Source organism: Bradyrhizobium sp. AZCC 1693, from assembly GCF_036924745.1.
Taxonomy (GTDB): domain Bacteria; phylum Pseudomonadota; class Alphaproteobacteria; order Rhizobiales; family Xanthobacteraceae; genus Bradyrhizobium.
In genome coordinates, this window is sequence record NZ_JAZHSD010000001.1 from 3,065,684 (window position 1) to 3,123,354 (window position 57,671).

Annotated in this window: 50 protein-coding genes, 1 tRNA gene and 1 pseudogene (2 of these 52 running past the window's edge); 32 read left to right on the top strand and 20 right to left on the bottom strand. The window is 63.4% G+C overall.

Annotated features, from left to right (window positions below; all coding sequences use genetic code 11):
- From V1293_RS14625 to V1293_RS14635, 3 genes are all read right to left on the bottom strand, one after another.
- Positions 1-1,131, bottom strand: partial view of an acyl-CoA dehydrogenase gene (locus V1293_RS14625; RefSeq protein ID WP_334510585.1) — the 5' portion only. Its footprint begins 84 nt before the window's first position; only the first 1,131 of its 1,215 coding nucleotides appear in the window; it begins with the start codon at positions 1,129-1,131; the stop codon falls past the left edge of the window.
- Positions 1,132-1,324: 193 nt separating this feature from the next.
- Positions 1,325-2,401 carry a 3,4-dihydroxy-2-butanone-4-phosphate synthase gene (ribB, locus tag V1293_RS14630; RefSeq protein ID WP_334510586.1) on the bottom strand — a complete coding sequence of 359 codons (1,077 nt, stop codon included), beginning with the start codon at positions 2,399-2,401 and terminating at the stop codon, positions 1,325-1,327.
- A gap of 158 nt (positions 2,402-2,559) precedes the next feature.
- Entirely contained in the window at positions 2,560-4,287 is a 1,728-nt protein-coding gene (locus V1293_RS14635; RefSeq protein WP_334510587.1) for a cation:proton antiporter, read from the bottom strand.
- Between the two features lie 76 nt (positions 4,288-4,363).
- Between V1293_RS14635 and V1293_RS14640 the strand changes: the two genes are divergently transcribed.
- Positions 4,364-4,882, top strand: coding sequence for a DUF3124 domain-containing protein (locus V1293_RS14640; protein WP_334510589.1), 519 nt, complete (start codon positions 4,364-4,366; stop codon positions 4,880-4,882).
- Positions 4,883-4,953: 71 nt separating this feature from the next.
- Positions 4,954-6,198 carry an aminotransferase-like domain-containing protein gene (locus V1293_RS14645; protein ID WP_334510590.1) on the top strand — a complete coding sequence of 415 codons (1,245 nt, stop codon included), beginning with the start codon at positions 4,954-4,956 and terminating at the stop codon, positions 6,196-6,198.
- Between the two features lie 27 nt (positions 6,199-6,225).
- Here V1293_RS14645 and V1293_RS14650 read toward each other — a convergent pair whose 3' ends face one another.
- Together V1293_RS14650 and V1293_RS14655 are read right to left on the bottom strand one after the other, a co-directional pair.
- A complete protein-coding gene (locus V1293_RS14650) occupies positions 6,226-6,423 on the bottom strand; it encodes a helix-turn-helix domain-containing protein (RefSeq protein WP_442894350.1) in 198 nt (65 codons plus the stop codon).
- Between the two features lie 199 nt (positions 6,424-6,622).
- Entirely contained in the window at positions 6,623-7,495 is an 873-nt protein-coding gene (locus tag V1293_RS14655) for a Bug family tripartite tricarboxylate transporter substrate binding protein (protein ID WP_334510591.1), read from the bottom strand.
- Positions 7,496-7,668: 173 nt separating this feature from the next.
- Between V1293_RS14655 and V1293_RS14660 the strand changes: the two genes are divergently transcribed.
- Together V1293_RS14660 and V1293_RS14665 are read left to right on the top strand one after the other, a co-directional pair.
- Positions 7,669-9,315: an FAD-dependent oxidoreductase gene (locus tag V1293_RS14660; RefSeq protein WP_334510592.1), complete on the top strand. Its 1,647-nt coding sequence runs from the start codon at positions 7,669-7,671 to the stop codon at positions 9,313-9,315.
- A 7-nt stretch (positions 9,316-9,322) separates the two neighbouring features.
- On the top strand, positions 9,323-10,201 hold the full coding sequence (locus V1293_RS14665) for a DMT family transporter (protein ID WP_334510593.1): 879 nt from the start codon (positions 9,323-9,325) through the stop codon (positions 10,199-10,201).
- Between the two features lie 10 nt (positions 10,202-10,211).
- On the opposite strand, the gene V1293_RS14670 is transcribed toward V1293_RS14665, so the two are convergent.
- Positions 10,212-11,492 (bottom strand): amidohydrolase/deacetylase family metallohydrolase, encoded by a 1,281-nt coding sequence (locus V1293_RS14670; RefSeq protein ID WP_334510594.1) that lies wholly within the window; start codon positions 11,490-11,492, stop codon positions 10,212-10,214.
- A gap of 436 nt (positions 11,493-11,928) precedes the next feature.
- Between V1293_RS14670 and V1293_RS14675 the strand changes: the two genes are divergently transcribed.
- On the top strand, positions 11,929-12,156 hold the full coding sequence (locus tag V1293_RS14675) for a hypothetical protein (RefSeq protein WP_334510595.1): 228 nt from the start codon (positions 11,929-11,931) through the stop codon (positions 12,154-12,156).
- Between the two features lie 167 nt (positions 12,157-12,323).
- Here the strand turns inward: V1293_RS14675 and V1293_RS14680 are convergent, their stop codons facing one another.
- Positions 12,324-13,496: a thiolase family protein gene (locus tag V1293_RS14680; RefSeq protein ID WP_334510596.1), complete on the bottom strand. Its 1,173-nt coding sequence runs from the start codon at positions 13,494-13,496 to the stop codon at positions 12,324-12,326.
- A 291-nt stretch (positions 13,497-13,787) separates the two neighbouring features.
- Between V1293_RS14680 and V1293_RS14685 the strand changes: the two genes are divergently transcribed.
- Positions 13,788-13,916 carry a hypothetical protein gene (locus V1293_RS14685; protein ID WP_334510597.1) on the top strand — a complete coding sequence of 43 codons (129 nt, stop codon included), beginning with the start codon at positions 13,788-13,790 and terminating at the stop codon, positions 13,914-13,916.
- A 25-nt stretch (positions 13,917-13,941) separates the two neighbouring features.
- On the opposite strand, the gene V1293_RS14690 is transcribed toward V1293_RS14685, so the two are convergent.
- From V1293_RS14690 to V1293_RS14710, 5 genes are all read right to left on the bottom strand, one after another.
- Positions 13,942-14,925 carry a tripartite tricarboxylate transporter substrate-binding protein gene (locus tag V1293_RS14690; RefSeq protein ID WP_334510598.1) on the bottom strand — a complete coding sequence of 328 codons (984 nt, stop codon included), beginning with the start codon at positions 14,923-14,925 and terminating at the stop codon, positions 13,942-13,944.
- Positions 14,926-14,957: 32 nt separating this feature from the next.
- Positions 14,958-15,974, bottom strand: a complete 1,017-nt coding sequence (locus V1293_RS14695) for a Gfo/Idh/MocA family protein (protein WP_334510600.1) — start codon at positions 15,972-15,974, stop codon at positions 14,958-14,960.
- Between the two features lie 217 nt (positions 15,975-16,191).
- On the bottom strand, positions 16,192-17,766 hold the full coding sequence (locus V1293_RS14700) for an alkaline phosphatase D family protein (RefSeq protein WP_334510601.1): 1,575 nt from the start codon (positions 17,764-17,766) through the stop codon (positions 16,192-16,194).
- Between the two features lie 256 nt (positions 17,767-18,022).
- Entirely contained in the window at positions 18,023-18,445 is a 423-nt protein-coding gene (locus V1293_RS14705; RefSeq protein ID WP_334510602.1) for a hypothetical protein, read from the bottom strand.
- Between the two features lie 145 nt (positions 18,446-18,590).
- Positions 18,591-22,064 carry an indolepyruvate ferredoxin oxidoreductase family protein gene (locus tag V1293_RS14710; RefSeq protein ID WP_334510603.1) on the bottom strand — a complete coding sequence of 1,158 codons (3,474 nt, stop codon included), beginning with the start codon at positions 22,062-22,064 and terminating at the stop codon, positions 18,591-18,593.
- Positions 22,065-22,252: 188 nt separating this feature from the next.
- Here V1293_RS14710 and V1293_RS14715 point away from each other — a divergent pair, with 188 nt between their 5' ends.
- The 5 genes from V1293_RS14715 (at position 22,253) to V1293_RS14735 (ending at position 26,342) form a co-directional block, all read left to right on the top strand.
- Entirely contained in the window at positions 22,253-23,197 is a 945-nt protein-coding gene (locus V1293_RS14715; protein ID WP_334510604.1) for a hypothetical protein, read from the top strand.
- 40 nt (positions 23,198-23,237) lie between these two features.
- Positions 23,238-23,792: a carboxymuconolactone decarboxylase family protein gene (locus V1293_RS14720; RefSeq protein WP_334510605.1), complete on the top strand. Its 555-nt coding sequence runs from the start codon at positions 23,238-23,240 to the stop codon at positions 23,790-23,792.
- Position 23,793: 1 nt separating this feature from the next.
- A complete protein-coding gene (locus tag V1293_RS14725) occupies positions 23,794-24,594 on the top strand; it encodes an SDR family NAD(P)-dependent oxidoreductase (protein ID WP_334510606.1) in 801 nt (266 codons plus the stop codon).
- 415 nt (positions 24,595-25,009) lie between these two features.
- The gene (locus V1293_RS14730) at positions 25,010-25,234 is read left to right on the top strand and encodes a hypothetical protein (RefSeq protein WP_334510608.1); all 225 of its coding nucleotides are present in this window, start codon (positions 25,010-25,012) and stop codon (positions 25,232-25,234) included.
- A gap of 229 nt (positions 25,235-25,463) precedes the next feature.
- Positions 25,464-26,342 carry a DMT family transporter gene (locus V1293_RS14735; protein WP_334510609.1) on the top strand — a complete coding sequence of 293 codons (879 nt, stop codon included), beginning with the start codon at positions 25,464-25,466 and terminating at the stop codon, positions 26,340-26,342.
- A 171-nt stretch (positions 26,343-26,513) separates the two neighbouring features.
- Here V1293_RS14735 and V1293_RS14740 read toward each other — a convergent pair whose 3' ends face one another.
- From V1293_RS14740 to V1293_RS14750, 3 genes are read right to left on the bottom strand one after another with little or no spacing between them, the layout of a single operon-like run.
- Positions 26,514-26,897: a cupin domain-containing protein gene (locus tag V1293_RS14740; RefSeq protein WP_334510610.1), complete on the bottom strand. Its 384-nt coding sequence runs from the start codon at positions 26,895-26,897 to the stop codon at positions 26,514-26,516.
- 17 nt (positions 26,898-26,914) lie between these two features.
- On the bottom strand, positions 26,915-27,619 hold the full coding sequence (locus V1293_RS14745) for an SDR family oxidoreductase (protein ID WP_334510611.1): 705 nt from the start codon (positions 27,617-27,619) through the stop codon (positions 26,915-26,917).
- 20 nt (positions 27,620-27,639) lie between these two features.
- Positions 27,640-29,439, bottom strand: a complete 1,800-nt coding sequence (locus V1293_RS14750; RefSeq protein ID WP_334510613.1) for a thiamine pyrophosphate-binding protein — start codon at positions 29,437-29,439, stop codon at positions 27,640-27,642.
- Positions 29,440-29,648: 209 nt separating this feature from the next.
- On the opposite strand from V1293_RS14750, the gene V1293_RS14755 reads away from it, so the two are divergent.
- The 4 genes from V1293_RS14755 (at position 29,649) to V1293_RS14770 (ending at position 35,491) form a co-directional block, all read left to right on the top strand.
- Positions 29,649-30,557: an IclR family transcriptional regulator gene (locus V1293_RS14755; protein ID WP_334510614.1), complete on the top strand. Its 909-nt coding sequence runs from the start codon at positions 29,649-29,651 to the stop codon at positions 30,555-30,557.
- Between the two features lie 178 nt (positions 30,558-30,735).
- On the top strand, positions 30,736-31,980 hold the full coding sequence (locus tag V1293_RS14760; protein WP_334510615.1) for an ABC transporter substrate-binding protein: 1,245 nt from the start codon (positions 30,736-30,738) through the stop codon (positions 31,978-31,980).
- 101 nt (positions 31,981-32,081) lie between these two features.
- A complete protein-coding gene (locus V1293_RS14765; RefSeq protein ID WP_334510617.1) occupies positions 32,082-32,957 on the top strand; it encodes a branched-chain amino acid ABC transporter permease in 876 nt (291 codons plus the stop codon).
- Positions 32,954-35,491 (top strand): branched-chain amino acid ABC transporter ATP-binding protein/permease, encoded by a 2,538-nt coding sequence (locus V1293_RS14770; RefSeq protein ID WP_334510618.1) that lies wholly within the window; start codon positions 32,954-32,956, stop codon positions 35,489-35,491. The genes V1293_RS14765 and V1293_RS14770 overlap by 4 nt, the downstream gene beginning before the upstream one ends.
- Positions 35,492-35,625: 134 nt before the next feature.
- Here the strand turns inward: V1293_RS14770 and V1293_RS14775 are convergent, their stop codons facing one another.
- Positions 35,626-35,922: a hypothetical protein gene (locus tag V1293_RS14775; RefSeq protein ID WP_334510619.1), complete on the bottom strand. Its 297-nt coding sequence runs from the start codon at positions 35,920-35,922 to the stop codon at positions 35,626-35,628.
- 107 nt (positions 35,923-36,029) lie between these two features.
- On the opposite strand from V1293_RS14775, the gene V1293_RS14780 reads away from it, so the two are divergent.
- Both V1293_RS14780 and V1293_RS14785 read left to right on the top strand, forming a co-directional pair.
- Complete coding sequence (locus tag V1293_RS14780) at positions 36,030-36,506, top strand: cyclic nucleotide-binding domain-containing protein (protein ID WP_334510620.1); 477 nt, start codon at positions 36,030-36,032, stop codon at positions 36,504-36,506.
- 339 nt (positions 36,507-36,845) lie between these two features.
- Positions 36,846-37,430 carry a hypothetical protein gene (locus V1293_RS14785; protein ID WP_334510621.1) on the top strand — a complete coding sequence of 195 codons (585 nt, stop codon included), beginning with the start codon at positions 36,846-36,848 and terminating at the stop codon, positions 37,428-37,430.
- Positions 37,431-37,552: 122 nt separating this feature from the next.
- Here V1293_RS14785 and hemC read toward each other — a convergent pair whose 3' ends face one another.
- On the bottom strand, positions 37,553-38,545 hold the full coding sequence (hemC, locus tag V1293_RS14790; RefSeq protein WP_442894351.1) for a hydroxymethylbilane synthase: 993 nt from the start codon (positions 38,543-38,545) through the stop codon (positions 37,553-37,555).
- 239 nt (positions 38,546-38,784) lie between these two features.
- On the opposite strand from hemC, the gene V1293_RS14795 reads away from it, so the two are divergent.
- The 7 genes and pseudogenes from V1293_RS14795 (at position 38,785) to V1293_RS14825 (ending at position 47,473) form a co-directional block, all read left to right on the top strand.
- On the top strand, positions 38,785-40,032 hold the full coding sequence (locus V1293_RS14795) for a multidrug effflux MFS transporter (protein WP_334510623.1): 1,248 nt from the start codon (positions 38,785-38,787) through the stop codon (positions 40,030-40,032).
- Between the two features lie 149 nt (positions 40,033-40,181).
- Positions 40,182-41,600, top strand: coding sequence for a M20 family metallopeptidase (locus V1293_RS14800; RefSeq protein ID WP_334510624.1), 1,419 nt, complete (start codon positions 40,182-40,184; stop codon positions 41,598-41,600).
- Between the two features lie 251 nt (positions 41,601-41,851).
- Positions 41,852-43,648 carry a peptide ABC transporter substrate-binding protein gene (locus V1293_RS14805; RefSeq protein WP_334510626.1) on the top strand — a complete coding sequence of 599 codons (1,797 nt, stop codon included), beginning with the start codon at positions 41,852-41,854 and terminating at the stop codon, positions 43,646-43,648.
- Between the two features lie 21 nt (positions 43,649-43,669).
- Positions 43,670-44,629, top strand: a complete 960-nt coding sequence (locus V1293_RS14810) for an ABC transporter permease (RefSeq protein WP_334510627.1) — start codon at positions 43,670-43,672, stop codon at positions 44,627-44,629.
- On the top strand, positions 44,595-45,515 hold the full coding sequence (locus tag V1293_RS14815) for an ABC transporter permease (protein ID WP_334510628.1): 921 nt from the start codon (positions 44,595-44,597) through the stop codon (positions 45,513-45,515). The genes V1293_RS14810 and V1293_RS14815 overlap by 35 nt, the downstream gene beginning before the upstream one ends.
- Positions 45,515-46,508, top strand: a pseudogene (locus V1293_RS14820) (ABC transporter ATP-binding protein). The gene V1293_RS14815 and the pseudogene V1293_RS14820 overlap by 1 nt, the downstream one beginning before the upstream one ends.
- Positions 46,505-47,473 (top strand): ABC transporter ATP-binding protein, encoded by a 969-nt coding sequence (locus tag V1293_RS14825; protein ID WP_334510629.1) that lies wholly within the window; start codon positions 46,505-46,507, stop codon positions 47,471-47,473. Before V1293_RS14820 ends, V1293_RS14825 begins: the two are co-directional and overlap by 4 nt.
- 1,429 nt (positions 47,474-48,902) lie before the next feature.
- Here V1293_RS14825 and V1293_RS14830 read toward each other — a convergent pair.
- The gene (locus V1293_RS14830) at positions 48,903-49,103 is read right to left on the bottom strand and encodes a hypothetical protein (protein WP_334510630.1); all 201 of its coding nucleotides are present in this window, start codon (positions 49,101-49,103) and stop codon (positions 48,903-48,905) included.
- A 242-nt stretch (positions 49,104-49,345) separates the two neighbouring features.
- Between V1293_RS14830 and V1293_RS14835 the strand changes: the two genes are divergently transcribed.
- From V1293_RS14835 to V1293_RS14860, 6 genes are all read left to right on the top strand, one after another.
- Positions 49,346-49,660: a hypothetical protein gene (locus V1293_RS14835; protein WP_334510631.1), complete on the top strand. Its 315-nt coding sequence runs from the start codon at positions 49,346-49,348 to the stop codon at positions 49,658-49,660.
- A gap of 48 nt (positions 49,661-49,708) precedes the next feature.
- The gene (locus V1293_RS14840; protein ID WP_334510632.1) at positions 49,709-50,011 is read left to right on the top strand and encodes a hypothetical protein; all 303 of its coding nucleotides are present in this window, start codon (positions 49,709-49,711) and stop codon (positions 50,009-50,011) included.
- A 430-nt stretch (positions 50,012-50,441) separates the two neighbouring features.
- Complete coding sequence (locus V1293_RS14845) at positions 50,442-51,530, top strand: mandelate racemase/muconate lactonizing enzyme family protein (protein ID WP_334510633.1); 1,089 nt, start codon at positions 50,442-50,444, stop codon at positions 51,528-51,530.
- A gap of 178 nt (positions 51,531-51,708) precedes the next feature.
- Positions 51,709-52,023: a hypothetical protein gene (locus V1293_RS14850; RefSeq protein WP_334510634.1), complete on the top strand. Its 315-nt coding sequence runs from the start codon at positions 51,709-51,711 to the stop codon at positions 52,021-52,023.
- 142 nt (positions 52,024-52,165) lie between these two features.
- Complete coding sequence (locus tag V1293_RS14855) at positions 52,166-52,669, top strand: DNA-binding protein (protein WP_334510635.1); 504 nt, start codon at positions 52,166-52,168, stop codon at positions 52,667-52,669.
- A 615-nt stretch (positions 52,670-53,284) separates the two neighbouring features.
- Positions 53,285-53,518 carry a DUF4167 domain-containing protein gene (locus tag V1293_RS14860; protein WP_334516725.1) on the top strand — a complete coding sequence of 78 codons (234 nt, stop codon included), beginning with the start codon at positions 53,285-53,287 and terminating at the stop codon, positions 53,516-53,518.
- Positions 53,519-54,040: 522 nt separating this feature from the next.
- Here the strand turns inward: V1293_RS14860 and V1293_RS14865 are convergent.
- Positions 54,041-55,039: an IS110 family transposase gene (locus tag V1293_RS14865; protein WP_334507484.1), complete on the bottom strand. Its 999-nt coding sequence runs from the start codon at positions 55,037-55,039 to the stop codon at positions 54,041-54,043.
- Positions 55,040-55,529: 490 nt separating this feature from the next.
- Positions 55,530-55,606: transfer RNA gene (locus V1293_RS14870), tRNA-Pro, on the bottom strand.
- A gap of 69 nt (positions 55,607-55,675) precedes the next feature.
- Here V1293_RS14870 and V1293_RS14875 point away from each other — a divergent pair.
- Both V1293_RS14875 and V1293_RS14880 read left to right on the top strand, forming a co-directional pair.
- Positions 55,676-56,668, top strand: a complete 993-nt coding sequence (locus V1293_RS14875; protein ID WP_334510636.1) for an L-threonylcarbamoyladenylate synthase — start codon at positions 55,676-55,678, stop codon at positions 56,666-56,668.
- Between the two features lie 27 nt (positions 56,669-56,695).
- Positions 56,696-57,671 carry the 5' portion of an FAD-binding oxidoreductase gene (locus V1293_RS14880; RefSeq protein WP_334510637.1) on the top strand. The gene runs 464 nt beyond the window's last position, so the window shows 976 of its 1,440 coding nt (coding positions 1-976); its start codon is at positions 56,696-56,698; the stop codon falls past the right edge of the window.

The following is a 57,671-nucleotide window of genomic DNA, read 5'->3' on the forward strand; positions in this document are numbered from 1 at the left end:
TTCCAAATTCGCGGTGTGGCGCATCACGTGGTACTCGATCTGGATGCCGTTGCCGCCGTGCATGTCGCGGGATACCCGCGCGATGTCGAGCGCCTTGCCGCAATTGTTGCGCTTGACGATCGAGATCATCTCCGGCGCCATCTTGCCCTCGTCCATCAGGCGGCCGACGCGCAACGAGGCCTGCAAGCCCAGCGCGATTTCCGTCTCCATGTCGGCGAGCTTCTTCTGCACCAGCTGGGTTGCCGCCAGCGGCCGGCCGAACTGCTTGCGGTCGAGCGTGTACTGGCGGGCGCGGTGCATGCAGTCTTCAGCGGCGCCCATCGCGCCCCAGGAAATGCCATAGCGGGCACGGTTGAGGCAGCCGAACGGGCCCTTGAGGCCGGATACGTTGGGCAGCAGCGCGTCTTCCGGCACCACCACGCCATCCATCACGATCTCGCCGGTGATCGAGGCGCGCAAGGAAAGCTTGCCGCCGATCTTCGGCGCCGACAGGCCCTTCATGCCCTTCTCGAGAATGAAGCCGCGGATCTGGTTGTCATGCGCGGCCGATTTCGCCCAGACGACGAAGACGTCGGCGATCGGCGCGTTGGAAATCCACATCTTGCTGCCGGTCAGCTTGTAGCCGTCGGAAACCTTCTCGGCGCGGGTCTTCATGCCGTTGGGATCGGAACCGGCGTCCGGCTCGGTCAGGCCGAAGCAGCCGACCCACTCGCCGGTCGCGAGCTTCGGCAGGTATTTCTTGCGCTGGTTCTCGTCGCCATAGGCGTAGATCGGGTACATCACCAGCGATGACTGCACCGAGTTCATCGAGCGATAGCCGCTATCGACGCGCTCGATCTCGCGCGCCACAAGGCCATAGGCGACGTAGCTCGCGTTCGCACAGCCATATTCCTCCGGCAACGTGATACCGATCAGGCCGAGCTCGCCCATCTCGTTGAAGATCTCGCGGTCGGTCTTCTCTTCGAGATAGGCCTTGACGATGCGCGGCAACAGCTTGTCCTGCGCATAGGCGCGCGCGGTGTCGCGGATCATGCGCTCGTCTTCGGTGAGCTGGTCGTCGAGCAGGAACGGGTCGTCCCACTGGAAAGAAGCCGCCGCCGGCTTGTCCTTGGCTTGAGGGCGCACGCTCATGAAAATCCCTTTCGCATCACTGTCCTCATGGAAATTGTCCATAAATTAATGCGCTATCGGCAGAAGCGCAAATGGATTGGGTGATCGTCATTCCGGGATGGTGCGCAAGCACCAGACCTCAGGGGTGCAATTGCACCCCGGGGAATCTCGAGATTCCGGGTTCGCGCTATCGCGCGCCCCGGAATGACGGTGTTCATCCCTCCAACTTTTCGTTGGAGACGATCTCGATGCCGAAACCGGACAGTCCCTTGTAGTCGTGCACGGACGACGTGAGGTTGACGATCGAGGTGATACCGAGATCGCGCAGGATCTGGGCGCCGACGCCGACTTCACGCCATTGCCGGTTGCGATCGGCCTCCGCGGTTTTCTGTTCGCCGACCGGCTCGACGGGAACCCCGGCTGCGCCGTCGCGCAAATAGACCAGCACGCCGCGGCCGGCTTTCTCGAAATGGTTCAGCACGACCTGCATGCGCGCCTGGCCGGTGAAGAGATCCTTGACGATGTTCGGCTTGTGCAGCCGCGTCAGCACATTCTTGCCGTCGCCGATGCCATTATAGACGAAGGCGACATGCGCAATCTCGTCGAATGGCGAGCGATAGGCATAGCCCTGCAGCGGCCCGATCGGGCTGTCGGTGGTGAAGGTCGCGACCCGCTCGATCAGCTTTTCGCGCGCCTGGCGGTAGGCGATCATGTCAGCGATCGTGACGTGCTTGAGCTTGTAGGTGGCGGCGAAGCGCGCGACCTGCTCGCCCTTCATCACGGTGCCGTCGTCGTTCATCAACTCGGAGATGACGCCGACCGGCGGCAACCCTGAAAGCTTGCAGAGATCGACCGCCGCCTCGGTATGGCCGGAGCGCAACAGCACGCCGCCGTCGCGGGCGATCAGCGGGAAGATGTGGCCGGGCCGGGCAAAGTCGTTGGCGCCGGCATTGGGATTGGCGAGCGCGCGGCAGCAGGAGGCGCGCTCGTCCGCCGAAATGCCGGTGCCGCCATCGGGCTTGTAATCGATCGAGACCGTGAAGGCGGTGGTATGGCTGGACTCATTATGCGCCACCATCGGATCGAGCCGCAGCCTGCGGGCGTCGTCGGTGGTGATCGGCGCGCAGACGATGCCGGAGGTATGGCGGATGATGAATGCCATCTTCTCCGCGGTGCAGAGCGAGGCCGCGACGATCAAATCGCCCTCGCCCTCGCGGTCGTCATCGTCGGTCACGACGACGAGCTCACCCTTGGCAAAGGCTTGCAGAACTTCCTGGATGGTATCGGCCATTTTCTCTGGATCTCGCTATCTTCAGCCAGTGCATTAGCCGGACTCAATGGTCTGCGCCAGCGTCAATACGCAGGGCAGAACGGCGTCCGCAGGCATACCAGGATGCCAGCCCGTGGCCCGGATGGAGCGCAGCGCAATCCGGGCTACGCAGGCCCATTTTACGGCAGTACCTCGCGGCGCTCGCTGAGCAGCGCGTCGGTCTCGGCGCGCTTGTCTTCCAGGAGGCCGGCCTGGGCCGCCTCGATCACCTTGTACATCTCATGGGCGTCGCTGAGCCGGGTCACGGTCACGTAGTCGGCCCCGGCGTCGTAGAGGTCGTTGACGTCAGCCAGGACCTCCGCGGTGGCGACGATCTTGGCGGTCGGGTTGAGCGAACGGACATGCCGGACCAGCTTTTCGTTGTCGGCGCCCTTCAACAGCGAGTCCGGGATGCTGAGGATGATCAGTTCGGACTTGCCGACGCCGGCATGCACCAGCGTGTCCACGTTGCTGATGTCGCCGTAGACCACGTGCATGCCGCGGTCCGTCAAGGTCCGGAACACCAGCGGATTGAAATCGATCACGGTGATCTGCTCGAGCACATCAGGACTGCGGCGCTCGATCTCGCTCAACAGCGCGCTTGCGGCGCGAAAGAAGCCAAGGATGACGATCCGGCGCGCCTCCCCGTGCCCGCCCTCATGGCCGGCGTCGGCTTCATGCTTGTGATCGAGATCGCGCAAGCCGATCCGCTTCAAGGGACCGATCAGGCCCCGCGTGACCTGGTCGCTGCGCGCCATCACGAAGGTACTGAGCACCGCCAGCACCACGAAGGCGAACGACGCCGCGCTCGACGTCTCGGTGCTGATATGGTTTGCGGTCACGCCGGTCTGGATCACGACCAGCGAGAATTCCGAGATCTGCGCCAGGTTGATCGCCGGCAGCAGGCTGGCGCGCAGGCCCTGCTTCATCAGATAGAGCGGCGCGAACGTCGTCACCACGCGGCTGACGACCGTAAACGCCGCGATCATCAGCGCCAGCCCGATCACCGACGCCCCCGGGATCGGGATCGTCATGCCGAGCGAGACGAAGAACAGCGTGATGAAGAAGTCGCGCAGCGTCGTCACCTTGGCGGTGACGTCGAGCGCATAGGGGAATGTCGAGAGCGAAACGCCTGCCACCAGCGAGCCCATCTCGCGCGACAGATGCAGCTTTTCGGCGATCTCGCCGATCAGGAAGCACCAGGCCAGCGCGCCGAGCAGGATCAGTTCCGGCCGGCGCGCGATCTGGTGAAACAGCCGCGGCAGCACGTAGCGGCTGAGCACGAGCGCAGTCGCCACCAGCACGCCGACCCGGCCGATCGACAGCAGGATCACGCTGATCTGCAGGTTATCGAGGCTGGGCTGCACCGCCAGGAACAGAATCGCAAAAATGTCCTGCAGCACCAGCACGCCGAGCGTGATCCGCCCGGGCAGCGTGTCGAGCTCGCGCTTCTCGTACAGCACCTTGACGATGATGACCGTGCTGGAGAGTGCGCAGGCGATGCAGAGATACAGCGCGTCGAAATGGCCATTGCCCATCGACAGGCCGATCCCGACAAAGAACAATATGCCGAGCAGGACGCCGCCGATCAGTTGCCCGCCCGCGGCAAACAGGATGACCTTGCCGGCGCGCACGATCTTCTTCAGGTCGATTTCCAGCCCGATCATGAACAGCATGAAGATCAGGCCGAGCTCGGAGATGACGTTGATCGATTCCTGGGACTTGACCCAGCCCATGCCGAATGGACCAATGAGGAACCCGGCGATAAGGTAGGCCAGGATCAGCGGCTGCCGGGAAAAATGCGCCAACAGGCCGAGCACCCAGGCGAACAGGATGCATAAGGTGATATCGCGAATAAGTTCGTGCATAGGTCCGGTCTTGCCCCTACCCCAACCTAGAGGTCCCGGCGCGGGGGTCAAACAAGCAATGTGTCACAGCCATGGAATGAGGGCTTTTCTCGCGATTCTGGCCGCACTGTCGATACTATATTCCCCCGCTGCGGCCGCGCAGAGCGGGGCCATCGAACAGAACTTCGCCGCCTCCCTCACCGCGATGCCCACAGAAAACCTCGCCGTCACAGGCGCGTTCTACGTGCCGGTCTATTCCAGCGTCGCGATGAGCCAGGGCAAGCTGCGGGCGGATTTTTCGGTCACGCTCAGCGTCCACAACGCATCCGAAACCCGTCCCCTGGTATTGAAGCGGGTCGCCTATTTCGACACAGCAGGCAAGCTCGTGGAGAGCTACCTCAAATCGCCGGTTGCGCTAAAACCGTTCTCGACGATCGAGGTCTTCATCGCCGCGAATGACGTGCGCGGCGGAACGGGGGCCAATTTCGTGGTCGACTGGGCGGCCACGGGCGAAATCGCCGAACCTGCGGTCGAGGCGCTGATGGTCGGCGGCGTCGGCGCCGGACATTATGCCTTCATCAGCCAGGGGCGGCCGATCAGGATCATCAAGAACTAGCCTGCAAGAGACTAGCCTGCCGGAGGGCCGCACGGCCTTCTCAACGAAAAACAAAACGGGAGTGAATATCCATGTCCACCGCAACCCCCTTCGATTTCGCGCCATTGCTGCCCGCCGGATTGCCGGCCCCGGCGGCGCGGTGGACGGGCCTTGCCAAATACAGTTTCGTCGGCGGCAACAACGATCCCGACCAGGTTCCGGTCGACGGCCTGATCGACGCGGTCAGTGCCGTGCTGAGGCGCGAGGGCAAGACGCTAGCGACCTACGGGCTTGCCAGCGGTCCGCAGGGCTATCGTCCCCTGCGTGAATTCCTCACCGCAAAACTCAAGCGCGATGCAGGCATCGCCTGTGCCGCCGACGACATCATGATCGTGTCGGGCTCGCTGCAGGCGCTCGATCTCGTCAATCAAACGCTCCTGGCGCGCGGCGATACCGTGCTGGTCGAGCAGGAGACCTATCAGGGCGCGCTGACCCGGCTGACACGGCTCGGCGTCAAGGCGGTCGGCATTCCCCTTGACGACCACGGCATGCGGATGGACGCGCTGGAGGCTGTTCTCGCCGACCACAAAAGCCGCGGCATCACGCCGAAATACATCTACACCATCCCGACCGTGCAGAACCCGACCGGTTCGATCATGCCGGGATCCCGGCGCGCGGAGATGCTGAAGCTGTCGCAGCAATACGGCGTGCCGATCTTCGAGGACGATTGCTACGCCGATCTGGTCTGGAGCGGCGAACGCCCGCCCGCGATCTACGCCATGAGCCAGCATGGCGGCGTGATTCACATCGGCTCGTTCTCGAAGTCGATCGCCCCCGCCCTGCGCGTCGGCTTCATCGTCGCGCCCTGGGAAATGATGTCTCGGATGCTGGCGCTGAAAACCGACGCCGGAAGCGGCGCGCTGGAGCAGATGGTGCTGGCGGAATATTGCGCGCCGCATTTTTCCACCCATGTGCCGAAACTGACGCGCGGCCTGCGCGCCAAGCTCGGCACGCTGATGGAAGCGCTCAACGCGCAGTTCGGCACCGCGGCCGAATTCGAAGCGCCCGAGGGCGGCATCTTTCTGTGGGTGAAGCTGCCCGACAATGTCGACACGCTAAAGCTCTATCAGGCAGCGCTCGCCGCCGGCGTCGCCATCAACCCCGGGCCGGAATGGTCGACCGACAAGGCCTATGCCGGCAGCCGGCTGCGGCTGTGCTTTGCCAGCCCCTCGCACGAACAGATCCGCGAGGGGGTCGCCCTGCTCGCCGAAGTCTGCCGCAAAGAGTTTGGCGTGCCGGAACGAATTGCGAATGTGGAGAAGCGCGCGCGGAGCTGAGCGCTCGGGCTCAACCTGTCGCACACGCTATTCGCAGCGAAACACGAGCGCGATCCGCAACAGCCGCACGATCGAGACGTTGCCCTTGCCCGCCTCGATCTGGGCCACGAAGCGCTCGGAAAGGCCGGACCGGCGGGCGAGCTCCCGGCGCGACATGCCGCGGAGCGCGCGCATCTCGCGCACGCGGTTGCCGAGTTGCTTGAGAAACTCACTTTCGTAAGGCAGGCGGCCGTCCTCGTCGCGCAGGACCGGCCGGACGGGACGGTTCAAACGCGCGTCGGTATGGGACAGGCTTTCGCTACGTGCCACGCTCGATCCTTTCACCCGCCATGATCGCGAAGCAAAAGGGCCGCCGCATTGATCGGGATCAAATGCTGACGCCCTGTGACTTGAGCACGCGGTGCCGGGCTGGAGCTGTGGCGTCTTATTCGGTTTTGATGCCGGCCTCGGCGATCAGCTTGCCCCATTTCGCGCTTTCGCTCTGGATGAATTTTGCAAAAGCCTCGGGCGACGAGGGCGCGGGTTCGGCGCCGAGAACGCGGATTTTTTCGACCGCGGCGGGATCGCTCAACGCCTTCACGAAGGCGGCATTCAACTTGCCGATGATCTCGGGCGGCGTGCCGGCGGGCGCAACGATCCCGAACCAGCCGACGGATTCGAAGCCGCTCAGGCCCTGCTCGGCCAACGTTGGCACATCGGGCAGAAAGGCGACGCGCCTGGCGGCGGAAACCCCGAGCGCCTTCAGCTTGCCGTCGCCGATCAATTGCCTGGATGCGGGAATGTCCAGCACCGCGAGCGGGACATGGCCGGCGAGAACGTCCGTCGTCGCCGGCGCGGTGCCGCGATAGGCGATCAATTGGATTCCGATGCCGGCCTTCTGGTTGAACAAGGCCGAGGTCAGATGCATCGCGGTGCCGTTGCCGCCATGGCCGATCGACAGGCCCTGCGGTTGCGCCTTGGCTTTCGCAATGAGATCCGCGACCGAGGCAATGGCCGACTGCTGCGAGGATACCAGCACGAACGGGATTTCCGCCAGCATTGTCACCGGCGTCAGATCCTTGACCGGATCGAACGGCATCGCCGCGCGGTTGAGGTGGGGATTGACGGTCAGCACGCCCGCCGCCGCCACGCCGAGCGTGTAGCCGTCAGGCGCGGCCTGCGCCACGACCCCGATTCCGATATTGCCGCCCGCGCCCGCCCGGTTCTCGACGACGATCGGCTGGTTCAGGGATTCCGCGAGCGCCGGCTGCAGGGCGCGGATCACGATATCGGCGCTGCCGCCGGGCGGAAACGTCACGATGATCTTGATCGGTTGATCAGGATATGCGTTTGCTGCTTCAATCGTAGACAGCGACAAAACAACAACAAGGGCATGGATCATGCCTCGCCGGATCGACGGAAACATTCAGGGTCCCCCGATGATCTCTGTGGCACTTAGTTATGCATGATCGTCAAGGGGCAGCAAGCGACATGGTCAAGACTCGCGTTCTGGTGGTGGGGGCCGGTCCGGTCGGACTCACTCTGGCAATGGACCTCGCAACGCGGGGAATATCTGTAACTGTCGTGGAAACGCGCGCCGCCGGGGAAGCGCCGAGCGTGAAATGCAACCACGTCTCGTCGCGTTCGATGGAAATCTTCCGCAGGTTAGGGGTGGCGCGGAAGCTGCGCGACACCGGACTGCCGGCCGATTACCCGAACGATTGCTCCTACCGCACCACGGCAACAGGCATCGAGCTCTCGCGCATCCTGATTCCCTGCCGGCGCGATCGCTATACCGCAGCGAGCGGGCCGGATACCGACTGGCCGACGGCCGAGCCGCCGCACCGCATCAACCAGATCTATATGGAACCGGTGCTGTTCGCGCACGCGGCTTCCATCGACGGGCTTCAGATCCTGAACCGCACCGCGTTCGAGGATTTCAGCGAGGGCAGTGACGGCATCGTTGCGACCGTCCGGAACCTCGACACCGGAACCGCCTCGCAAATTCATGCCGATTTCATCGTCGGCTGCGACGGAGCGCGATCGCTGGTGCGCAAGGCGATCGACGCCAACCTGCAGGGAACGCCGATCATCCAGCGTGTGCAATCGACCTATATTCACGCGCCCGCCCTGCTCGCCCTGATGGACCAGCCCGCCTGGATGACGCTGGCGCTCAACCCGCGGCGCTGCGGCACGGTGGTTGCGATCGACGGCCGGGAGAAATGGCTGATCCATAACCACCTCAATCGCGAGGACGAGACCTTCGAATCGGTCGATCGCGACGCCTCGATCCGCGCCATCCTCGGCGTCGGCCCCGATTTCGAATACGAGATTCTGAGCAAGGAAGATTGGGTCGGCCGCCGCCTGGTCGCCGACCGGTTTCGCAAGGGGCGCGCGTTCATCTGCGGCGACGCCGCGCATTTGTGGATGCCCTATGCCGGCTACGGCATGAATGCCGGGATCGCTGATGCGACCAACCTCGCATGGCTGCTCGCGGCCTATCTGCAAGGGTGGGCTGATATCGCCATTCTCGATGCCTATGAAGCCGAGCGCCTTCCCATCACCGAACAGGTGTCGCGCTTTGCGATGGAGATGGCGGGCAAGGTTTTGAGCCAGCGCCGCACCGTTCCCGATGAAATCGAGCAGCCGGGGCCGGCGGGCGACGCCGTCCGCAAGCAGGTCGGGCAAGCCGCCTATGATTTGAACGTGCAGCAATATTGCTGCGCCGGCCTCAACTTCGGTTATTTCTACGATCGCTCCCCGATCATCGCCTATGACGACGCCGAGCAGCCGGGCTTTACGATGGCGAACTTCACGCCATCCTCGACGCCGGGATGCCGGCTTCCATTCGCGAAGCTATCCGACGGCCGGCCGGTCTATGACGCGCTCGGGCCGGGCTACACGCTTTTGCGTTACGATCCGGATGTTGCGGTTGCGCCATTGACTGACGCGATGCGCAGCAGCGGCGTGCCCTTCAACATCGTCGATATTCCCGACGCGCAACCGCCCAGCGACCACAAACTGATCCTGACGCGCACCGATCAGCACGTCGCCTGGCGCGGCGACGCCATCCCTGACAATCCCGCGCACCTCCTCGGCAAGCTGCTCGGCCGAAGCTTCAACCTCAGTCCAGATTGATTGCCTTATGGCGGAGGCGCGCTCCCAACATCGCATAGGCATAGCCCTCGTCGTCGCCGCCGCCATCGCCTGGAGCACGGCGCCGTTTTTCACGCGGCTGCTTCCCTATGACTCCTGGACCATCCTGTTCTGGCGCGGATTGTTCGCCAGCGTCATGATCGTGGCGATCATGCTGGTGCTGCAAGGCCGTGCCGGCCTGCGGGATCTGATCAGGATGAGCAAAAGCGGCTGGCTGGTCGCGTCGTTGTCGGCATCGGCCATGATCGCCTTCATCCCGTCGCTGCAACTGACCAGCGTGTCCAATGTGGCGATCATCATCGCAACCGGCCCCTTCGTCACCGCCGCGCTCGCCTGGGTCTGGTTGCGGGAAGTTCCGCACGTGCGAACCATGATCGCGAGCGTCGTGGCGCTTTGCGGTGTCGCTGTCATCGTCGGCAACGCACGCGTCGGTTCCGACATCCTCGGTGTCGCGCTCGCCTGCTTCATGACGCTGGCGATTGCCGCGATGACGGTCTTGCTCCGGCGGCACAAGAACACGTCGATGGTGGCCGCCGCCGCGTTGTCGAACGTCCTGGGCAGCATCGTCAGCATTCCCTTCGCCCGCGAAATAGGCGGCGTGACCGGGGCCGATATCCTGATTCTCGCGATGTTCGGATGCTTTCAGGTTTCGCTGGGCCTCACGCTGTTCTTCCTCGGCTCGCGCCTGCTGCCGTCGGGCCAGGCCGCCCTGATCTCCACACTGGAGACGCCGCTGATGCCGTTCTGGATCTGGGTGGGATTTGCCGAGCTTCCCGCGCTGCGGGTTTTCATCGGCGGCACCCTGGTGATGGGCGCCGTCATTGCCGACATCATCGGCGATATCCGCACGGAGCGGCAATCAAAGTGAGCGGACCAAACTACCGCACCGCGAACGGCGCCTGGTAGGGCCGGCCGAACGGCACGCCGTTGATCACGGTCTGCACGGGCTTGAGCAAAAGCTTGCCCTCGCGCTTGTTGTTGCGGGTGTCGACGAACGAGGTCTGCGCCTCCACCAGATCCATGATCGCGACGTCGCCGGGAGCGCCGATCTGCAGCGTGCCGATCTTCGGCGCACGGTTGATGATTTTTGCAGGCGCCGTGGTCGCCATCGCCACCACTTGCTCCACCGTAAATCCCAGCGGGATGAACTTGCTCATGACGTTCGGCAGGTAAGGCATGCCCGGCGAATTGCCGGAGAAGACGTGAATGTCGGAAGAGATCGTGTCCGGCCCGCAGCCGCCGGGGATCGCCACTTCCGCCACGGTAAAGTCAAAACTGCCCCCGCCATGGCCGACATCGAACATCACGCCGCGCTGCTTGGCGGCGAGCGCCGCCGGCAGCAGCTTGCCGTCCTGCACGATGTTGGTGAAGACGCCGGCGATGTTCGGTGCACCGGAATAGCAATGGGTCAGCACGTCGCCCGGTCGCAGCAGGTCGAGAATCTCCGACATCAGCTCCTTGGTCTCGACGCCGCCGATATGAACCATCATCTTGGCCGGCCACCCGCACATCTCGCAGGCCTTGATCGAACGCTTGAGCGGCTCGAGGCCATGCTTGGCGATGACGTTCTCCGACATCCTGACCTTCACGCCGAGCAGGAAATCCGGATTTTCGGCCAGCGCCATCGCGCAGGCTTCGACCTGCGCGTAGTCGATGTTGTAGAGCTCGGCGACGGGGAAGCCGGAGAGGCCGTTGTTGGCGATGTGGACGAAGGCGTAAATCCGCGCCCGCGATTGCGCCACGATGTAGCGCCGCAGCGCGGCAAGGTTGTTGACGCCGGCGTCGCCCGCCGACACCACCGTGGTGGTGGCCTGCGCCTGCACCAGCTCGTCGGCGGGAATGCCGATCGCCGAGCCGTAGGGGTAAACATGGGAATGCAGGTCGATCAGGCCGGGCGTCACCAGTCTGCCCGAAGCGTCGATGGTCTTGGCGGCACGGGCGGCCGGAATCTCGTTCTCGACCGCTTCGATCACGCCCCAGCGAATCCCGATGTCGCGCTTGCCGCGCAGCGACTGGCTGGGATCCAGCACGTCGCCGCCCTTGATGACGAGGTCGAACTTGTCGTTCGGACCCATCGCGGCATTAGCGCGGCCTGATATGGCTGCGACCGCAGCCGAGCCGGTCAGACCCAGAAAATGACGGCGTGAAACCCCGCGCATGGCAACGCTCCCCCTTTAGATTTTTATGGCGCAATGATGCGCCGGGCACCGGCGTTCCGCAAGCACCGCGAGCATCGTCCCACGCAAAACCAACGGTAGTGCCGATGATTCCTGAGTGGGCAGACCAGGCGCGTTTGCCCGCCGGAGCTCAACGAGCGAAGGCGATACCCATCCTATTGGGCTGTCGTCCCTGCGAACGCAGGGACCCATACCGCGTGATCCATCGATAGGGCGGCGTGGCAGACGTCCTTCGCAAAACCTCCGCCGGTGGTTATGGGTCCCTGCGCCCGTGCGCAATTGCGCACTAGGCAGGGACGACACGGAGTGCGCAGCGCGACACACGCACCTGAACAGGCGTTTAGAATTCTCTTCAAGTTCCGCGGGAACGTTCCCTGCAATCTGATGTTTTATCTTCGCTCAATTGAGGAGGATTGGAATGAAGAAGCTTGGATACGTTATCGCCGCACTTGGCGCACTCGTCATCGCGGCGCCGTCAATCGCGAGCGCCGAGACCGTCGTGATCAAGCGTGGCGGCTACCACGGCCATCACCATGGCTATGGCGCGCGTGCCGAATTCCGAGGGCACCGTGACCGCGGCTACCATCGCGGATGGCGCCATGGTCATCACGACAGGGTCCTGGTCATCAAGAAGCATCGCTACTGAGGCCGACACCTGGAGCATGGTTCTGATGGATCAGAACCATGCTCCAGTTTTTTGTTTGACGCGTTTTCTTCACGCGAACCGATATCCACTTCGCTAGAAAACGCTATGAACTGAAAATGGCTCCTCTCGGAGCCATTTTCCTTTGTTAAGCGCTGTTTGCGAAAGTCTCAGCTATAGATTTCGAACAGGCCTGCGCCGCCCTGGCCGCCGCCGATGCACATCGTGACGACACCCCACTTGGCCTTGCGCCGGCGGCCTTCCTGCAGGATGTGGCCGGTGAGACGCGCGCCGGTCATGCCGAAGGGATGGCCGATCGCGATCGAGCCGCCGTTGACATTGTACTTCTCGGGATCGATGCCGAGCTGGTCGCGGGAATAGAGGCACTGGCTGGCGAAGGCTTCGTTGAGCTCCCAGAGATCGATGTCGTCGATCTTCAGGCCATTGCGCTTCAACAGCTTCGGCACGGCGTAGATCGGACCGATGCCCATCTCATCCGGCTCGCAGCCCGCCGACGCCCAGCCAACGAAGCGGCCGAGCGGATTGAGCCCGCGCTTCTCGGCGTCCTTGGCTTCCATCAGCACGACCGCCGCCGCACCGTCCGAGAGCTGGCTGGCGTTGCCGGCGGTGACGAACTTGCCGGGGCCCTTGACCGGCTCGAGCTTGGCGAGGCCTTCCATGGTGGTCTCAGGACGGTTGCACTCGTCGCGGTCGACAGTGTAGTCGACGATGCTTTCCGCTTTCGTCGCCTTGTCGACCACCTTCATCTTGGTCTTCATCGGGACGATTTCGTCCTTGAACTTGTTGGCCTGCTGAGCGGCCGCCATGCGGCGCTGCGATTCCAGCGAATATTCGTCCTGATACTCACGGCTGAGCTTGTAGCGCTCGGCGACGATATCGGCGGTGTCGATCATCGCCATGAAGATCGCAGGAGCGATGTTGAGCAACTCCGGATCGACCACTTCCTTCGGCAGCGGGCCGCCGGGCACCGAGATGCTTTCGACGCCGCCGGCAACGATGCATTCAGAACCCTCCGAGCGGATCGAGTTGGCGGCCATCGCGATGGTCTGCAGGCCCGACGAACAGAACCGGTTCACGGATACGCCGCCGGTCGACTTCGGCAATCCGGCAAGCAGCGCGGCCTGACGGCCGATATTGGGCGCGCCATGCGCGCAGTTTCCGAGATAGCAGTCCTCGACGTATTCCTTGTCGACGCCGGCGCGCTCGACGGCGTGCTTGATGGCGTAGGCCGCCATCGACATCGGCGGGGTGATGTTGAACCCGCCGCGGCCGGACTTTGCCAGCCCGGTACGTGCATAGGAAACGATAACAGCTTCACGCATTTTGAAGACCTCCCTTTGATGCGATCCAGTATGGACTGGAGCCCAGCCCGTGTGTAGCGAAAACCCGAATTCCGGCGGACGGAAAAGAAAAGAATCTTCATCAATCCCACGCCGGCGCGTAGCCGGGATTTACACACCGTTTGTCCTTCGGCAAGGCCGTGGTGGCTTGTGAAAAGCGGCGCGCCCGATGCGCGACGAAAGACGCATGAGCCGGCTATTTCACTGAGCGAAATTGACCGCTAATGAGATCGCGCGCGTGCAAGGTGCGGGCAATCAGGACCAGGGGGTGCGATGGTAAGGGCGTTGCGACAATGGCTGGAAACCCATGAACTGCCTGCGATCATCGTCGCGGTGCTCGGCGTGGTCGTAGCGCTCTCGGTACTGATGGTCGTCGGCGGCTATTTTGCGGTGGCTCCCTGAGCGAATTTCACGTGGCGCACTCGTCTCATTTCCCTGTTCCAGCCGCAGCAAGAATGGGTGCCCAGCGTGCGATCTCGGACCGAACAAAGCGATCGAATGCTGCCGGGTTGCGTTCGTCCTTTGCCGGTATCGAGCCACCGAGTTGGGCAATCCGCTCGCGCACAACGTCCTCATCGAGCGCACCGTCGAGCGCATCGGAAAGCCTGGCGATGATTTCGGGCGAAATGCCTTTCGGCGCAAACAGTCCTGCCCAAACGCTCATCTCGTAGCTGATGCCCGCCTCCCTCGCGGTCGGAACATCAGGCAACGTTTCAAGACGTTTCGCGGCAGAGACGGCGAAGGCCTTGACCGAGCCGGCCAAAACCGACTCCGCCACGCTGACCGACTGCTCGCACATGAAATCGACGTGGCCGCCAACCAGATCGTTCAATGCCGGGCCCGAACCGCGATAGGCGACCAGCGCCGGCTTGGCGCCGATTTCCGCGGTGAACAAGAGACACGCCATATGCGAGGACGCGCCGATGCCGCCATGGGCCTGCTTCACCGCGTCACCCCGTTGCCGGAGGCTTGCGACGAACTCCTTCAAGTCCTTTGCCGGGAAATCCTTCCGCGCGATGATGACTGCCGGGGAATGGGCGGTGAAGCCGATCGGCACGAAGTCGGCAACGGGATCGTATTTGAGGTTCGGCGTCAGCACCGGCGCCGCGACATGCGGGCCCATTGCCGCTGCAAGCAGGGTATAGCCGTCGGGTACGGCAGCCGCTACGCGGGCGCTGCCGACGGTGCCGCCGGCGCCGCTGACATTCTCGATGATGATGGATTGCCCGAGGATCTTCGACATCTGGTTGGTGACGATGCGGGCAACAACGTCGCTGGCGCCGCCGGGAGGGAACGGCACCACCACCGTGATCGCCCTGGAGGGATAGTCCTGCGCGGCTACCTCCCCGGCGATGCTGACCAATAGCGTCGCAACCACGAAAACTTTCCAGACACACGTGCCAGGCTTCATAACGCGCGCTCCCATCCTTAGCTGCTGCGCCGTCACATTTTTCCGTCACCGTTCAGTATCTGGGCAATCTCGACCGGGCGTCCCTCGCGCGCCGAGAGAATGCCGGCGCGTACCACGGCGAGCGATCGCGTCGCTTCCTCACCCCCGACTTCGTGCTGGCGCTGCCCGCGCACCGCCGCGGCAAACTCCTCGAGCTCCTCGACCAGAGTGTCGTTATTCGCGCATGGCACCGCAACCGGCTGGCTTTCACCGCGCTTGAGCAGCCGGAGTCCATTGTGCAAATCGTAATAGGCCGTCATGTCCTTGCCGTAGACATTCATCAGGTAGTACTCGGACGCCGAGGCGTAGCTTGCGTTCAGCGTCGAAAGCGCACCGTTCTCATGCTGCAGGATCAGGCTCGCGACGTCGGGATTGTCGCCGGGCAGCACCAGTTGCGCCGACTGTGCCCGTACCGCATGGATTGGCCCGATCAGGTAGGCGAGCACGTCGATGTAGTGGATCCCGATCTGCAACATCACGCCGCCCGGCATGCCCGCGGCCTGGTAGCGCCAGGAGGTGAGATCGACCTTGCCGAGACGATCGCGGCTGATGTTCGCCTCGGCGTTGACGAGCTTGCCGAACCGGCCGGCGTCGATCTGCTGCCTGACATAGCGGAAATGGCTCTCGCGCCGCCGCTGATAGCCGAGCGCCAGCACCACGCCGGCCTTGCGGCAGGCCTCGGTGATGGCGCGGCCGTCGGAGATGCTGTTGGCGATCGGCTTGTCGAGAAAGACGTGCTTGCCGGCGGCTGCGGCAGCGCAGGTCGTCGCCAGATGCACATCGTTCGGCGTGGTGTTGATGATCGCCTCGATCTCGGTATCGGCTAGCAGCGCCTCGTAACTCGCGGCCGGCCGGCAGCGGTACTTTGCCGCGAAATTGTTGCGCTTTTCCTCGGACCGGGTGTAGCAGCCTCGGATCTCGAGCTTGCCCGAGCGCTGGATGGCATCCGCCAGAACATCGGACCACCATCCCATCCCGATACAAGCCACGCGAAGCGGATCGGCGCTCATCACTTTGCCCTCTCCAAGAACTTTGGCCTCCCCCGATCCGGCGGCGAGCGCAAGTCCGAGCGCTACCCCGATCGCATCGGCTCACATCGAAGAAATTGCACGCAACTTCCGGCTGCGATTTTGCACCCCGCCCGTCGGCAAGGCAACCTACCGAAACTATGCGGCGCGAACATGGAGGGGTTATCGGGATCCACCGCTGGTTTCCCGATCGAACGCGTCAGATATGCTGCGCCATGATCTGGCCGGGCCGCGCGTCCGGACGGGGCTCGATATCAACCGACCAGAGGTCGCGGTTGTCGACGTCCTTCAGCGTCACGGTCATCACTTCGGTCTTGCCGTCGATGTCGACGCGGCCGAAAAACTGCAGGCCGAAACAGGGTGCAAGATTCTCGCCCTGCTCCGCGCTGCAGCCCTTCTGGAACGCAGCTTTCGGCCCGAACGTATTGTCGAGCGGAGCCGGCGCCCAGGTACCTGCGTGCAGCGGACCGGAGACGAATTCCCAGAACGGTTCGAAATCCTGGAATGCCGCGCGATTCGGATCGTAATGATGCGCGGCCGTGTAATGCATGTCGGCGGTCAGCCACACCGTGTTGCGGATGCCGGCGCGCTTCATGAACGACAACAGATCGGCGGTCTCGTGCTCGCGCCGCTCCGGCGTGCCATCGCCGAGGGCAATGGCATCCTCGCTGACCAGACCGATCGGCATGTCGGCGGCGATCACCTTCCAGGTCGCGTCCGAAGCCACCAGCGCGCGTTTCAGCCACGCCAGTTGCGCCGCACCAAAGATGCAGGTGTCGCCGCGGTCGTCGCGCTTGTTAAAGGTGGAATCGCGGTAGCTGCGCATGTCGACCATGAAGACGTCGAGCAGCGGGCCGTAGGCGATCTTGCGATAGATACGGCCGTCCTCCTGCGCGGGGGCGGTGCGCATCGGCATGAATTCATGGAACGCGCGGCGGGCGCGCGCGACCAGAAGCGAGCTGCCGTCCTCGGCATAGCCGGTATCGTCGGCCGTGCCGATCGGCGCCCAGTCGTTGGTGACCTCGTGATCGTCCCATTGCGCGAACAAGGGGACGGCGGCGTGGAAGGCGCGAAAGCTTTGGTCGAGCCAGTTGTATTTGTAGTTGCCGCGGAACTGCGCGAGGGTTTGGGCGACGACGGATTTTTCCTCGGTGACGATGTTCCGCCAGATATCGCCACCGGCCAGCTTCAACTCCGATTCCACCGGGCAATCCGCATAGATGTGGTCACCGGAATGGATGAAGAAGTCCGGACGGTTGTCGAGCATGGTGCGGTAAGTCCGCATCCCGCCACGGTTTTCGTCGATGCCCCAGCCTTGCCCCGTCGTATCGCCCGACCAGGCGAACGATACCGACGTTCGCTCTGTCGGCGCGGTACGAAAATGCCCGAGCTGCGTCTCGCCGGCGATGCCGCTCTCGCTGATGTCGTCGAAGCGTACGCGATAAAAAATATCCTGCCCGGGCGGCAGGCCGTCGAGCAGCAGCTTTGCGGTAAAATCGCGATCCGGCAATGCATCGGCGGCAGCCGAGCCAATGATGGTCTTGAAACTCTCGACAACAGAACATTCGACCTGCATCCGCGCCGGCCGGTCGGCGCGCGCCCAGATGACAGCGGAGTCGGCCGAGACGTCGCCCGATTGAATGCCGCTGGTGATGAGCGGCCGGTCCGCGGCGCGGCTGAGGTAAGGTCTGGCGAGGCTGCCGAGACCGGCAACGGTGAATGTTGCGGCGGAGCGGACCAGCAATTGACGCCGGCTCAAGCCTTGTTTGTTCAAGCCTTGTTTGTTCAAGCCTTGTTTGTTCAAGCCTTGGCTTGCGCGTATCGCAATCGGCATCGAAGCACCCTCGTCGAATCACGACGAAGGTGTGCCCGAGCAATTTGAATGTGGGCCGAAGGTTTTACGACAGGTGGATGACGTGGAATCGTAGGGATCGTAGGATGGGTAGAGCGAAGCGAAACCCATCAATCCCTGCGCAGAGGCATGATGGGTATCGCTTCGCTCCACCCATCCTACGAACGACGAACCAATTCTACCGCTGCCAGTCGCAGATGCCGCCGGACTTGCACGGCCAGGTCTGGACCCGGGTGTCGCGCGCCTGCGCGTCGAGCGGATTGGTATGGCGCCGCGCCAGCTTGGTGCGGGCGGCGCCGCGCGGTTTCTCGGCGCGCTCATGTGCTACGTGAGTTGCTACGTGAGCCGCTACCTGAGGCTTGGGCGCGGCGGCCTTCGGCACAACCACGCGCTCCGTCTTCACCGGCCGGGCATCGTTTCTGGCCTCGATCCGGACCGGGGCGAATTGTGTCTCCGGGCCGAGCCGCTTCGGCGAGAGCACGGCTTGGGAAAGATCGAGGCCGAGGATCTCACCCGCCTTGTACTCATCAGCCAGCGCAGCGCTGCCCGACATCAGGAGCCCCGTGCAAAGTGCTGTCGCAATAGCGTTTTTCAGGACCATCGCCGGCCTCCTGAAATCAACCAAAAGGTGAAACTACAACCCACCATGTAGTAAACCGGCCGGACAATTCCAGCCGTTGCCGGCCACAAGGTTACCGGTGAGTGATCCCGGCTGTGGAAAAGTTCACAAGCCGGGTGAACAGCCCCTACTCGGCTGCCTGCGCCACCGGCTGGCCGATCGCAGCTTCCAGGCGCGCGCATTCTCCGCGGAACTTCGCGACACTGGCTTCCTTGACGTGACCGTAGCCGCGAACGAGTTCCGCGGACTTCGCCAGCGCCACCAGACGCGGCCAGTCATGCGGCTTCGCCTTGTCGAGATGACGGAAAATCATCGCGGAATATTCGCCGGGCAATGCCCGTTCCATCCGGCGTTCGGCCGTGTAGCCGAACGGATCGAACGATGTTCCGCGCAGGAACTTGAACCGCGTCAGGAGTTCGAAGGCGCGAAAAATCCAGGAACCGAACTCGCGCTTGCGCAGATGTCCGGTCACCTTGTCGCGCGAAGCCAGCAGCGGCGGCGCGAGGCTGACTTTCACGCCCGGGTTGCCGTCGAACTGTTCCTTCAACACTTTTGCGAACTCGCCGTCGGAATAGAGCCGGGCGACTTCGTATTCGTCCTTGTAGGCCATCAGCTTGAACAGGCCCTTTGCAAAGGCCTCGGTGAGGTCATGCGAGCCGGGCGAGCCCTTGCCTTCGGCCGCGCGAACGCGCTCGACCTCGGCGAGGTAGCGCTTCGAATAGGCCTCATTCTGATAGTCCGTCAGGAACCTGGCGCGGAAAGCGATGCTCTCGTCGAGCGTCCGCTTCGCAGGCTGAGCGCCCGAACTCTTGAAACGCGCGGCGCTGACGACGCGCTGCAGGTCGTGCGCGGCGAGCCGGCCCCAGGAGAACGCCAGCCTGTTCATCTCGATCGCCGCACCATTGAGGTCGATCGCCTTCATGATCGCCTCCAGCGAAAGGGGAATCGCGCCGCGCTGGAACGCGAAGCCGAGCATGAAGGCGTTGGTGGCGATGCTGTCGCCCATCAGCGCCGTGGCGAGCCCGGTGGCATCGAGGATGTCGAGATCGGAGGCGCTGACGGCCCCGTTGAGCGACTCCCGCATCGTCCCCGCCTCGAAGTCGATGTCGGGGTTGATGACGAAGCTCGCGGTCGGCAGCAGGTCAGCATTGACGATCGCCCGCGTCACGCCGCGCTCGGCCCGGCTCAGCGCCGGAATGCCGGTGGCGACCACGATGTCGCAGCCGAGGATGAGGTTGGCGCCGCCGGGCGCGATGCGGACGGTTGCGAGATCATCCGCCTCGGGCGCGATGCGGACATGGCTCATGACGGCGCCGTTCTTCTGCGATAACCCTGTGAAGTCCAGCGTCGAGCACGCCTTGCCGTCGACATGGGCGGCCATGCCGAGCAGCGCGCCGATGGTGATGACGCCGGTGCCGCCGATCCCGGTGACGAGGATGTTGTAGGCGCCATCGAGCGCAGGCGCGGCCGGGACAGGCAGATCGGCGAACAGCGCGGATGGATCGGCCGCGGTACGATCGGCCTTCCTCAGCCTGGCGCCATGCACGGTCACAAAGCTCGGGCAAAAGCCCTCGATGCAGGAAAAGTCCTTGTTGCAGTTCGATTGGTCGATCCGCCGCTTGCGGCCGAACTCGGTCTCCAGCGGCTGCACCGAGACGCAGTTGGAAACCGACGAACAGTCGCCACAGCCTTCGCAGACGCGTTCGTTGATGAAAACGCGCTTCGGCGGATCCGGATAGAGCCCGCGCTTGCGGCGGCGCCGCTTCTCCGCCGCGCAGGTCTGGTCGTAGATCAGGACGGTGAGGCCCTTGACCTCGCGCAGCTCCTTCTGCACCGCGTCGAGTTCGCGGCGGTGATGAACAGTCGCGCCTGATGGGAAGTAATTGCTGGGATATTTTTCGGGATCGTCGGAGACGATGACGAGGTGCCTGGCGCCTTCCGCCGAAACCTGGTGCGCGATCTGCGACACCGTCAGCCCGCCCTCCGCCGGCTGGCCGCCGGTCATCGCCACCGCATCATTATAAAGGATCTTGTAGGTGATGTTGACGCCGGAGGCGGCTGCTGCGCGGATCGCCAGCAGGCCGGAATGGGTGTAGGTGCCGTCGCCCAGATTCTGGAACACGTGTGGTTCGCTGGTGAACGGCGCCTGCCCGATCCAGGTGACGCCCTCCGCGCCCATATGCGAGATCGTCTGGGTGCGGCGGTTCGGCACCGACAGCGCCATGCCGTGACAGCCGATGCCGGCCATGGCGCGGCTGCCCTCGGGGATCTTGGTCGAAGTGTTGTGGGGACAGCCCGAACAGAAATACGGCGTGCGCTGCAGCTTTGCCGCGCCGCCGCCATCCGCCGGCCGGTCGAACGCTTCGAGCTTTGCCAGACGCTGCTCCAGCGCCGGGCTGCGATGGCCAAGCTTGCGCAGCCGCGCCACGACCGCCGCCGCCACCATGGTCGGCGTTATTTCGCCTTCGCTCGGCAGCAGCGGCGCACCGCTCTCGTCGCGCTTGCCGACCACCGACGGTCGCCTCGACGCATCGACATTATAGAGAATGCGCAGTAGCTGGTCCTCGATGAACCCGCGCTTCTCCTCGACGACGAGCACATCCTGCAAGCCTTCCGCGAACGCCTTTGCGCCGGACTCCTCCAGCGGCCAGGTCAGCGCGACCTTGTAGATGCGAAGTCCCAGCGCCTGCGCCTCGGCATCGGTAATGCCGAGATCGGCCAGCGCCTGCCGGAGATCGAGATAGGCCTTGCCGGTCGCCATGATGCCGAGCCGCGCCGGCTTCGAATCCAGCACGATGCGGTCGAAGCGATTGACGCGCGCGAATGCCGCGACCGCCTGCATCTTCGGACCGTGCAAGCGCCGTTCCTGTTCCATCGGCGCATCAGGCCAGCGGATCGAAAGCCCGCCCGGCGGCATTTCGAAATCCGTTGGAAGAACGATCCTGATGCGATCGGGATCGCTGACGATCGAGGCCGAGCTTTCAACGGTTTCGGAAATCGCCTTGAAGCCGACCCAGCAACTTGAGTAGCGCGACAGCGCAAATCCCAAAATGCCGAGATCGAGATAATCCTGCAGCGTCGCCGGGTTGACCACCGGCATCAATGCTGCGGCAAACACCTGCTCGCTCTGATGGGCGAGCGTCGAGGACTGGCAGCCATGGTCGTCGCCGGCCAGCGCGATCACGCCACCGTTCGGCGAGGTGCCGGCCGAGTTGGCATGCTTGAGCGCGTCCATCGAGCGGTCGACGCCCGGGCCCTTGCCATACCAGATGCCGAATACGCCATCGACCTTGGCGCCGGGGAACATGCCGACCTGCTGGCTGCCCCACACGGCGGTGGCCGCAAGATCCTCGTTGAGACCGGGCGCGAACTCGATGTCATGCTGCTTGAGGAAGGTTTTCGCACGCCACAGCGCGTGGTCGTACATGCCGAGCGGCGAGCCGCGGTATCCGGAGATGAAGCCGGCGGTGTTGAGCCCCGCGGCCCGGTCGCGTTCGCGCTGCAACATGGGAAGTCGGACCAGCGCCTGCGTACCGGAGAGGAATATGCGCTTCACATCCAGCCGGTACTTGTCGTCCAGCCCAACTTCCATCAACGCCATTCGTCCGCTCCCCGTGGCACGTTCCGCCGGTTATTTGAACCGGTCTAATTGCGAACAGAATGCACCGGTTTTGCTATGCGTGCCCAGCGTGAATTCATGGCCGCAGGACATATCTCGCTTGTAGATCAGCCCGCCTCTTGCCGAAAACCGCCTTCTTTGAAACGCTGCCGCGCAAAGGGAGACCAGGGATGACAGAAGCGGCGTTCACGACCGAACTATTGGAAAGCGGCAATCTGCTGGTGGGGCCATGGCGGCAGCCGAAGCAGATGCTTCACGCGCAGGTCTACGACTCCCACGCCTCGATCCACGACGATGCGACCGCGCAAAAGCTCGGCTTTCAGGGCGGCACCATCGAGGGCCCGACTCATTTCAGCCAGTTCGCGCCTTTGTGCGAGCGGATCTGGGGCCAGGCCTGGTTCGAGACCGGCTGCCTTTCGGCGCATTACCGCAACCCTGCCTTCGAGGGCGAAGAGGTTCAGGCCAATATCGAAAAGCCGAAGGCGGGCGAGAGGATTTGCGCGATCGGCATGACCAGGCGCGACGGCACCGAGATTTTGCGCGGCACCGCATCGATCGGCGGTGACGGAACAGACACGGCGCTTTCCCGGCGGCTCGGCGAACTAAAACCGCTGGCCGATCCCGTCATTCTCGCCGATCTCAAGGTCGGCATGAAGACGCCGCGCCAGACGGTGAAGATGGATTTCGACCAGCACATGGGCGATCTCTATCCGTTTTCGCTTGAGCAAAAGCTGAAGGTCATCACCGAACCCTCGGCGTACTATTCGCAGGAGCTCAATCCCTGGGGACGCGCGATCATTCCCATGGAGATGCTGAGCGTGCTGTTTCAGTATCGCGCCCGCGAGGACCGGCTGCCGGTCCGCGGGCCGGCGGTCGGGCTGTTCGCCGATCAGGAAATCCGCCTGCTGCGCGGGCCGCTATTCGCAGGCGAGAGCTACGTCACCGAGCGCGAAGTGGTCGCGCTCAGCGGCAGCCGCCGCACCGAAAGCGTGTGGGTACGCACGACCGTGCTCGGAGCCGACGATGCACCGGTTGCAACCATGTTGTTGAACATGGCCAGTATCAAGGACTCCTACGCCAACTACGAACGGGAGCACAAAGCGCTGTACGGCTAGGTGAGCCTCATCCGCTATCGCCAACAAGGACAACAACAAAATGGCACGCCTGCCCTACCTCGAAGCCGGCCAGGTCGCCCCCGAATACCGCGACATGCTCAAGCGCAACACCAACCTGCACAAGCTGCTGGTGAACTCGCCCGACATGGCGCGCGCCTTCAACGGCGTCGGCGGCTACATCCGCTTCAACAGCAAGCTCGATCCGCGCCTGCGTGAACTCGCGATCCTCCAGGTCGGCTGGATGGAGAAATCCGAATATGAGTTCACCCATCACGTGAAGATCGGCAAGGAATTCGGCGTCACCGATGACGATATCGCCGGGCTGATGGCCGAGACCGAGGGTAAGCCCTCCAAGCTCGAACCGCTGACGAAGGCGATACTGCGCGGCGCCCGCGAGATGGTGCGGGAGCTGGCGATGTCGGAGGCGACCTTCTCTGAGATCAAGCAAAAACTCTCCGACGAGCAGATGGTCGATCTCGTGCTCACCATCGCCTTCTACTGCGCCGTGGTCCGCGTGCTGGCGACGATGAAGATCGACAACGAACCCTATTACAAAGAGGTACTACAACAGTACCCGATCCCAGGAGTGGAATGAGATGCGCCTGAAAGATCGTGTCGCCATCGTTGTGGGCGCGGGACAGAGCCCCGGCGAGGGCATCGGCAATGGCCGCGCCACCGCGCTGACCTTTGCGCGCGAAGGCGCCAGGGTGTTGTGCGTCGACAACAATCTGGCCTCCGCCCAGGAAACCGTCGACATGATCGCCGCGAGCGGCGGCACCGCCACGGCGTTCAAGGCCGACGTCACCAAAAATGCCGACCTCAAGGCAATGGTAGAGGATGCGCAACGACGCTGGGGCCGCATCGACATCCTGCACAATAATGTCGGCGTCAGCCTGTCCGGCGGCGACGCCGAGCTGCTCGACATTTCAGAGGAGGCGTTCGACCGCTGCGTGGCGATCAACCTGAAGAGCTGCGTGCTGGCGGCCAAGCATGTGATCCCGATCATGCGCCAACAAAAGAGCGGCGCGATCATCAACATCTCGTCGATGGCCGCGATCACCACCTACCCTTATGTGGCCTACAAGGCGACCAAGTCGGCGATGATCGCCTTCACCGAACAACTCGCCTACCAGAACGCGCAATACGGCATCCGCGCCAACGTCATCCTGCCCGGCCTGATGAACACGCCGATGGCGGTCGATACCCGCGCGCGCGAGTTCAAGAAGAGCCGCGCCGAAGTCGAGGCCGAGCGCGACGCCAAGGTGCCGCTGCGCCACAAGATGGGCACCGGCTGGGACGTCGCCAACGCCGCGCTGTTCCTCGCGTCCGACGAAGCGAGCTTTATTACCGGCGTGACACTGCCCGTAGATGGCGGGGCGAGCGTGCGGCGGGGATAGATTCGGGTAGGGTGGGCAAAGGCGCACCGCGCCGTGCCCACCATTCTCTCGGCGAAAAAAGATGGTGAGCACGCTTGCGCTTTGCGCACCCTACAGCATCTCGCTAGCGCACAATGGCCGCGAGACAATGAGTTCCGACCGCCCGCATCTTTACCTTTGGTTAGTAACTTTCTCTTAAGGGTTGCGGCGATTGGGCGGTCTTTTTGACGCCCGTACTCACGCAATTTTGCGCCAGCGTTTTTGTCCGGCCATCTGTGTGATTCGACACATTCAATCGATTCCAGTGACACGATGATGTGACAGCGCATCGTCGCTTGTCGAAATACCGACTCGTTGCGGTCGCACGAATTTCACGTGCGCTCGCTATTACGCGCCACAAGAATTGTGGCAAGCGCTCAGAGAATGCCGAGGCACCATGAACGAAGAATTCGACTACGACCTGACGCCGTCCCAATGGGAAGCATTGAAAGCGTTGCGGACGCCGGCATCAAAGCTGCCGCGCATGAGCCGCTACACGATTGACGGCCTGATCGCGCTCGAGCTTGCCGCCATGAACGGCGATGCGCCCGCCATCACGGCGAAGGGACGCAAGGTGCTGATTCGCGGCTCGTCGCTGCTGTTGCAGGATCTGGCGGCCTGACCGCGCGGCATTGCGCACCTGCAGCATAAATTCCGGATTGACCGCACCTGATTCCCTGACATATCGGAGTTCCATCGACTGAGTGGCAACTAGGGTTCCGGATGGCGAGACCGCCATCGCCGGTCCGAGCGTTGCGGAAACCGCGGTAGCACGCGGCTGCACCCGAGGGACAAAAGCCCAGAGGAGGAGATGTCGAGATCTTGTTCGCGCCAGATGGCACGGAGGTCTCATGTCGTTGCTCTCGCTTGCCCTCGTCGTCCTCGCCGCCTTCATCCACGCCACCTGGAATCTGCTCTCAAAGCGTGCGGCAGCGGCCGGCGCGGCCTTCGTGTTCGCCTCCAACCTGATTTCCAGCATCGTCTATCTGCCGTGGATGATCTGGATTCTGGTGCATGGCGAACTGACCTGGAACTGGCCCGTCGTCGCCTGCATCGTGCTCAGCACCGTGATCCACCTCGCATACAGCCTGTGCCTGCAGCGCGGCTATCAGGTCGCGGACCTCTCGGTGGTCTATCCGATCGCCCGCGGCACCGGGCCGATGCTGTCATCGATCGGCGCGTTCATCCTGCTGCGGGAAACGCCGACCACACAGGGCATCGTTGGCTTGTTCGCGGTCGTTGCCGGCATCGGCCTCATCACGACGCAGGGCGACCTTTCGGCGTTCCGGCAGCCGCGCGGCCTGGACGGCGTGCGCTGGGGCACGGCGACGGGTTCGCTGATCGCGAGTTACACCGTCGTCGACGGATACGGCGTCAAGGTGCTTGGGATTCACCCCGTCGTGCTTGACTGGCTCTCCAACCTGTTGCGCTTCTTCCTGCTGGTGCCGGTCGTGATGAGGGACTGGCCGGGGGCGAAGAAAAGGATGCAGGGCCATTGGTGGCTGGCGCTCGGCGTCGGGGCGCTCGCGCCGCTATCCTACATCCTCGTGCTGTCCGCCATCGAGATGGGCGCGCCGCTCAGCCTCGTGGCACCGGCGCGCGAAATGTCGATGATGGTGGGCGCGCTGTTCGGCATGCTGATCCTGGGCGAACGGGTCACGGCATGGCGCGTGGTGGGGTGCGCGATCCTGATTGGGGGCGTCGTGCTGCTGGGATCGGCTAAGGCGTAGGTGCGAGCCGACTCCGTGTCCCGGACGCGGTGCAGCACCCTTGTGCTGCTCCGCAGAGCCGGGACCCACGGCCGCATCGTATGGACCCCGGATCTGCAGCGCACCACGCCGCAAGCGCGGCGTGCTGCGCAGCGTCCGGGGAACGCAGTCCCTACCCGTCGCTCGCCGTTCTCACACCGGCTTCTCGTCATCCGTCACCGGCGAGGTGATCACCAGAAACACCAGATCGACCAACCCCGAATTCGAGATCGCGTGTTCGACACCCGGCGGCAGGAAGATGAAGTCGTGCTTGCGCACCACGTGGTTCTTGCCGGCGATTTCCATCAGCCCTTCGCCTTCGAGCACGTGATAGATCTGCTCCTGCACCAGATGCTTGTGGCGCGCGACATGTGCCATCGGCTGGTACATCGAGATCCGGTAGTCGATGTGACGGGAGCCCGCGGTCTCCGGCATGACCAGCGGTTTTGACAGCGCGCCGCCGAAATGATTGGGGAATTCGCGCCACGGCACTTCGGCGATGTTGCGAATGAAGGCGCCGTTATCTTCTGAAGCCATGATGGCCTCCTCTGTCGTCAGATCACCAGCGCCCCGCCATCGATATAGACGATCGATCCGGTCGCAAAGCCGTTCGCCATGAAACCAAGGATCTGCCGCGCGATATCTTCGCCAATGCCGACGCGGCCGACCGGCAGCGACGCCGCAGCTTTCGCCAGCATGTCGCGCCGCGCCTCTTCCGGCATCGCGGCGCGAATCGGGGTGTCGATGATTCCGGGCGAGACCGCGTTGACGCGCACCGGCGCCAGTTCGAGCGCTAGCGCCCGGGCCAACGATTCCAGCGCGCCGTTGGCGGCGCTGACGATCGCCGAGTTCGGGCGCGGACGAACGCTGAGGAAACCCGACACCAGAGTGAGCGATCCGCCGGGGCGAATTTCGGCCCGCTGCGCGACGCGCCAGGCACCCCAGAATTTCCCCTCCATCGTTCCCCGCACATCCTCCATCGCCACCGTCTTGAACGGACCGGTGCGAAGCTGCGCCGCCGTCACCACGACATGATCGACCGGGCCGCAGCGCTGGAACAGCTTTGCCACGCTGTCATCGCTGGTAACATCGGTTGGAATCGCGATCGCGTTCAGCTTCTCCGCCGCCTTGTCGAGCCGCTCGACATTGCGCGACGCAAGGATGATTTCGGCGCCCTCGCGCTTCGCCATCTCGGCGGTCGCAAGACCGATGCCGGAGGAACCACCGACGACGACGACTTTCTTGCCTGCAAGCAACATGGGATTTCCCTCGCGTGAGATCAGGCGGGCTGATAGCGCGTGCCGATGCCGGCCTTGCTCTGGCCGAGCCCGGGCAATTCCCATACCCCCGCGCCGACCGGATTGATGTCGGCCGCGATATCGACATCGATCAGAAAGGGTTTGTTGGCGGCGATGCCCTTGCGAATGGCCTCGCCGAGATCGCCGGCGCGATCAACGCGCACGCCCTCGACGCCGCAGGAGCGCGCCATCGCGGCGAAATCCGGATTGTAGCGCTCGCCGGTGGCGGGATCGTGGAAATCGGTCGCCAGCTCACGGCCGCCGAGATAGCCGCGCTGCAAACCGCGGATCGAGGCATAGGCGTAATTGTTCCAGACCACCCACACGACAGGCAGGTTATATTCGACCGCCGTGCCCAGCACGTTGGCATGCATGAAGAACGCTCCGTCGCCGCACACCGAAACGCAGGGCCGGTCGGGCGCTGCAAACTTCGCGCCCATCACGCCGGCGACGCCAAAGCCCATCGGGCCAAACCCCATCGAGCCGATCAGCGAATCCGGCCGCCGCGGCTTGCAGAAGCCGAGCAGCCAGTTGTGGTGCACGCCGATGTCGCTGACGAGGATCGCATCATCAGGCAGCGCCTTATCGATTTCGAGCGCGGCGCGCTGCGGATTGATCGGCGTGGTGTCGTCGGAAAATCCGGGGGCGACGAACTCGTCCCATTCCTTGCGATAGGTATCGATCTGCGCCAGCCATTTCTTGCGCGCGTCCGCTTTCTTCGAAAGATCGGCGCGGCGATCGAGTTCGGCATGCACCTGCCGCAGGAAGGTGCGCACGTCGGCCATCAGGCCGAGCGCGACCGGATAATTGCGGCCGATCTCTTCGGGATCGATATCGACATGGATCAGCCGCGTCGGCGGGATGGTGAAGGAATAGCCGGGAATCCACGAACTCGAGGTGCGGTCGTCGAACCGCATCCCCAACGCGAGCAGCACGTCCGCCTGACGCGTCGCGTGGTTGGCCTGGTAGTGGCCGGCGCGCGCGACGAGACCCAGCGCCAGCGGATGGTTGCAATCGATCGCGCCCAAGCCGCTTGCCGAGGCCGCGACCGGAATCTGCAGCCGGTCGGCGAGCCTCAAGAGTTCCTCCGCCGCGCCGCCATAGCGTACGCCCTGCCCGACAATGATCGTCGGCCGATCGGCCGCGAGCAGCATGTCGACGGCTTTCACCACGCCATCAGGATCGGCGCCGCAGCGGCTCGATATGTTGGCGTTCCAGGCCTGCGCATTCGGCGCCTCCTCGGCCGCCGATTCCATGAACACGTCAAAAGGCACGTCGAGCACGACGGGTCCGGGCCGGCCGCTCGTCATGGTCTTCCAGGCCTGCCGCACGGCCAGCGGCACCATCTCGCCGCGCGTCGGCTGGAACACCTTCTTGCACATTGTGCGCACGGTGGAGGGAAAATCGGCCTGATAGTGCCGGTACATTTCCTGGAAGGCGCCGCGGTTGAACTGGCTGGTCGGCACGTTGCCGGTCACCGCCAGGAACGGCACGGAGTCGAGGAAGGCGTTGGCGAGCGAGATCGGCAGATTCGCCGAGCCCGGCCCGCAGGACGTAAACGTCGCCGTCGGCCGCCCCGACACGCGGTAGTACACATCGGCCATGAATCCGGCGACGCTCTCGTGATGCACCGAGATGGTCTTGATGTCGGATGAGCGCTCGTACAGCGCGTCGATGAACTGGATGTTGCCATGGCCGCACAGGCCGAACACCTGCGGCACCTTCTCCTGGATCAGATAGTCGACGATGACCTGGGCGCCGTTGAGCATGTTACGCGACATCGATTTAACTCTCTCCCTGAGCTCAACGAATTCGCCTCCGCGTCTTGCTTGCGCGGCCGGCAACGGGCCCGAACCTATTTCTCATAATACTGTACGTCAATTGCTATTGTGGTATGGTGCAGATTGCGGCCTCAGCCGAGACGCGGCGCTGTTGCCGGGCGAGGACGGCCTGATAGAGTTCGCCTCGCCCATCCTGGAGAGTTGATTCCGTGAACCCGCGCACCAAGCCGAAGACGAGCGACAAGCAGGCAACGCCGCGCAAGGTTTCGATCGGCAAGGTCTCGATCGCAAGGCTGGTGCCATCAAGCGAACCCAACATCGACGACGAGGCCGAGGAGCGCGCGCGCGGCGGCGTGCAGTCGCTGGGCCGCGCCTTTTCGATCCTCGAGGAAGTCGCGCGACACCGCGAGGGCATTGGATTAGCGGACCTCAGCAAGCTGGTAGGCCTGCATAATTCCACCACCTTTCACCTCGCCAAGACGCTGGTCTCGCTCGGCTATCTCCGGCAGGAGCGCGATTCAAAACGCTATCGCGTCGGCCGGCCGCTGTTTGCACTCGCAGCCAGCGCGCTCGACGAAATCGAGATGGTGAATCTGGCGACGCCGGTGCTGGAAGACCTGTCGCGCGAAACCGGCGAAAGCGGCCATTTTGCCGTGCGCATGGGCGACGCCGTGGTCGTGATCGCCCGCACCAGCGGGCTAGGGGCGTTCCAGTTGACCGACCGCGTCGGCGTGGTGCGGCCGGCGCATTGCACCGCGCTCGGCAAGATCATGCTGGCCTCGCTGCGCCCCGACCAGTTGAAGCGCTTTCTCGAACGGGTCGAACTGAATCCGTCGACGAAAAAATCGATTACGGACCCCGCCGTACTCTTGCGCGAGATCGCCGAAATCCGCCGCAGCGCGATCGCCTTCGACGACGGCGAATTCAATGCGGAAGTCCGCTGCGTCGCGGTGCCGGTCTATAACTTCACCGGCGAAGTGATCGGCGCGCTCGGCATTTCCGGCCCGATCTGGCGCATGACGGACCAAGTGCTGCAAAGCCGCGCCAAGCTGGTGCAATCGGCCGCCGCCCGGCTGTCAGCCGAATTCGGCGCGCGGGATCTGGCAAAGTCCTCCTGATCCGATCGGGCCAAACTCCGCTCCCAACGGCTTGAACGCGGCTGCGACGCATTTGGCGTTGACAGGAGCCACTGCGTCCGGAAATATCCTACAACAATAAAAGAACGTCTCTCACATTGTCGCATAAGCGGGAACGGAAGAGAGAACGTCGCGACGTATCCCGGGGAGGAGAGCAGTGATGAGCCGCTACAGCCGACGTACCCTGTTGAAGGCCGGCGCCGCCTTTGCCGGCGCCTCCGCGATCGGATCTCCTTCCATCCTCAGCGCCCAGGCCGCGCGAATAAAGATCGGCCATCTGGTGCCGCTGACCGGCTTCCTCGGCGCGATCGGCAGCTACGCCCAGCTCGGGGTGAAGATGGCGGCCGAAGAGATCAACGCGTCCGGCGGCATCATGGGCAAGCAGATCGACCTGATGTCGGAAGACTCGGTTAATCCCGCCACCGCGTCCACCAAGGCGCAGCGCATGATCGAGCAGGACGGCGCGGTATTGTTGTTTGGCGAAATCTCCTCCGCCTCGTCGCTGACCATCATGCAGGTCGCCGAGCGCAACAAGAAGGTGTTCTTCTCCACCGGTGCGCGCTCCGACGCGCTGCGCGGCAAGGATTGCAACCGCTACGCCTTCCACTGCGACATTCCCAATACCGTGATGGTCAACGCCGTCGGCACCGCGCTCAATCAGAAGGGCATGGTGAAGGGCAAGAAGTTCGTCACCCTGACCGCGGACTATATTTTCGGCCACGACCTCCTAAAGGCCGCCAAAGCCTTTTTCAGCGCCAACGACGCCACCCTGATCGGCGACGAGCTGGTTGCAACCGACGTCAACGACTTCAGCCCGTATCTGTTAAAAGTCCGGCAGGCCAAGCCCGATGTCGTGTGCTGCAACCTCGCCGGCAACCAGGTGACCAACCTCGTCAAGCAATATGCCGAGTTCGGCTTCGCCTACCCGCTCGTCGGCTTCAACCTCAACACCGGCGACGCCTGGGCGATGGGCGAAGGCAATCTCAGCGGCACCTGGCCGACGGTCTGGTATCACACGCTCGACAATCCGGCCTCGAAGGCTTTTGTCGAGGCCTTCACCAGGAAATACGGCAAGCCGCCGGAGAACCACGCCTGGATCGAATACATCACGCTGAAAATGATCGCGCAGGCGATCACCGAGACCAAGTCGACCGAGAGCGATGCGCTGATCGGCTATTTCGAGAAGCAGACGCAGTTCGACATCATGAAGGGCCGCAAGGCCTATTTCCGTTCCTGGGACCATCAGCTCGTGCAGGAGGCCTATCCGTTCACCGTGAAGCCGAAAAACGAGATGAAGGACAAGTGGGACATGCTCGTGCTCGGCGAAGCCGTGCCGACCGCAGGCGCCGAACTTGAATCGATCTACCCGACGAAGACGCAAAATCCCTGCAACATGAAGGCATAGAAGCCCGAAACGGGCGTCGGGCACACTGGCGTTGCGGCGCCGGCACAGATCAGCCGGCGCCGTCTCTTTTTCAAGGCGCGTTTAGAGGTCGCGGATCGCACATGCAGTTCGGATTTCTACTGGAGCAGGTTGTGAATGGCCTGGTGCTCGGAGGCTATTACCTCCTGATTGCGCTCGGCCTGTCGCTGATCTTCAGCGTCGGCGGCATCGTCAATCTCGCGCATGGCGCGTTCTATGCGCTCGGCGCCTACATCTCCGTCGAGATCACGAAATATCTCGGCTTCGGTTCGGCGATGGTGCTGTCGCCGGTTGCGGTCGCGTTGCTCGGCATTCTCTTCGAGCGCTTCATTTTGCGCCGCTTCTACGACGCCGATCCGATCCTGAGCCTCTTGGTGACGTTCGGCCTCGCCATGGTCACCGAGCAGGCGATCCGCATTATCTGGGGCGCGCCGCCGGTATCGGCCGCGATCCCGCAATCCTTTCGCGGCTCGGTCTTCCTCGGCGACTTCCTGTTCTCGCGCTATCGCTTGCTGATCCTCGCCGTCGTCGCCGCGGTCCTCGTCGGCGTCTGGCTGCTCTTGCACAAGACCTCGTTCGGCCGCGTGGTGCGCGCCGGCATCCAGCGGCCGGATATGGTGGCTGCGCTGGGCATCCGGCTACAGCCCTACATGACCGCGATCGTCATGCTCGGCGTCGGCATGGCGGCGCTTGGCGGCGCGTTCTTTGCGCCGATCACGATCGTGCATCCCGCCATGGGCGCCGAGATCATCACGGTCGCCTTTGTCGTCGTCGTCATCGGCGGCCTCGGCAGCTTTTGGGGCGTGGTGCTGGCGGCGATGCTGGTTGGCGTTGTCCGCGGCATCACCATCCATTTCGCGCCGGCTGCCGGCGAAGCATCGATCTACGTGCTGATGTTCCTGGTGCTGCTGGTGCGCCCGCGCGGGCTCTTGGGCGAACGGATCGAGAAGTTCGAATGACAAGCACGTTCCTCAACAAATATCGCCCGCTGCAATCAGCCACGCTCGCCGTCATCGCGCTGCCGTTCGGCCTCTATCTGCTCGGGCTGTCGCTCAACACCGGCACCATGGTGGTGGCGCTCGCCATTGCCGCGATGGGGCTCAACCTCTGCATCGGCTATACCGGCCTGGTCTCGTTCGGCCACGGCGCGTGGTTCGGCATCGGCGCCTACGCGGCGGGGCTGATCCAGCGCAACTGGTTCAACAACGATATCTTCCTGCCGCTGCTGCTGGCGGCCGTTGTCGTCGCCGTTATCGCAACCTTTGTCGGCTTCGTCATCCTGCGCCGGCGCGGCGTCTATTTCTCGCTGCTGACGCTGGCGCTGTCGGCGCTGGCCTACACCATCGCCTTCCGCTGGACCGCGGTGACTGGCGGCGAGGACGGCCTCGGCGGCTTGAAGCGCGGCAGCATCGGGCCTTTCAGCCTCGACAATGCGCTCAACTATTACATCGTCGTCTCGGTGCTCTGCCTCGGCGTGCTCTATCTGCTGCTGCGGCTTGTGCGCTCGCCGTTCGGCCATGTGCTGATGGCGATCCGCGAGAACCAGTTGCGCGCCACGTTCCAGGGCTATCCGGTCGAGCGCTACAAGCTCGGCGTCTTCGTGATCTCGGCCATCGTGACCGGCTTTGCCGGCGGGCTGATCGGTTTCCAGAACTACCTCGTTTCCGCCGAAGCGGTCTCGGTGCCGTTCTCCGGCGAACTGCTCGCGATCGTCGTGATCGGCGGCATGCGCAGCATGCTGGGGCCGGCGATCGGCGCGCTGTTCTTCATCCTGTTCCGCGAGTTGTTTTCGATCTGGACGTCGAACTGGCTGCTGTGGTTCGGCCTCGTCTTCGTCGCCTTCGTGCTGTACTCGCCGGGCGGCCTCGTCGGCATCTGGGCGACGCTTGCAAAACGCTGGTGGCCGCCGCCGGAAGAAGCCGCTGCCATGAGCAAGCGCAAGATTTACGAAGGCCTGCCGCTGCCGGCCTTCCTGCTGCCGAAAGGACTCGACGGCATCGTGCTTGACGTGCGCGGCGTCTCGAAGACGTTTGGCGGCATTCGCGCGGTGACCGATGCGAGCCTCACCGTCGGCGCGGGCGAAATTCACGCCTTGATCGGGCCGAACGGCGCGGGAAAGACCACGCTGTTCAATCTGGTCTCCGGCCTCTACCCGACCGACGGCGGCACCATCAAGCTGAACGGCCGCGAGATCCAGGGCGTGCCGTCGGAGGCGATCTGCCATCAGGGGCTGGCCCGCTCGTTCCAGATCACCAATCTGTTCAAGGGGCTGTCGATCTACGAAAACCTGCGGCTGTCGCTGCAGGCGCAGAACGCCGGGCGCTTCAACCTCTGGCGCGATATCGATCACTACAAGGATATCCACGCCGAGACGGCGGAGCTTATAAAATTCCTCGGCCTCGAAGGCATCGAGACCATCGAGGGCGGCGAACTGTCCTATGGCGGGCAGCGGCTGGTCGATCTCGGCATCGCGCTCGGCTCCAAGCCGCAGGTGCTGCTGCTGGACGAGCCGCTCGCCGGTCTTGCCGCCGCCGAGCGCGAGCGCGTCTCGAACCTCGTCAAGAACATCGCCGCCAATATTCCGGTCCTGATCGTCGAGCACGACATCGACCGCGTGCTCGGCTTCTCCCGCACCGTCACCGTGATGAACCAGGGCGAGGTGCTGATGACCGGCTCGCCCGAGGCCGTGCGCGCCGACCGCAGGGTGCAGGAGATCTATACCGGCACCGGCGTACCCGAAGTCGAGCATGTCAGCAGCGATTACGCGAAGGCGAGCGCCACGCCGATCCTGCGCTTCGAGCGCGTCAACACCTTCTACGGCAAGAGCCACATCCTGCACGACGCCACGCTCGACGTGCGCGAGGGCGAGATCGTCGCCCTGCTTGGCCGCAACGGCGCCGGCAAGTCGACGCTACTGAAGACGCTTGCGGGCCTCGTGCCGCTGTCGTCGGGCACGATCAAATATTCAGGCAGCGATATCTCCCGCCTGCCCGCGCCGGACATCGCGCGCGCCGGCATCGGCTATGTGCCGCAGGGCCGCGGCCTGTTCGCCGGCATGACGGTCAGGGAAAATCTCTCGCTCGGTCGTCTCGCCCGCAAGACCGACGGCAGCAACGGCGTGGTATGGGACGAGGCGAAGATCCTCGAATACTTCCCGCGCCTGCGCGAGCGCATGGACGTCGCGGCGGATTATCTCTCCGGCGGCGAGCAGCAGATGGTGGCGGTGGCGCGCGCGATGTCGGGCAACGTCAAACTCCTGCTGCTCGACGAACCCTTCGAGGGACTGGCGCCGGCCGTGATCCTCGACCTGTTCAAGGTGTTCGACCGGCTGCGGCAGCACATCTCGATCGTGATCGTCGAACACAACCTCGATCTCGTGCTGGCGCTCGCCGACCGCGTGTTCGCGCTGGAGCGCGGCGCAGTGTTCCATGAGGGGCCGGCGCAACCGCTGCTGACCGATCTCGAATACCGCAAGAAGATCTTGTGGCTATGAGATAGCTCACCGCCGTCATTGCGAGCGAAGCGAAGCAATCCATCTCGCGGCATAAAGATGGATTGCTTCGTCGCTTCGCTCCCTTGCGCAAACGCTTCGCGTTTGTCGCAGGCAATGACGGCGTGGCGCGTTCGTCATTCCGAGCAGAGATAGGTCCGCAGGCCCGCGCGATAGGCGCTGTATCGATAATACGGCCGGTAGGCGCGGCCGCGATACAGCGCGGTCGGCTGCCCGGCATACCAGGCGCCGTGATAGAAATTGTCCGCGGGTCCCTCGCTGCAGCGGAACGGAATCCAGGTGTAGCGCGCGGGCGGCGGCCCGATGCCGATCTCTTCGGGGGTCACCAGAAAGCGCTGCTGGGCTTGCGCCGGCAGCGAGAGTAGCGCTGCGGTCGCGACCAATGCGGCACTCAGAACTGACGCGTAACGCATGCAAGTCCCCTCGCCTCTGTCGACCCATCGCAATATACCGGCAGCCGCGCGTCGGCGAAAGCAGGTTCCGAACTTGCCGCTGCCGGGAGCGGGAGTATATTGACTCGATGGCTGTCAGCTCGCCCGATCTGAAAGCGTTCTTGCTCGCCACACCTTTCTTCGGTGGCCTCTCAGACGCAAGCCTTGATCTCCTGGTCTCAATGCTGGTCGAGCGCAGCTTCGACGCCGGTGCCCCGATCGTCGCGGAAGGCGAACCGGGGCGCTCCATGTTCATTGTTCACGCGGGCCACCTCGTGGTGAGCAAGCTCGGCGATTCCGGGCGCTCAATTCGAATGTCGGATCTCGAGCCCGGCGATTTCTTCGGCGAAATGACGCTGATCGAAATGCAGAACCGGTCAGCCACCGTCGTCGCGGAGACCGCAACCGTATTGTACGAGCTCACGGCCAGAAACCTCTACACCTACTACAAGGCCGACATCCACGCCTACGTGATCGTGATGCAGAATATCAACCGCGAACTGTGCCGGCGGCTCCGCCGCGCCGACCGTCGCATTGCCGAGCTGAGCTTTCACGCGAGTGGATGATGCAGATACACCCCGCAACGGCCCGTAGCGTGGCCGCCAACGTTCTGAATCGACTTCGGCTCTCGGCGTCACAGCGGACATGGCTGGACTTGCCTCTGGATCGCCCCGGTGGCGAATGAATCGTACCGGAAGTCGCACCCGCTTCACTTAAAATTGAGCATTCGGCGCGTTAGAGGTTGACGCAATTAGCCCTTACAACCTAGTAACGCTGGGCGGCTCTTCACGGCCGCGCTGGACACTAGCAGGCGATGCCTCGGACAGAGTGACAATTGATCCCAGCCACGCATGCTTGCGTCGTAAGTTTTGAAAGTAGACCAGTTGGCAAGTGGATTTCGACTGTTGCCGCCCGGCGTCGAAGGGCAATACTTCAAGGCGGTGCCGGAAGGCTGGCTGTTCGGCGCGCCGGGACCATGGCTCGCGTTTGGTCTTCGCCCCACCTATCTCGTGACGGACGCGCAAAAGGCCGCGCTCGCTGCCCGCATTCGGCTTAGCCGGTACATTCGCTTGCTATTGGCAATTCCTTTGGTGGCAGCAACTCCGTTTTGGATGCACTTAGTGCGAGGTCTCTCGCTCTTCGATAACACCTTGCTTATTCTTGGGCTTTATCTGCTCTCCGTGCACTTTCTTGAATATCTCATGATCAAGCGTCTCCTCACGGATCTTCCACGAGCGGCGGAGCGCATGACGGTGGCAGACATGTTGCAACAACAGTCCAAGGCGATGTCGATCAGATCGCAGGCTATGCTGGGCGTTTTCTTTGGCCTCGCCAGCGCTCTAAGTTTAGCGTGCCTCTCGCTCGGAATGCCTGTTGAGCGAGATTTGATGCACTACATCGCAATATTTTCCGGAGGCCTATCCATTCTCTGGCTCGGAATGTTAATGGCGAAGCTGTGGGGAAGTTGGCGTTCGAATACCCCCGTCTAGCCCGTCTCGCCTGATCACGACCGTGGAGTGCAGCTCATAATTCGGTACCCGCCGACGCCTGCGATGCGGAATTTGTTCCGCGATCGGCGCATATCGGACATCGAATAGCAATCAAGCTCGATTTATGGGTACGCCTCCGAGTCTAATTCGTCCGGCCGTGTGCGCGCGATAATCTCGGCCGCGCCCTTGTCCAGCAACGCCAACCCCACCGCGCGGCCGAGTTCGCGCGGACGGTCCGCCGCGCCCTGCCGCGACACCTCGATGAAGCGGTCGCCGGTTTCGTCGAGCACGGCGGCCGTCAGCGTCAACTCGTTGCCCGCCGAGGTGGCGTGGCCGGCGATCGGCGAGTTGCAGTGGCCGTTCAGCACCCACAGCACCTCGCGCTCGGCCTCGGCGCAGAGGCGCGACGCGGCGTCCTCGATCTTCGCCAGCCGTGCGCGCGTCAGCCAATCGTTCTCAACGCATTCGACCGCGACGATGCCCTGCCCCACCGCCGGCAGCATTTCGTGAACTGAAAAGTCATGGACGATACGTGAAGCCATTCCGAGCCGCTCGAGTCCCGACCGCGCCATGACAAGCGCGTCCGCAGGTCCCACCTCGCCGCCATCCGGAAGCCGCTGCTTGTCGCCGCGATCGAGTTTTGCGACCCGCGTATCGGCCGCGCCGCGGAAATGGATGACAGTCACTTCCGGAAACAGCCGGCGCAGATACGCCGCGCGGCGCACCGCATTGGTGCCGATCTTGAAACCCTTGCCCTTCGAAGCGCGAAACGCTTCCAGCGAGAGCCCGGGACGCATCACCAGCGCGTCGTTGGCGGCGTCGCGCGGCAAGGTCGCTCCGATGATCAGGCCCGGCGTCTCCTCGTTGCCCGGAACGTCCTTCAGCGAATGCATTGCGGCCTGCAATTCGCCTGCGCGCATGGCTTCGCGAATTTCAGCGACGAAGGCGCCGCCCTTGCCGCCATGGCGCAGCAGCTTGCTGGTCTGGTCCTGGTCGCCGCGGGTTTCGAACTTGACGATCTCGACGTCGAGCGCGGGATCGGCCGCGCGCAACAGCCGCGCGATCGCTTCCGTCTGCGCCAGCGCCATCGCGCTCTTGCGCGTGCCGATCTTCAAGGTCTGTCCCGACACAAGGTCTCCGTTTGAAGGCGTCTATCGCTGATGTCTAGCGTCTAGGGGATAGAGCAAGCCGCCCACCAGAACAACGCCTTTGGCCTGCCGCACGAACGAGTCTTTCCGGCCTGACCGGCGTGGCCTGCTTCAAGCCGCGCCGGCCGATGGTCTGCCATGCCGAAAACGTTATTTGTGCAGCGCACCAAAATCCATAGGGTGCCGCCTTCAAAAGGAATTTTTTGTTGTCCGACACCAGTGCCAATGCCTTGGCCGCTTCAGGCCACCGCCCGATGGGCTTCCCCGAATTCGTGATCGTGATCGCGTCCATCATGGCGCTCAATCCGCTCGCGATGGACATGATGCTGCCGGCGCTGCCGGCCATCGCGTCCGCCTTCGACATCACCTCGGCCAACCGGCCGCAGATGGTGCTGTCGATGTTTCTGGTCGGCTTCGGCGTCGGCCAGTTCGTGATGGGCCCGCTGTCCGACCGGTTCGGCCGGCGCCCGGTCCTGCTCGGCGGAATGGCCGTTTATTGTGTCGCGAGCCTGCTTGCGATCGCGGCGCCTTCGTTTGAAACCTTGCTGCTGGCGCGCGCGCTGCAGGGCCTCTGCACCTCGGCCACCCGCGTGATCGCGACCTCGATCGTCCGCGACTGCTACGCCGGCCGGCGCATGGCGAGCGTGATGTCGCTGGCGATGATGGTGTTCATTGCCGTGCCCGTCATCGCCCCGGCCTTCGGCCAGGCCGTGCTGATGCTGACGCAATGGCGCGGCATCTTCATCGTGCTGATGCTGTATGGCGTGGTGGCGCTGATCTGGAGCGCGCTGCGCATGCCGGAGACGTTGCCTGTCGACAGGCGCAGATCGCTCGCTTTTCGCGCGGTGTTCGATGCGTTCCGCCAGACCGTGACCAATCGCCAGACGCTGGGCTATGCGCTGGCGGCCGGCGGCGTGTTGGGGTCGCTGTTCGCCTTCGTATTCATCTCGCAGCAGGTGTTCACCGGCATCTACCAGCTCGGACATTATTTTCCGGTTGCGTTTGCCGGCGTCGCCGTCGGAACCGCGATCGCCGGTTTCGTCAATTCCCGCCTCGTCGGCCGCCTCGGCATGCGCGTGCTCTCCCACGGCGCACTGATCGGCTTCGTGGTCATCTCCGCAACCATGCTGGTGACGGCGAAAATGCAGATGCTGCCGCTGCCGCTGTTCATGGTGCTCTCGGTATCGATGATGTTCGCGTTCGGCTTGATGATCGCCAATTTCACCGCGCTCGCCATGGAGCCGCAGGGCCATATCGCCGGCACCGCCGCGTCGCTGTACGGCTCGATCACCACCCTGCTCGCCATCGGCATTGGCGCCACCATCGGGCAGGATTACGACGGCACGCTGGTGCCGTTCGCGACCGGCTTCCTGCTCTGCACGCTGGCCGCACTTGCCGTGGTGCTGGTGGTGGAGAAAGGCCGGCTGTTCCAGCCGCATGGCTTGAAGGTGTGACCGGCCCATCTGCGTTCGGGCCGGCGTAGCGACGCAACTTGCGCCCCGCCCCCGCCGCATGGCTGAATGTCCGCCGGGCGCTGGCGTCATGGGGCGAAGCTGATAACAATTCCTCAGCTCACATCGCCTTCAGAATTGGGAATCGGAAGATGGATAATCGCAGTAACATCTGGCGTGGCGTCGACACGATCAAGCCGCGCTTTGTCGCCTTGGCCGACCGGGTCTGGGCGATGCCCGAGGTCTGCTACACCGAGGCGCGCTCTTCCGCCGAACATCTGGCCGAGCTGCGCCATCAGGGTTTTCGCGTCACCGAGCAGGTCGCCGGCATTCCCACTGCCGTGATGGGCGAATGGGGCGAAGGCGGGCCCGTGATCGCCTTCCTTGGCGAATATGACGCCCTGCCCGGCCTCAGCCAGGAAGCCGGCGTGGCCGAACCTCGGCCGCTCCAGGCCGGCGGGCATGGCCACGGTTGCGGCCACAATTTGCTTGGTTCCGCCGCGCTGCTTGCGGCCACGGCCGTGAAGGACTGGCTCGCCGACCACAAGATGGCGGGGCGCGTGCGCTATTACGGCTGCCCTGCGGAAGAAGGCGGCGCGGCGAAGGCCTTCATGGTGCGCGATGGCGCCTTCGACGACGCCGACATCGCCATCACCTGGCACCCGTCGAGCTTCTGGGAAGTGGTGGTGACGCCTTCGCTCGCCAACACCCGCGCCGATTTCATCTTCACCGGGCGCACCTCGCATGCCGCGGCCTCGCCGCATCTCGGCCGCAGCGCGCTCGATGCGGTCGAACTGATGAATGTCGGCGTCAACTACATGCGCGAGCACATGCCGAGCGACGCCCGCGTTCATTACGCGTTGCTCGACACCGGCGGCATTGCCCCCAACGTGGTGCAGGCCCATGCCCGCGTGCGCTATTCGATCCGCGACCGCGACCTGCCCGGCATGAACGAACTGGTGGAACGCGTCCACAAGATCGCGCAGGGCGCGGCGCTGATGACCGAAACCAAAGTGGAGATGAAGATCATTTCCGCCGTCTCCAACCTGTTGCCGAACACCCCGCTCGAGGCGGCGCTTCATGGCATCATGGAGGAACTCGGCCCGCCGCATTTCGACGACACAGACAAGGACTTCGCCGGAAAGATCCGCTCCACGCTGACGGACAAGGATATCGCGTCCGTCTATCGCTCGATCGGCATGGAGCCGACCGACCGGCCGCTGGCCGATTTCATCGTCCCGCTGGATGCCAAGCGTAACCCGCAAATCGGCTCGACCGACGTCGGCGACGTGAGCTGGGTCGTGCCGACCGTGCAGGTCCATGCCCCGACGGTAGCGATCGGCACCCCGTTCCACACCTGGCAGGTGGTGGCGCAGGGCAAGAGCCCGCACGCCCACAAGGCCATGGTGCAGGCCGCCAAGGCGATGGCGGGGCTCGGCGTCCGGGCACTGACGGAACCGGACCTGATCGCCGCCGCCAAGGCCGACCTGAAGAGGCGCACCACCCGCACGCCCTATGTCAGTCCGCTGCCGGACAGCGTCGCGCCGCCGCTGAATATGTCGCTGACCTGACCGGGTCCGGCGAACAAATTTTTTGCAGTGCAGAGCACGATTCAGCGCGCTTTTGCGCCGGATTGCCGAAGCGATGTGCGCCGCAGCGTGTTTCTGCTCAAGCAAAAATCACAGGCCCCTTCCATTCTGCCGATTGTCGACAGCGAGGCGTTGACGTTCGGGCCATTTGATGTGCCATCTTACCCGGGGACACCTGACGCTGCCGCCCGGCGGCGCGCCGTACAACGCCAGAACCAGACACGGGGACAACGATGCTGGACAACGAACTGCGAACCATGATCGACGAAGTAAAGGACGGGCGCATGGATCGCCGCGGCTTCGTTCAGCGCATGCTGGCTGTCGGTCTCACCGCGCCGATGGCGACGCAGCTTCTGGCCATCGGCGGCGTGGCCATGGCCGAGGGCCCCTCCGTCTACAAGCCGACCAAGCGCGGCGGCGGCGGCCCGCTGAAGCTGTTGTGGTGGCAGGGCCCCACCCTGCTCAACCCGCATTTCGCCACCGGCACCAAGGATCAGGACGGCTCTCGCATCTTCTACGAGCCGCTCGCAAGCTGGGACGCCGAGGGCCATCTCAACCCGATCCTCGCCGCGGAAATCCCGTCGATCCAGAACGGCGGGCTAGCCTCCGACGCCAAATCGGTGGTCTGGAAACTCAAGCCCGGCGTCAAATGGCATGACGGCAAGCCTCTCACCGCCGATGACCTCGTGTTCAACTGGGAATATGCCAGCGATCCCGCAACCGCGGCGGTCTCGGTCAACATGTACTCCAACATGACCGTCGAAAAGATCGACGACCTCTCCGTCCGCATCAAGTTCAAGGACCCGACTCCGTTCTGGGCCAATGCCTTTGTCGGCGCCTATGGCTGCATCATTCCGAAGCACCTGTTCGCCGAGTACAAGGGCGGCAAGTCGCGCGAGGCGCCGAACAATCTGAAGCCGGTCGGCACCGGTCCCTACAAGTTCGTCGAGTTCAAGCCGGGCGACCTGATCCGTGGCGAGATCAACCCTGATTACCACATGGCCAACCGGCCCTACTTCGATTCGATCGATCTGAAGGGCGGCGGCGATGCCGTCTCGGCAGCGCGCGCCATCATCCAGACCGGCGAATATGACTATGCCTGGAACATGCAGGTCGAGGACGAAGTCCTGCTGCGTCTCGAAAAGGGCGGCAAGGGCAAGACCATCTACGCGCCCGGCGGCGATATCGAGTTCATCGCCGTCAACTTCACCGACCCCAACACCGAGGTCGACGGCGAGCGCTCGTCGCTGAAGACCAAGCATCCCATCCTGTCGGACCCGAAGGTGCGCAAGGCGCTCGCGCTCCTGGTCGATCGCGACTCCGTCAAGAAGGCGATCTACGGCCGCGCCGGCCGCACCACCGCGAACTACCTCAACGGCCCCGCGGAGTTCGTGTCCAAGAACACCAAATGGGAGTTCAGCGTCGAGAAGGCGAGCGCGCTGCTCGAAGAGGCCGGATGGAAAGCCGGCGCCGACGGCATCCGCGAGAAGGACGGCAAGAAGCTGAAGCTCCTGTACCAGACCGCGATCAACGGCCCGCGCCAGAAGACCCAGGCCATCGTCAAGCAGGCCTGCCAGAAGGCCGGCATCGACGTCGAGCTGAAATCGGTCGTGGCCTCGGTGTTCTTCTCCTCCGACGTCGCAAACCCCGACACCTACTCCAAGTTCTACGCCGACATCGAGATGTTCCAGATTCCAATGGCGCAGCCCGATCCAGCCCTGCATATGCGCCGCTACCATTCGCGCTTCGTCGCCACCAAGGAGAACAAGTGGCAGGGCCAGAATTTTCCGCGCTGGATCAACAAGGACTTCGACGCGGCGATCGATGCCGCCGAGAACGAAATCGACCCGCTCAAGCGGGCCGACCTCTACATCAAATGCAACGATTTGATGTGGCAGGACACCGTGATGATTCCGGTGATGCACCGCATCAAGGTGGGCGCCACGTCCAACACGTTGCGCCCGGTGGTCAGCGGCTGGGCCAACGACCTGGATAATCTGCAGGACTGGTACCGGGAGGCGACGGGATAAGCGCGACGGGATTTTTCCCTCATGAGCCAGTATGTTCTGCGTCGCCTTCTGATCGCCGTTCCGAGCCTGCTCGGAATTTCGCTCGTCCTGTTCATCGTGCTTGCGCTGGCGCCCGGTGACCCGTTCAGCGAACTGGCGACCAACCCGAACGTGCCGCCCGAAGTCGCCGCCGCGCTTCGGGCCAAGTTCGGCCTCGACGATCCGATCTACCTCCGCTACCTGCACTGGATCACCGCCATGCTGCAGGGCGACTGGGGTTTTTCGTTCGTCAGCCGGATGAACGTCGACACGCTGATCCTGCAGCGCCTGCCGGCGACGCTCTATGTGATCGGCTCGGCGCAACTATTGGCGCTCACGATCGCGATACCGGTCGGCGTCTATGCCGCGACGAGGCCTTATTCGATCTTCGACCAGATCGCCAACACGCTCGCCTTCATCGGCTTTTCGCTGCCGACGTTCTTCACCGGCTTGCTGTTCATCCTGATCTTTTCGATCACGCTGGACTGGTTGCCTTTCGTCTACACCACCGACATCAAGGCGACCGGCTTCCGCTGGGTGATCGAACAGGTCCGGCAGGCCATCATGCCGGTGATGGTGCTCGCCCTGTTCCAGGCCGCCTCCATGACCCGCTTCGTGCGTTCGGCCATGCTGGACGTGATCCGGCTCGACTATGTCACCACCGCCCGCGCCAAGGGCCTCGGGCAGGCCCGGGTGATCGTCAAGCACGCGATGCGCAACGCCATGATCCCGGTCGTCACGCTGGTGGCGCTGCAGATGCCGGCCGTATTCGGCGGCGCCATCGTTACCGAGCAGATTTTTCGCATTCCGGGCATCGGCTCGCTCCTGATCTCCTCCATCCTCTCCAACGACACGCCGGTCGTGATGGCCGTGACTTTCGTGTTCGCCTGTCTTGTCGTGCTCTTCAACCTGATCGCGGATGTCCTTTATGGCTGGCTTGACCCTCGCATCTCCCTCCGCTGAGCGGCGGCCGGCCTGGTCGCCCTGGCGCGAGACCTGGCGGCGCTATCGCCGCCACAAGCTCGCCGTGGTCAGCGCGGTCCTGCTGCTGGTCCTGATCCTGGCGGTGGTGTTCGGCCCCTTCGTCTGGCGCGTCAGCATCAACGACATCGATTTCAACGCGCGCCTCGAAGGCCCTTCGCTCACCCATCCCTTCGGCACCGATGATCTCGGACAGGATATTCTCGCCCGCATGATCTATGGCGGACGCATCTCGCTTGCGGTGGGCTTAGCCGCGATGGCGGTCTCGGTCATCATCGGCACGCTGATCGGCGCGCTCGCCGGCATGTCGCGCGGCGCGCTCGGGCATGCGCTGATGTGGCTCACCGACCTCTTCCTGTCGCTGCCGCAACTGCCGCTGCTCTTGCTCCTGATCTATCTGTTCCGCGACGGGCTCAAGGCCGCGTTCGGCCCCGAGGGCGGCATCTTCATTCTCATCGTGCTGGTCATCGGCGGCCTGCGCTGGATGCCGGTCGCCCGCCTGGTGCGCGCGCAATTTCTCTCGCTGCGCGAAAAAGACTTCGTCGAAGCCGCCCGCGCGCTCGGCGCCAGTCCGCTGCGGCAGGTGGTGCGCCACATCCTGCCCAACGCGCTGGGACCGGTGATCATTGCCGGCACCATCGACGTCGCCGCCGCCATCATCGCGGAATCGACTCTGTCCTTTCTCGGCCTCGGCTTCCCGCCCGACGTGCCGACCTGGGGCCGGCTGCTGTTTGACGCCAAGGACTTTCTCGACATCGCCGCCCACTGGGCGCTGTTTCCGGGCGGCGCCATCTTCGTAGCCGTCGTCGCCATCAACTTCATCGGCGACGGCATGCGCGACGCGCTCGATGCAAGGCGGGTGATCTGATGGCGCCGCTGCTCGAGATCAAGGGGCTGAAGACTCACTTTGCCACCGACGACGGCATGCTAAGGGCGGTCGACGGCGTCGACATCGCGCTCAACAAGGGCGAGACGCTCTGCGTGGTCGGGGAATCCGGCTGCGGCAAGACCGTCACGGCGATGTCGATCCTGAAGCTGATCGCAATGCCGCCGGGCCGCATCGTCGAAGGCCAGATCCTGTTCGAGGGCCGCGATCTCGTGCCGCTCACGAGCAGCGAACTTGATGACATCAGGGCCAAGCAGATCGGCTTCATCTTCCAGGAGCCGATGACCTCGCTCAACCCGGTACTGTCGATCGGCGAGCAGATCGCCGAGAGCCTGCGCCGCCACGAGGGCCTGTCGAAAAAGGACGCGCTGGCCGCGCACAATCGAGATGCTGACGCTGGTGCAGATTCCCAATGCGGAAGGCCGCGTGCACGATTATCCGCACCAGTTCTCGGGCGGCATGCGCCAGCGCGTCATGATCGCCATGGCGCTGGCCTGCAAGCCAAAACTCGTCATCGCCGACGAGCCGACCACCGCGCTCGACGTCACCATCCAGGCGCAAATCCTCGATTTGTTGCAGGACATGAAGGAACGCTTCGGCATGGCGGTCATGCTGATCACCCATGCCATGGGCGTGGTCGCCGAGACCGCGCAGCGCGTCGTCGTCATGTATGCCGGCAAGGTGGTGGAAGAGGCCGATGTCGACAGCCTGTTCGCAAGCCCGCGCCATCCGTACACGCAAGGGTTAATCCGCTCGATCCCGCGCATCGACCTCGCCAGCGCGCACAAGACCCGGCTGGAGGCCATCGGCGGCTCGGTGCCGATCCTGATCAATCCCGCCCCCGGCTGCCGCTTCGCGCCGCGCTGCCGCTTCGCCTTCGCGCGCTGCTCCGAACAGGAACCGATGTTGCGCGAGGTAGCACCAGGCCATCGCATGGCCTGTCACCTCGGAGAGACGCAGGGAGCAACCGCATGAGCGAACCCTTGCTGCAAGTCACCGGGCTGAAGAAGCATTTTTCCGTCAAGGGCGGACTCCTTTCGCGCGAGGTCGGGCGCGTTCACGCAGTCGACGGCGTGTCGTTTGCGGTCAATCGCGGCGAAACGCTCGGACTGGTCGGCGAGTCCGGTTGCGGCAAGTCGACCACGGCGCGCTGCGTGCTGCGCCTCGTCGAACCCAGCGAAGGCGAGATCGTCTTTGACGGACAAGACATGCGCAGTCTTTCCGGCGGCGACCTGCGCGCCATGCGGCGCAACATGCAGATCGTGTTTCAGGATCCCTTTGCCTCGCTCAATCCGCGCATGACCGTCGGCGCGATCCTTGGCGAAGCCTTCACCATCCACGAACTCGCCTCCTCGGCAAGCGAGCGGGACGATCGCGTGGCCAGCCTGCTCGTCAAGGTGGGACTGAAGGCCGAGCACATGCGCCGCTACCCGCACGAATTTTCCGGCGGCCAGCGCCAGCGCATCGTGATTGCGCGCGCGCTCGCGGTGGAGCCGAAGTTCATCGTCTGCGACGAGCCGGTTTCCGCGCTCGACGTCTCGATCCAGGCGCAGGTGATCAACCTGTTGGAAGACCTGCAGGCCGAACTCAACCTGACCTATCTGTTCGTCGCTCACGATCTCTCCGTGGTGGAGCATATTTCCGACCGCGTGGCGGTGATGTATCTCGGGCGCATCGTTGAACTGGCTGACGCGAGCGATCTCTATCGCCATCCGCGGCATCCCTATACCCAGGCGCTGCTCTCCGCCGTGCCGGTGCCGGACCCGAAGGTGAAGCGCAGGCGGATCCGCCTGCAAGGCGATGTGCCCAGCCCGATGAACCCGCCGCGCGGCTGTCATTTTCACACCCGCTGCCCGATCGCCGAACCCCGCTGCCGGGAAAGCGCGCCCGAACTGAAGCAGGGCAGCGACGGGCATTTCGTGGCCTGCCATCTGGCCTGAAGTGTGCTCGCCGAAACAGGCACCGTTTTTTGAAATCAGGCCACTGTCGGGTTCCCTACAGACAGCAGCAAGAATCAGATTCTAGCTTGGCCGCATGCCGGGACGGCATGGGGATCGGCGCGCCCCGGCATAGAACGGCCCCAGTGGACTTCAGCCCCCTGAAGCTGGGGTCGTTTCTTTTGAACGGCCGCATTTCTTTAAACAGGCCGGACCAGCCGACGTCGGCGCGCCGACTATCCACCGCTTCTCGTGCGGGCGGCGTTCGTGAATTCAATCATCGAAAATGCGGCGGCCCCGCCGCGGTGGTGGTGGTGGTTGGACCACTCTTGCCGGGGGCGGGGCCGCGATCAGATCGTGGCGTTACCTCTGGTGAACGCCGTTTTTGCGAATGAGGTCCGAAAGCTGCGACAAAAGCTCCCGAAGCCTGTCATTTTCCTCGATGAGCGTGTGGGCTTCGTCGCTGCGTTCGTCGCGGCGAAGGGCGGGCTCATCCCCGCGGAGTGCGTTCTCGAGTAGTGAAAGGGCGTCGTCGGTCGGTTCCTCAACCCAAAATGAGGGTTCTGCGCGTCGGTCTCGCTTATTGAGCTGCGGATGGTCTACTCGCATGATTGATACTCCAATTTTAAAATGCGGAACATTGCCCCCAGTCTGCTTGTCGCGCGCGGAGAATGAGGTGAGTCGGCTGGCGATTTTGCGACTAAAATTGGAATCGCGCGGACGCGACCCCGGCGCTAAAGCGGCGTGATTGCGGCGAATCCCGGAGCCTGCGCGCGGTGAAACTGCAGCCTGCGCGTGCGATTTAAAGAAACGTAACCAAATGATAGAGCGCGTAAAGAACCTGCAGGCCCATCAGAACGAGGGCTACGATCATCAGATAAAAGCCGAAATGCATTGCGGGACTTGAAACCAAATGCTTTTGCGGCCCGTGCGGAAATCGCGCCAGACCGTGAACCAAACTCGATACGCGTCGGAAGGGACAAGCCTCCGGCGAAACTATTCGTCGGCAACCAGGAATAAAAAGGCCTCCGCCGCCGCGGAAGTGACGCCTTTGAACGCCTTTGTCGCGAGACCTCTTCTTGACCGGAGGTCTCTTGTTCGACGCCAGCTCGCCTGTTCACACACCGTGGAAAATCTTGATTCCCCACAGCACGATGACGATGGCCAATACCAGCGTAGCCGCCGTCAGTACACTTTCTAAGGAAGCGACTCTCATACTCACTCTCCGCTTCCCAGCCCCGTTAACGGTCTAGGCGATTCGTTGATTCGACTGCAATCGCGCGATCACAATGCTTTGAACGTTGCCCGGCGGTTGTGTTTTACGGGTCACACATCTGGGTATGCCGACGCGCTCCGTCGCCGGAACAGGGTCGCGATGCGACCGCCGGACGGGAAATGCCGCTTCTTCCGGCAACTTTTCGAGTGCGCAGATTTATTCGGGCCGGCCTGACGCGACATAGGAGCCGGTCAGGACCGGAGCACTTCGCCGCCGTTCGGCATGAGCCGCCAACCGGTCGTACTCCTCCGCCACCTTGAGCAGCCGTCCCTGGTCCTTCACTGCATTCGCGGCCAACGCCCTTGTCAGTTCTGCACGCTTGCGCCAGTGATCCGCGTTGGTCAGGAAATCCGTCATCGATACGCCCCTAAATAAGGTGTTTTGCTCCCCAGCCGCGCAGACGTCAGAATGGTCCGCGATACGTCAAAAATTTGGCCTAATTCGATCTGCCGTGTGAATCAAATGACGTGTGACCGATCTGCCGAGCCATTTCGCCGTTCCCTTTCCGACGCAAATTTGCCCTCGACTCAAGGGAAGCTGGTCGCAGAATCGACCACCGGGCCACCTTGTGATCAGGAATTTGTCATGAGTAGTTTGTCATGAGTATCGAATCTCCGCCGCCTGACCGACTGGCCCGCCGCGATTCATATCGGGTTGTCGAACGTGCCGACAACGTCGTGCCACTGCGCGAAGGCAATAAGGTGCGCCAGGCAGATGAAGCGCCGCAGCAGGACGGCGAACTTCTCGCCGCGCTGTCGCCCCTGCTCGACGAAGTCGACGGACTTCGGGGAGGTGAAGCGCGGCCTCAGGAAACCGATAATGTCGGGCTGCTGCTCGAAGAGAATGCCAGGCTTCGAAAGCTTGCGGTCAAGCTGTCAAATCTCCTTGGCGATCTTCCCGAGCAGGGCACGTGAGACCGAGGCTGCCGCGGCGAGCGTGGCGCGCCGAAAGCAGGGCCAAGCGTGCTTCGCTTTAGCGGATCGCGCGGCGAAGATTTTCAGTTTGCCGAGATCGATCGCCGGCCGCGGCTGCCCCGCCAGCTCGCCGGTGAGAACGGCAGCTCCGGGTATTGGGAAGCGAGCTTTGATGCTGCGGAACTGCCCGGAGAAGGGCTCTTCAATTCGGACACCGATTCATTCCGGCCCGGCGTTGCGCGGGATGATGCTGCGGACGCCGGCCGTGCGGCTGACGATGTTGCCTTCAAGCCGAATTGTCTGGGCATCCAAGCCTCCATCCAGTCAACACCCTGCGGACGCCGGGTGTAGTCCCCAAGTCCAAACCTAAGACAAATCTGCGGCGCAATCATTAAGCTTCGCTTGTTGCCCACAACGTACAGGGGAAGCTTGCGCTTGACGATGGGAACGGTTGGCTCACCGTATTTGTACGTGCCCTTGGACCGTGCGGGCATTTCGCTGAAGCCGACCAACCGTTCGCCGTACAATCCTCGGAAAAAGTCGCGCCGCTAACGCTTGATGAGCGAGGTCCCTCTGGGAACTCCGATTGCATCGGGCTGCTCCATTCCGTCGGCGCGCAACCTTAAGGTCCGCGACGCCGATCAGCTGCAACGCAAGCCGCGGAGCAGGACGTAGTGCGTTAAACGGGACCACGGTAAAGTGGACAGAAGAGGACGGGAGCCAAACCGGCCTCTCGGCGGGCGCAGCTTAACATGCACCAAGAAGACCAGGGTGGAAACCAATGGCACTCATCAAAACGGTCGAGACTGGACTCTATCGGATCCCGCTGACGGTTATCCTCTCCGACAGCACACACGGCGAAATCGCAGCCTTCGAATTGGTGACATGCCGCGTTCGCGATTCAGACGGGGCTGAAGGCACGGGCTACACCTACACCGTCGGCCGTAATGGCGGCGCGATTGCCGACATTCTCAGACGGGAAATCCCTGAACTGATCGAGGGCCGGCAAGCCGACGACACCGAGGCCATCTGGCATCACGTCTGGTGGGGCCTGCATTATGGCGGACGCGGCGGACCGCCGGTGCTCGCGCTCTCGGCGCTGGATATCGCCCTGTGGGACCTGAAGGCGCGCCGCGCCAATCTGCCGCTGTTCCGTCTGCTCGGTGGTTTCGACGCCCGCGTGCCCTGTTATGCCGGCGGCATCGATCTCGATCTTTCCGTCGAAGCGCTTCTCAAACAAACCGACGAAAATCTTGCCAGGGGCTTTCGCGCCATCAAGATGAAGGTCGGCCGCCCGGATCTCGCGTCCGACGTCGCGCGCGTGCAGGCGATGCGGCAACATCTCGGTGACGGCTTTCCTTTGATGGCGGATGCCAACATGAAATGGACGGTCGAGGAAGCCATTCGCGCCGCACGCGCATTGCAGCCCTGCGACCTCACCTGGCTCGAAGAGCCGATCATTCCCGATGACATTGCCGGTCACGCCCGCATCATGGCTGACGGCGGCGTGCCGATTGCGGCCGGCGAGAACCTGCGCTCGCTCTGGGAGTTCAAGAACTATATCGTGGCCGGCGCGGTGTCCTATCCCGAACCCGATGTCACCAATTGCGGCGGCGTCACGGCCTTCATGAAAGTCGCCCGGCTTGCGGAAGCGTTCAATCTTCCGGTCACCAGCCACGGCGCACACGACATCACGGTCCACCTTCTCGCGGCCTGCCCAAATCGTTCCTATCTCGAGGCGCACGGTTTTGGGCTCGATCGCTATATCGAGCACCCGCTCGTCCTCGAGCAGGGCATGGCATTGGCGCCAACCCGGCCCGGCCACGGCATCAGCTTCGACTGGAAAGGATTGGCGCAACTCGCACAATAGTCGGAGAGACTGCGTGGGCACTCAGAACTGGCAACCAAGAGCAACCAAAGGGCGGCGAGCTTTCGTTCGCGGCAGGACAGGATCGATGTCCCTGCGCCCTCCTCCTTCAAAACTCTCTCGGGAAACGATCGCTGCCTCGCGCGTTGTGTGCGGAGAGGAAACAATACGAGGATAGCTCATGCGAACCTCAATTCTCGCCACGACGGTCGCGTTTGGCATTGCCATCGCCGCGCCGGCACAGGCTCAGCAGTCGACAGCGCCTGGCCAACAGATGCAATCCGACAAGCAGATGCAGCAGATGCAGCAGATGCAGGAGGAAGCGGATAAAGGCATCAAGACCCGCGACTCCGGGGAATCCGGCTTTGTGGGGCAACAGGAAAGATCGGGTGCTTCCGCGCATCCGCCCGGACGTCCCGACTCGAGCAGCAGTCAGACGACGGGTTCGGGCGCCGGTACGAGTGGCGGTTCCGAGACTAGCCGCACTCCACGCTAGCACTGAGTGCACGGGACCGTACGAAACAAGTCCGGCTTCGCCGTTTTCGTTGCCAACAGCGCTTCGGAATGAACCATTTTGCGAGATGTAGCGTTAGCAAGATGTCGCGGGGCGAAGAGTTGACGGCCCATGGAGAATGATCATGTCAGAGCGACGAACGGTGGCGAAAGCCCGGAAGGATAAACGCGCGGGGAAATCGACCACCACGCAGGCCGGCGAATTCGTGCACGAGGAAATCCGCAAGGTTCGCCGCGGCCAACATGGCGCGAGGTCGCCGCAGCAGGCCATTGCCATCGGCCTGTCCAAGGCAAGACGCGCCGGCGTTGCGCTCCGTCCGCCAAAGAAGGGCAAAGCCAAGGCGACGACTCGGCGAAGCGCCGAATACGCTTACGAAGCGGGCCAAGGCAAACGGAAGCCGAAACGGCGGCCGCGCGTCTCGCGTGCGGTATCGCAGGTTCTCAAGCGCGAACCGCGCAGCACCGTCTCGCGTTCTTCGCTGTCGAAGCAGGCGCGAAGCGCTGCCTCACGCCGCAGCGCTTCCGCCCGCTCCGCCGCGGCTAAGAAGGCGTCCCGGACCAAGGGCTCTGCGAGCCGCTCCGCTGCAGCCAAGAAAGCAGCCCGGACCAGGGCACGTCGCCGACGGTAACGCAATCCTTCTCAGGTTGTGAACCGGGCTTGTTCCGTCCGCGCGAACTGCGGCGGCTCGTGGGCAGTGAATTTCGGCAGAAAATGCCGCAAATAAAAACCCCGCCATCCACAGTGGAATGACGGGGCACGTCGAGCTTTCGCTTTGTTGAGGATTTTCTCCTTCTCCAAAGTTACTTGCTCCATCCCAATAACGTCGACGCCGCGGAATCGTTCCGAAATTCTTCCTCGATAATGGTTGCGTGGAACCATGGCGGCCGAAGTTCCGCCTGCGCTACGATCGGGATGCCCGCTTCATCGCCTCGGCGAACAACGCCGCCATGATCGTGGCCGCAACGCGCGGAACTCGGCTTGGCTGAGACTCCTTGAAACGGTCGATTTGCTGCCTATATAAGGACTAACGGATCCTGGCGCGGCTCGTTTTTCACAGCGAGTGCCGGACTACCTGTCCATACAGCCGTCGAAATTCGATCGCTTTTATCGCAACGCGCCATCGATCCACCGCATCCTATCATTCCTCGATTAAGCGCTGTGCGGCTTCAGGCCGTGCGGCCTATGGACTGGCATGACAACCACTTCAGAACTCAAACCAGCGGCGAAACAGCCGCATCCGAATATGAAAAACGCAAGCAATACGAGGCCACGAAGGCCTCAGTTCCTGAAAACCAAATCCTCTCGGTCGCGGCATCCTGACGCGATGCCGCCTCAGAACGCACAGAGAAACTACGAGCGGTATTTGGCGTTGGCCCAGGCCGAAGCCCTGAGCGGCGACCGGATCGCTGCGGAGAACTATCTTCAGTATGCTGAGCATTATTTGCGGTCGATGCGCGAGGGTGGGGCTGCGCGCTGAAGCAAACGCAGTCGAAAAGCGGTGCGCGAAAAATCTAATTTGCTGAGCAGATTCAATCTGATTTGGGTCGTCCAGCCTGCCTTGCAAAAATTTCCCGCTTTTAATTGACCCCAAATCAGTGGCTATTTCCGCGCTGTCTCGTCTCGACAAGAGGGGCGTATCGCGATCGTCACGAACGCGAGGCGGGATGTGGTGGACGCGGCAGCGTCGGCGCACAAGGTGGTCGCAGGGTGGGTTGAACCTCATGAGCGGCAAACGGTGCGCAGGGCGTACGGCGCTGAAGCGTACGGCAAAACCGTGTGGTCCCGACACCCGTGGCTGGTGCCAAGCTGCCGGTGGCGAGGTCGATCCAACCGGATCGATTGAGCCATCAAGCCGGCAGTGATGGAGGCAAGACGAATTCGTCTCCAGGGAGCAACTGTGTTTTTACACGTAGACCTGTGATCGGCCGGGCTCAAGGCTGGCGCTACGCGCCACCGCCTCCGGCGGCTGACGGCCTTGACCCCGTCCGCTCACCGGTCGTTAGGCTGGGCATGCGCTCGGCGGAAGCCGAGCGGGGTCGCTCGGTTTGTAACGGTTGGCGTCCCATTTTTGGCGTCGCGCGATCATGGTGTTGAGGATGACGATGAGCTTGCGCATACAGGCGGTGAGCGCAACCTTCGGCTCCTTTCCCTTGGCGATCAGGCGATCATAGAACGCCTTGAGCACGGGGTTGTGCTGGGTCGCAGCTCCCATGCAAGGCATGTAGAAGAGGTTGCGGGCCTTGCGGCGCCCGCCCTTGATGTGGCGGTTGCCCCGCCGTTGGCCGCTATCGTCATCGTAAGGTGCTACCCCCAGCAAGGCCGCGGCGATATTGTCGTTCACCTGGCCCAGTTCCGGCATCGTCGCGATCAGTCCGGCGGACGTGATCTTACCAAGTCCCGGCACGCTCTCGATGATCTCGGCGAGCTCGGCAAAATGCGCCGTCGCTTTGACCATGGCGGAGATCGCGGTCTCGAGCTTGGCGACTTCGACGGCAATCTTCTTCAAGAGCCGCGCCTGCATTTTCTGCACGACGTCCGGCACAGAATGCTCGCCACTGTTTTTCAAGCTGGTCTGCAGATCGAGCAGTCCCTGGCGCGCATTGACGATCTTGACCAGCCTCTCGCGTGCCGCGTCGAAGGCCTGGCCCGGCGCGTCGGTGAAGGTCTCGGCGAACCAGGCGATCATCTCCGCATCGATCGGATCGTTCTTGGCGAGGCGTCCGGCCGAGCGGGCGAAGCTGCGCACCCGCTTCGGGTCAACGATCCGGACTTCGATGCGGGCCTCGCGCAGCGCCTTGGCCCAGTCCTGCTCATAACCGCCGGAAGCCTCCATGGCTGCCTTGCCGACCTTGTGTTTGCGAAGCCAGCGGATCAATGCGTGCCGCCCCTCTGCGGTGCTCGGGAACGTCTGCCGTTGAGACAGCGAGCGAATGCATGCATCCACCTTGTCCTTGGCCACATCAACACCGACGACAACGACCTCATTTTGTGCCATCATCCACTCCCTTCCTTGCTCGGTTCGGGCTCGCAGCCCATGCAACTGTTCGGGTTGAGGAAGACACCGGATCTGTCCCTCGCTCCCCGACAGGCTCTCAAGGCCTTTGAGCGCGAACGGGCTCAGATCCAGCGACGGGCGGTTGGTCTGAGCCGCCCGTTCGCATATTCTGGCAGATTTTGCGGACACAAGAGCGCGCCATAAGCCGTCAAGCCATTGCGCAGGGAATGCCGGAGTGCTCCGGCTGTACCTGTATGCTCGTGTGCGCATCTTATGCATACATTGCACACGAGACCGCGGGTGCAGCAAGCACCCGGCATTCCCTGCTCCCTCTCGTTTGAGGGACAAGGTTCATGCAAACCTCGGGCTTCTTGAGCCGCGAGAACGCATGTTTATGTTTTGTTTCAGGCTGGAATCCGCGGTTGACTTCCCGGTTGACTCGGGAACCGTCAGCAATCAGAAAAAGCCCTGAAAAATGAATGGCAAAAATAATTGGTCGGAGTGGCAGGATTCGAACCTGCGACCCCTGCGTCCCGAACGCAGTGCTCTACCGGGCTGAGCCACACTCCGACTTGGAACGCGGCTTATAGCCTTGGGTTTCGGCGACCGCAAGCAGCCGGATTAAGGAAATTAATCACAGTGAATGTTGGCCTGAAAACCCAGATTTTGCCTGCCGGCGAGGCCGCCGTGGCGGCTGCGGCGCGTGCGCTGGCCGAAGGCGGGCTGGTCGCGTTCCCGACCGAGACCGTCTACGGCCTCGGCGCCGATGCCACCAATCCGGCCGCGATCGCCCACCTCTACCAGGCCAAGGGCCGGCCGGCCTTCAATCCCCTGATCGCCCATGTCGGCGATCTCGCCGCCGCGCGGCAGATCGCGCTCTTTGACGCGCCCGCGGCCGCGCTTGCCGAGGCGTTCTGGCCCGGCCCGCTGACGCTGGTGCTGCCGAAAACGCAAGGCTGCGCGGTGGCCGACCTCGCCACCGCCGGCCTCGACACGGTCGCGATCCGGATACCGGCCCACCCGGTGGCGCGCGACATCCTGCGTGTGTTCGGCGGCCCGGTGGTCGCGCCATCCGCAAACATCTCGGGTCACGTCTCTCCGACCACCGCCGCGCATGTGCAGAGCGACCTTGCGGGACGGATCGACCTGATCGTCGATGGCGGGCCGGTCGCCGTCGGCGTCGAATCCACCATTGTCGGCTGCTTCGATGCGCCGATGCTGCTGCGTCCCGGCGGCCTGCCGCGCGCGGAGATCGAGCGCGTGCTGGGCTGCGCGCTTGCGCAGCCGCCGGCGGATACTGAGACCGACAGCGGGCAACCGCTGGCGCCGGGTATGCTGGCATCCCACTACGCGCCGCGTGCGCGCGTGCGCCTCAACGCGCAAGTGCTGGAGCCCGGCGAGGCATTGCTGGCGTTCGGCTTCGGAGCAATTTCGGGAATTGACGCAGCCTCCGCCGTGATGAATCTGTCGGAGCGCGGCGATCTCGACGAGGCCGCCGCCAATCTGTTCGGCCATCTGCGCGCGCTCGACGGCAAAGGCGTGCGCACCATCGCCGTGATGTCGATTCCGGACGACGGATTGGGCGAAGCCATCAACGACCGGCTGCGCCGCGCAGCAGTCGGGCGAAAATGAACGGGCGGAATGAAAGAGAACAAGAAAATGAATATCGTCCAAGGCTCCAGGAAAGGCTCCGTGCCGCCTCTTCCACCCGAGTTGATCGCGAAATTTCGCGCGGTCGTCGGCGACAAATATGCCGTGACCGATGCCGCCGATATCGCGCCCTACGTCACCGAGGAACGCGACCTGTTTCATGGCCGCTCGCCATTGGTGTTGCGGCCGGGCACGACGGCGGAAGTGTCCGCGATCTGCAAGCTCGCCAGCGAGCACAAAATCGCGCTGGTGCCGCAGGGCGGCAACACCGGCTTGGTCGGCGGCCAGACCCCGCACAATGGCGAGGTCGTCGTCTCGCTGCGGCGGCTGGACAAGATCCGCGAGATCGATCCCGCGTCCAACACCATGACGTGCGAGGCGGGCGTGGTGCTGCAAATCGCGCAGCAGCGCGCGGCCGAGGTCGATCGCCTGTTTCCGCTGTCGCTCGGCGCGGAAGGAAGCTGCACCATCGGCGGCAATCTCTCCACCAATGCCGGCGGCACCGCTGCATTGGCCTATGGCGTGGCGCGCGAGATGGCGCTCGGGCTGGAGGTGGTGCTCGCCGATGGCCGGATCCTGAACGGGCTGTCGAAGCTGAAAAAGGACAATACCGGCTACGATTTGCGCAATCTCTTCATCGGCGCCGAGGGCACGCTCGGCATCATCACCGCGGCGACGCTAAAACTGTTTCCGAAGCCGCACGCGGTAGCAACTGCCTATGTCGGGCTCAAGTCGCCGGCGCAGGCGCTGAAGCTGCTGTCGATCTCGCAAAACGAGGCGGCCGGCAGCCTCACCAGCTTCGAATTGCTGGCCGACATCGCGGTCGATTTCAGCCTGCGCCACGGCATCGACATCCGCGATCCCCTGACGAGCAAGCATCCCTGGTACGTGCTGATGGAATTGTCGTCCTCGCGCGACGACGCCAGCGCGGCGCTGGAATCCATCCTCGCCAAGGGCATGGAGGAAGGCATCGTCGACGACGCGG

Excerpts from the sequence above, each read along its gene's own strand:
- ribB (WP_334510586.1), bottom strand. The coding sequence starts at position 2,401 with ATGGCCGATACCATCCAGGAAGTTCTGCAAGCCTTTGCCAAGGGTGAG.
- V1293_RS14635 (WP_334510587.1), bottom strand. The coding sequence starts at position 4,287 with ATGCACGAACTTATTCGCGATATCACCTTATGCATCCTGTTCGCCTGG.
- V1293_RS14640 (WP_334510589.1), top strand. The coding sequence starts at position 4,364 with ATGAGGGCTTTTCTCGCGATTCTGGCCGCACTGTCGATACTATATTCC.
- V1293_RS14645 (WP_334510590.1), top strand. The coding sequence starts at position 4,954 with ATGTCCACCGCAACCCCCTTCGATTTCGCGCCATTGCTGCCCGCCGGA.
- V1293_RS14660 (WP_334510592.1), top strand. The coding sequence starts at position 7,669 with ATGGTCAAGACTCGCGTTCTGGTGGTGGGGGCCGGTCCGGTCGGACTC.
- V1293_RS14665 (WP_334510593.1), top strand. The coding sequence starts at position 9,323 with ATGGCGGAGGCGCGCTCCCAACATCGCATAGGCATAGCCCTCGTCGTC.
- V1293_RS14670 (WP_334510594.1), bottom strand. The coding sequence starts at position 11,492 with ATGCGCGGGGTTTCACGCCGTCATTTTCTGGGTCTGACCGGCTCGGCT.
- V1293_RS14675 (WP_334510595.1), top strand. The coding sequence starts at position 11,929 with ATGAAGAAGCTTGGATACGTTATCGCCGCACTTGGCGCACTCGTCATC.
- V1293_RS14680 (WP_334510596.1), bottom strand. The coding sequence starts at position 13,496 with ATGCGTGAAGCTGTTATCGTTTCCTATGCACGTACCGGGCTGGCAAAG.
- V1293_RS14685 (WP_334510597.1), top strand. The coding sequence starts at position 13,788 with ATGGTAAGGGCGTTGCGACAATGGCTGGAAACCCATGAACTGCCTGCG.
- V1293_RS14690 (WP_334510598.1), bottom strand. The coding sequence starts at position 14,925 with ATGAAGCCTGGCACGTGTGTCTGGAAAGTTTTCGTGGTTGCGACGCTA.
- V1293_RS14695 (WP_334510600.1), bottom strand. The coding sequence starts at position 15,974 with ATGAGCGCCGATCCGCTTCGCGTGGCTTGTATCGGGATGGGATGGTGG.
- V1293_RS14705 (WP_334510602.1), bottom strand. The coding sequence starts at position 18,445 with ATGGTCCTGAAAAACGCTATTGCGACAGCACTTTGCACGGGGCTCCTG.
- V1293_RS14710 (WP_334510603.1), bottom strand. The coding sequence starts at position 22,064 with ATGGCGTTGATGGAAGTTGGGCTGGACGACAAGTACCGGCTGGATGTG.
- V1293_RS14715 (WP_334510604.1), top strand. The coding sequence starts at position 22,253 with ATGACAGAAGCGGCGTTCACGACCGAACTATTGGAAAGCGGCAATCTG.
- V1293_RS14720 (WP_334510605.1), top strand. The coding sequence starts at position 23,238 with ATGGCACGCCTGCCCTACCTCGAAGCCGGCCAGGTCGCCCCCGAATAC.
- V1293_RS14725 (WP_334510606.1), top strand. The coding sequence starts at position 23,794 with ATGCGCCTGAAAGATCGTGTCGCCATCGTTGTGGGCGCGGGACAGAGC.
- V1293_RS14730 (WP_334510608.1), top strand. The coding sequence starts at position 25,010 with ATGAACGAAGAATTCGACTACGACCTGACGCCGTCCCAATGGGAAGCA.
- V1293_RS14735 (WP_334510609.1), top strand. The coding sequence starts at position 25,464 with ATGTCGTTGCTCTCGCTTGCCCTCGTCGTCCTCGCCGCCTTCATCCAC.
- V1293_RS14740 (WP_334510610.1), bottom strand. The coding sequence starts at position 26,897 with ATGGCTTCAGAAGATAACGGCGCCTTCATTCGCAACATCGCCGAAGTG.
- V1293_RS14745 (WP_334510611.1), bottom strand. The coding sequence starts at position 27,619 with ATGTTGCTTGCAGGCAAGAAAGTCGTCGTCGTCGGTGGTTCCTCCGGC.
- V1293_RS14750 (WP_334510613.1), bottom strand. The coding sequence starts at position 29,439 with ATGTCGCGTAACATGCTCAACGGCGCCCAGGTCATCGTCGACTATCTG.
- V1293_RS14760 (WP_334510615.1), top strand. The coding sequence starts at position 30,736 with ATGAGCCGCTACAGCCGACGTACCCTGTTGAAGGCCGGCGCCGCCTTT.
- V1293_RS14765 (WP_334510617.1), top strand. The coding sequence starts at position 32,082 with ATGCAGTTCGGATTTCTACTGGAGCAGGTTGTGAATGGCCTGGTGCTC.
- V1293_RS14770 (WP_334510618.1), top strand. The coding sequence starts at position 32,954 with ATGACAAGCACGTTCCTCAACAAATATCGCCCGCTGCAATCAGCCACG.
- V1293_RS14775 (WP_334510619.1), bottom strand. The coding sequence starts at position 35,922 with ATGCGTTACGCGTCAGTTCTGAGTGCCGCATTGGTCGCGACCGCAGCG.
- V1293_RS14780 (WP_334510620.1), top strand. The coding sequence starts at position 36,030 with ATGGCTGTCAGCTCGCCCGATCTGAAAGCGTTCTTGCTCGCCACACCT.
- V1293_RS14800 (WP_334510624.1), top strand. The coding sequence starts at position 40,182 with ATGGATAATCGCAGTAACATCTGGCGTGGCGTCGACACGATCAAGCCG.
- V1293_RS14805 (WP_334510626.1), top strand. The coding sequence starts at position 41,852 with ATGCTGGACAACGAACTGCGAACCATGATCGACGAAGTAAAGGACGGG.
- V1293_RS14810 (WP_334510627.1), top strand. The coding sequence starts at position 43,670 with ATGAGCCAGTATGTTCTGCGTCGCCTTCTGATCGCCGTTCCGAGCCTG.
- V1293_RS14815 (WP_334510628.1), top strand. The coding sequence starts at position 44,595 with ATGGCTGGCTTGACCCTCGCATCTCCCTCCGCTGAGCGGCGGCCGGCC.
- V1293_RS14825 (WP_334510629.1), top strand. The coding sequence starts at position 46,505 with ATGAGCGAACCCTTGCTGCAAGTCACCGGGCTGAAGAAGCATTTTTCC.
- V1293_RS14830 (WP_334510630.1), bottom strand. The coding sequence starts at position 49,103 with ATGACGGATTTCCTGACCAACGCGGATCACTGGCGCAAGCGTGCAGAA.
- V1293_RS14835 (WP_334510631.1), top strand. The coding sequence starts at position 49,346 with ATGAGTATCGAATCTCCGCCGCCTGACCGACTGGCCCGCCGCGATTCA.
- V1293_RS14845 (WP_334510633.1), top strand. The coding sequence starts at position 50,442 with ATGGCACTCATCAAAACGGTCGAGACTGGACTCTATCGGATCCCGCTG.
- V1293_RS14850 (WP_334510634.1), top strand. The coding sequence starts at position 51,709 with ATGCGAACCTCAATTCTCGCCACGACGGTCGCGTTTGGCATTGCCATC.
- V1293_RS14855 (WP_334510635.1), top strand. The coding sequence starts at position 52,166 with ATGTCAGAGCGACGAACGGTGGCGAAAGCCCGGAAGGATAAACGCGCG.
- V1293_RS14860 (WP_334516725.1), top strand. The coding sequence starts at position 53,285 with ATGAAAAACGCAAGCAATACGAGGCCACGAAGGCCTCAGTTCCTGAAA.
- V1293_RS14865 (WP_334507484.1), bottom strand. The coding sequence starts at position 55,039 with ATGATGGCACAAAATGAGGTCGTTGTCGTCGGTGTTGATGTGGCCAAG.